General features: G+C 71.4%; 54 protein-coding genes and 1 tRNA gene (1 of these 55 running past the window's edge). 25 read left to right on the forward strand and 30 right to left on the reverse strand.

What is annotated here, in order from left to right; all coding sequences use genetic code 11:
• The 6 genes from ACZ64A_RS36085 to ACZ64A_RS36110 form a co-directional block, all read left to right on the forward strand.
• A protein-coding gene (locus ACZ64A_RS36085) for a phosphatidylglycerol lysyltransferase domain-containing protein (protein WP_469816170.1) crosses the window boundary here: on the forward strand, positions 1–550 show its 3' portion. Its footprint begins 1262 nt before the window's first position; 550 of the gene's 1812 nt are visible here — the last part of the coding sequence; its start codon lies beyond the left edge, outside the window; it ends in the stop codon at positions 548–550.
• A 177-nt stretch (positions 551–727) separates the two neighbouring features.
• Positions 728–1588, forward strand: coding sequence for a dihydropteroate synthase (gene folP, locus ACZ64A_RS36090; protein ID WP_469816172.1), 861 nt, complete (start codon positions 728–730; stop codon positions 1586–1588).
• Entirely contained in the window at positions 1585–2088 is a 504-nt protein-coding gene (locus ACZ64A_RS36095) for a nuclear transport factor 2 family protein (RefSeq protein ID WP_469816174.1), read from the forward strand. Before folP ends, ACZ64A_RS36095 begins: the two co-directional genes overlap by 4 nt.
• A gap of 258 nt (positions 2089–2346) precedes the next feature.
• Positions 2347–2706 carry a dihydroneopterin aldolase gene (folB, locus tag ACZ64A_RS36100; RefSeq protein WP_469816176.1) on the forward strand — a complete coding sequence of 120 codons (360 nt, stop codon included), beginning with the start codon at positions 2347–2349 and terminating at the stop codon, positions 2704–2706.
• Positions 2703–3314, forward strand: a complete 612-nt coding sequence (gene folK / locus ACZ64A_RS36105; RefSeq protein ID WP_361633795.1) for a 2-amino-4-hydroxy-6-hydroxymethyldihydropteridine diphosphokinase — start codon at positions 2703–2705, stop codon at positions 3312–3314. Before folB ends, folK begins: the two co-directional genes overlap by 4 nt.
• Positions 3315–3399: 85 nt before the next feature.
• Entirely contained in the window at positions 3400–3888 is a 489-nt protein-coding gene (locus ACZ64A_RS36110) for a DUF3180 domain-containing protein (RefSeq protein WP_469816178.1), read from the forward strand.
• A 54-nt stretch (positions 3889–3942) separates the two neighbouring features.
• Here the strand turns inward: ACZ64A_RS36110 and folE are convergent, their stop codons facing one another.
• The 6 genes from folE to dacB form a co-directional block, all read right to left on the reverse strand.
• Positions 3943–4548 (reverse strand): GTP cyclohydrolase I FolE, encoded by a 606-nt coding sequence (folE, locus tag ACZ64A_RS36115; RefSeq protein WP_469816180.1) that lies wholly within the window; start codon positions 4546–4548, stop codon positions 3943–3945.
• A gap of 133 nt (positions 4549–4681) precedes the next feature.
• Complete coding sequence (ftsH, locus tag ACZ64A_RS36120) at positions 4682–6721, reverse strand: ATP-dependent zinc metalloprotease FtsH (protein WP_469816265.1); 2040 nt, start codon at positions 6719–6721, stop codon at positions 4682–4684.
• A gap of 183 nt (positions 6722–6904) precedes the next feature.
• Positions 6905–7465 carry a hypoxanthine phosphoribosyltransferase gene (gene hpt / locus ACZ64A_RS36125; protein WP_030342680.1) on the reverse strand — a complete coding sequence of 187 codons (561 nt, stop codon included), beginning with the start codon at positions 7463–7465 and terminating at the stop codon, positions 6905–6907.
• A gap of 65 nt (positions 7466–7530) precedes the next feature.
• The gene (gene tilS, locus ACZ64A_RS36130; protein ID WP_469816181.1) at positions 7531–8571 is read right to left on the reverse strand and encodes a tRNA lysidine(34) synthetase TilS; all 1041 of its coding nucleotides are present in this window, start codon (positions 8569–8571) and stop codon (positions 7531–7533) included.
• A 192-nt stretch (positions 8572–8763) separates the two neighbouring features.
• Positions 8764–9897, reverse strand: a complete 1134-nt coding sequence (locus ACZ64A_RS36135; protein WP_469816183.1) for a zinc-dependent metalloprotease — start codon at positions 9895–9897, stop codon at positions 8764–8766.
• A 282-nt stretch (positions 9898–10179) separates the two neighbouring features.
• The gene (gene dacB / locus ACZ64A_RS36140; protein ID WP_469816185.1) at positions 10180–11748 is read right to left on the reverse strand and encodes a D-alanyl-D-alanine carboxypeptidase/D-alanyl-D-alanine endopeptidase; all 1569 of its coding nucleotides are present in this window, start codon (positions 11746–11748) and stop codon (positions 10180–10182) included.
• A gap of 79 nt (positions 11749–11827) precedes the next feature.
• Between dacB and ACZ64A_RS36145 the strand changes: the two genes are divergently transcribed.
• Both ACZ64A_RS36145 and ACZ64A_RS36150 read left to right on the forward strand, forming a co-directional pair.
• Entirely contained in the window at positions 11828–12319 is a 492-nt protein-coding gene (locus ACZ64A_RS36145) for an inorganic diphosphatase (RefSeq protein ID WP_361633932.1), read from the forward strand.
• A gap of 115 nt (positions 12320–12434) precedes the next feature.
• Positions 12435–14096: a threonine/serine exporter family protein gene (locus ACZ64A_RS36150; protein ID WP_469816186.1), complete on the forward strand. Its 1662-nt coding sequence runs from the start codon at positions 12435–12437 to the stop codon at positions 14094–14096.
• A 4-nt stretch (positions 14097–14100) separates the two neighbouring features.
• Here ACZ64A_RS36150 and ACZ64A_RS36155 read toward each other — a convergent pair whose 3' ends face one another.
• Positions 14101–15096, reverse strand: a complete 996-nt coding sequence (locus tag ACZ64A_RS36155; RefSeq protein ID WP_469816188.1) for a DedA family protein — start codon at positions 15094–15096, stop codon at positions 14101–14103.
• Between the two features lie 140 nt (positions 15097–15236).
• Here ACZ64A_RS36155 and ACZ64A_RS36160 point away from each other — a divergent pair, with 140 nt between their 5' ends.
• Positions 15237–15602 carry a YbjQ family protein gene (locus tag ACZ64A_RS36160; RefSeq protein ID WP_469816189.1) on the forward strand — a complete coding sequence of 122 codons (366 nt, stop codon included), beginning with the start codon at positions 15237–15239 and terminating at the stop codon, positions 15600–15602.
• An 18-nt stretch (positions 15603–15620) separates the two neighbouring features.
• On the opposite strand, the gene ACZ64A_RS36165 is transcribed toward ACZ64A_RS36160, so the two are convergent.
• Positions 15621–16382 carry a MerR family transcriptional regulator gene (locus ACZ64A_RS36165; RefSeq protein WP_469816191.1) on the reverse strand — a complete coding sequence of 254 codons (762 nt, stop codon included), beginning with the start codon at positions 16380–16382 and terminating at the stop codon, positions 15621–15623.
• Positions 16383–16483: 101 nt separating this feature from the next.
• Between ACZ64A_RS36165 and ACZ64A_RS36170 the strand changes: the two genes are divergently transcribed.
• Positions 16484–17890 (forward strand): glutamate decarboxylase, encoded by a 1407-nt coding sequence (locus tag ACZ64A_RS36170; protein ID WP_469816193.1) that lies wholly within the window; start codon positions 16484–16486, stop codon positions 17888–17890.
• Positions 17891–17919: 29 nt separating this feature from the next.
• On the opposite strand, the gene ACZ64A_RS36175 is transcribed toward ACZ64A_RS36170, so the two are convergent.
• The 4 genes from ACZ64A_RS36175 to ACZ64A_RS36190 form a co-directional block, all read right to left on the reverse strand.
• Positions 17920–18561, reverse strand: a complete 642-nt coding sequence (locus tag ACZ64A_RS36175) for a PadR family transcriptional regulator (protein WP_469816194.1) — start codon at positions 18559–18561, stop codon at positions 17920–17922.
• An 89-nt stretch (positions 18562–18650) separates the two neighbouring features.
• Positions 18651–19214 carry a DinB family protein gene (locus ACZ64A_RS36180; protein ID WP_469816196.1) on the reverse strand — a complete coding sequence of 188 codons (564 nt, stop codon included), beginning with the start codon at positions 19212–19214 and terminating at the stop codon, positions 18651–18653.
• Positions 19215–19330: 116 nt separating this feature from the next.
• On the reverse strand, positions 19331–20791 hold the full coding sequence (locus ACZ64A_RS36185) for an aldehyde dehydrogenase family protein (RefSeq protein WP_469816198.1): 1461 nt from the start codon (positions 20789–20791) through the stop codon (positions 19331–19333).
• An 87-nt stretch (positions 20792–20878) separates the two neighbouring features.
• A complete protein-coding gene (locus tag ACZ64A_RS36190; RefSeq protein WP_469816267.1) occupies positions 20879–21703 on the reverse strand; it encodes a helix-turn-helix domain-containing protein in 825 nt (274 codons plus the stop codon).
• Positions 21704–22046: 343 nt separating this feature from the next.
• Between ACZ64A_RS36190 and ACZ64A_RS36195 the strand changes: the two genes are divergently transcribed.
• The gene (locus ACZ64A_RS36195) at positions 22047–22526 is read left to right on the forward strand and encodes an ATP-binding protein (RefSeq protein WP_469816200.1); all 480 of its coding nucleotides are present in this window, start codon (positions 22047–22049) and stop codon (positions 22524–22526) included.
• Positions 22527–22605: 79 nt separating this feature from the next.
• Here ACZ64A_RS36195 and ACZ64A_RS36200 read toward each other — a convergent pair whose 3' ends face one another.
• From ACZ64A_RS36200 to ACZ64A_RS36215, 4 genes are all read right to left on the reverse strand, one after another.
• Complete coding sequence (locus tag ACZ64A_RS36200; protein ID WP_469816202.1) at positions 22606–22875, reverse strand: DUF397 domain-containing protein; 270 nt, start codon at positions 22873–22875, stop codon at positions 22606–22608.
• 147 nt (positions 22876–23022) lie between these two features.
• Complete coding sequence (locus tag ACZ64A_RS36205) at positions 23023–23481, reverse strand: SRPBCC family protein (protein ID WP_469816204.1); 459 nt, start codon at positions 23479–23481, stop codon at positions 23023–23025.
• Positions 23478–23831, reverse strand: a complete 354-nt coding sequence (locus ACZ64A_RS36210; protein WP_469816269.1) for an ArsR/SmtB family transcription factor — start codon at positions 23829–23831, stop codon at positions 23478–23480. Before ACZ64A_RS36210 ends, ACZ64A_RS36205 begins: the two co-directional genes overlap by 4 nt.
• A 7-nt stretch (positions 23832–23838) precedes the next feature.
• A complete protein-coding gene (locus tag ACZ64A_RS36215; RefSeq protein WP_469816206.1) occupies positions 23839–24213 on the reverse strand; it encodes a VOC family protein in 375 nt (124 codons plus the stop codon).
• Positions 24214–24431: 218 nt separating this feature from the next.
• Between ACZ64A_RS36215 and ACZ64A_RS36220 the strand changes: the two genes are divergently transcribed.
• Together ACZ64A_RS36220 and ACZ64A_RS36225 are read left to right on the forward strand one after the other, a co-directional pair.
• On the forward strand, positions 24432–24923 hold the full coding sequence (locus ACZ64A_RS36220) for a hypothetical protein (protein ID WP_469816208.1): 492 nt from the start codon (positions 24432–24434) through the stop codon (positions 24921–24923).
• Positions 24924–24985: 62 nt separating this feature from the next.
• Positions 24986–25522: a DUF4232 domain-containing protein gene (locus ACZ64A_RS36225; RefSeq protein WP_469816210.1), complete on the forward strand. Its 537-nt coding sequence runs from the start codon at positions 24986–24988 to the stop codon at positions 25520–25522.
• 265 nt (positions 25523–25787) lie between these two features.
• On the opposite strand, the gene ACZ64A_RS36230 is transcribed toward ACZ64A_RS36225, so the two are convergent.
• On the reverse strand, positions 25788–26879 hold the full coding sequence (locus tag ACZ64A_RS36230) for a DUF2786 domain-containing protein (protein ID WP_469816212.1): 1092 nt from the start codon (positions 26877–26879) through the stop codon (positions 25788–25790).
• A 121-nt stretch (positions 26880–27000) separates the two neighbouring features.
• On the opposite strand from ACZ64A_RS36230, the gene ACZ64A_RS36235 reads away from it, so the two are divergent.
• Both ACZ64A_RS36235 and ACZ64A_RS36240 read left to right on the forward strand, forming a co-directional pair.
• Positions 27001–27729, forward strand: a complete 729-nt coding sequence (locus ACZ64A_RS36235; RefSeq protein WP_469816214.1) for a Clp protease N-terminal domain-containing protein — start codon at positions 27001–27003, stop codon at positions 27727–27729.
• 110 nt (positions 27730–27839) lie between these two features.
• Positions 27840–29519 carry a bifunctional 3'-5' exonuclease/DNA polymerase gene (locus ACZ64A_RS36240; protein ID WP_469816216.1) on the forward strand — a complete coding sequence of 560 codons (1680 nt, stop codon included), beginning with the start codon at positions 27840–27842 and terminating at the stop codon, positions 29517–29519.
• 277 nt (positions 29520–29796) lie between these two features.
• On the opposite strand, the gene ACZ64A_RS36245 is transcribed toward ACZ64A_RS36240, so the two are convergent.
• The 4 genes from ACZ64A_RS36245 to ACZ64A_RS36260 all read right to left on the reverse strand — a co-directional run bounded on the left by ACZ64A_RS36245 (position 29797) and on the right by ACZ64A_RS36260 (position 32785).
• A complete protein-coding gene (locus ACZ64A_RS36245) occupies positions 29797–30690 on the reverse strand; it encodes a glycosyltransferase family 2 protein (protein ID WP_469816218.1) in 894 nt (297 codons plus the stop codon).
• 192 nt (positions 30691–30882) lie between these two features.
• Positions 30883–31620: a hypothetical protein gene (locus ACZ64A_RS36250; protein WP_469816220.1), complete on the reverse strand. Its 738-nt coding sequence runs from the start codon at positions 31618–31620 to the stop codon at positions 30883–30885.
• Positions 31621–31923: 303 nt separating this feature from the next.
• Positions 31924–32340 (reverse strand): hypothetical protein, encoded by a 417-nt coding sequence (locus ACZ64A_RS36255; protein ID WP_469816222.1) that lies wholly within the window; start codon positions 32338–32340, stop codon positions 31924–31926.
• A gap of 16 nt (positions 32341–32356) precedes the next feature.
• Positions 32357–32785 (reverse strand): NUDIX hydrolase, encoded by a 429-nt coding sequence (locus tag ACZ64A_RS36260; RefSeq protein WP_469816224.1) that lies wholly within the window; start codon positions 32783–32785, stop codon positions 32357–32359.
• A 58-nt stretch (positions 32786–32843) separates the two neighbouring features.
• Between ACZ64A_RS36260 and ACZ64A_RS36265 the strand changes: the two genes are divergently transcribed.
• The 9 genes from ACZ64A_RS36265 to ACZ64A_RS36305 all read left to right on the forward strand — a co-directional run bounded on the left by ACZ64A_RS36265 (position 32844) and on the right by ACZ64A_RS36305 (position 40855).
• Positions 32844–33620: a GntR family transcriptional regulator gene (locus ACZ64A_RS36265; protein ID WP_369198422.1), complete on the forward strand. Its 777-nt coding sequence runs from the start codon at positions 32844–32846 to the stop codon at positions 33618–33620.
• A gap of 457 nt (positions 33621–34077) precedes the next feature.
• Positions 34078–34344: a DUF6284 family protein gene (locus ACZ64A_RS36270; protein ID WP_469816226.1), complete on the forward strand. Its 267-nt coding sequence runs from the start codon at positions 34078–34080 to the stop codon at positions 34342–34344.
• Positions 34341–35231, forward strand: a complete 891-nt coding sequence (locus tag ACZ64A_RS36275) for a DUF2637 domain-containing protein (RefSeq protein ID WP_469816228.1) — start codon at positions 34341–34343, stop codon at positions 35229–35231. Before ACZ64A_RS36270 ends, ACZ64A_RS36275 begins: the two co-directional genes overlap by 4 nt.
• A complete protein-coding gene (locus ACZ64A_RS36280; RefSeq protein WP_469816229.1) occupies positions 35231–35602 on the forward strand; it encodes an RRQRL motif-containing zinc-binding protein in 372 nt (123 codons plus the stop codon). Before ACZ64A_RS36275 ends, ACZ64A_RS36280 begins: the two co-directional genes overlap by 1 nt.
• Positions 35572–35937, forward strand: coding sequence for a DUF6251 family protein (locus ACZ64A_RS36285; RefSeq protein ID WP_469816231.1), 366 nt, complete (start codon positions 35572–35574; stop codon positions 35935–35937). The genes ACZ64A_RS36280 and ACZ64A_RS36285 overlap by 31 nt, the downstream gene beginning before the upstream one ends.
• Before the next feature lie 264 nt (positions 35938–36201).
• Positions 36202–37989 (forward strand): MarR family transcriptional regulator, encoded by a 1788-nt coding sequence (locus ACZ64A_RS36290; RefSeq protein WP_469816233.1) that lies wholly within the window; start codon positions 36202–36204, stop codon positions 37987–37989.
• Between the two features lie 96 nt (positions 37990–38085).
• Complete coding sequence (locus ACZ64A_RS36295) at positions 38086–39057, forward strand: bifunctional DNA primase/polymerase (protein WP_469816235.1); 972 nt, start codon at positions 38086–38088, stop codon at positions 39055–39057.
• 262 nt (positions 39058–39319) lie between these two features.
• On the forward strand, positions 39320–40480 hold the full coding sequence (locus tag ACZ64A_RS36300; RefSeq protein ID WP_469816237.1) for a DUF3631 domain-containing protein: 1161 nt from the start codon (positions 39320–39322) through the stop codon (positions 40478–40480).
• 171 nt (positions 40481–40651) lie between these two features.
• Positions 40652–40855: a helix-turn-helix domain-containing protein gene (locus tag ACZ64A_RS36305; RefSeq protein WP_107460421.1), complete on the forward strand. Its 204-nt coding sequence runs from the start codon at positions 40652–40654 to the stop codon at positions 40853–40855.
• Positions 40856–40922: 67 nt separating this feature from the next.
• Here ACZ64A_RS36305 and ACZ64A_RS36310 read toward each other — a convergent pair.
• A protein-coding gene (locus tag ACZ64A_RS36310) for an IS3 family transposase (protein WP_469816239.1) occupies positions 40923–42208 on the reverse strand; the annotation gives its coding sequence in 2 pieces (ribosomal slippage) (positions 40923–41935 and positions 41935–42208; 1287 coding nt in all).
• Between the two features lie 98 nt (positions 42209–42306).
• Here ACZ64A_RS36310 and ACZ64A_RS36315 point away from each other — a divergent pair.
• A complete protein-coding gene (locus tag ACZ64A_RS36315; RefSeq protein ID WP_469816241.1) occupies positions 42307–43713 on the forward strand; it encodes a tyrosine-type recombinase/integrase in 1407 nt (468 codons plus the stop codon).
• Between the two features lie 46 nt (positions 43714–43759).
• Here the strand turns inward: ACZ64A_RS36315 and ACZ64A_RS36320 are convergent.
• The 8 genes from ACZ64A_RS36320 to ACZ64A_RS36355 form a co-directional block, all read right to left on the reverse strand.
• Positions 43760–43833 (reverse strand) — tRNA-Thr (locus ACZ64A_RS36320).
• Between the two features lie 107 nt (positions 43834–43940).
• Positions 43941–45530, reverse strand: coding sequence for an alpha/beta hydrolase (locus ACZ64A_RS36325; protein WP_469816243.1), 1590 nt, complete (start codon positions 45528–45530; stop codon positions 43941–43943).
• Positions 45531–45649: 119 nt separating this feature from the next.
• Complete coding sequence (locus tag ACZ64A_RS36330; protein ID WP_469816245.1) at positions 45650–46855, reverse strand: DNA polymerase III subunit delta'; 1206 nt, start codon at positions 46853–46855, stop codon at positions 45650–45652.
• A 141-nt stretch (positions 46856–46996) separates the two neighbouring features.
• Positions 46997–50218, reverse strand: coding sequence for a dTMP kinase (gene tmk / locus ACZ64A_RS36335; protein WP_469816247.1), 3222 nt, complete (start codon positions 50216–50218; stop codon positions 46997–46999).
• 156 nt (positions 50219–50374) lie between these two features.
• Entirely contained in the window at positions 50375–53242 is a 2868-nt protein-coding gene (gene topA, locus ACZ64A_RS36340; protein WP_469816249.1) for a type I DNA topoisomerase, read from the reverse strand.
• Positions 53243–53542: 300 nt separating this feature from the next.
• Positions 53543–53740 (reverse strand): hypothetical protein, encoded by a 198-nt coding sequence (locus tag ACZ64A_RS36345; protein ID WP_469816251.1) that lies wholly within the window; start codon positions 53738–53740, stop codon positions 53543–53545.
• 464 nt (positions 53741–54204) lie between these two features.
• Complete coding sequence (locus ACZ64A_RS36350) at positions 54205–55725, reverse strand: DUF7059 domain-containing protein (protein ID WP_469816253.1); 1521 nt, start codon at positions 55723–55725, stop codon at positions 54205–54207.
• Positions 55726–55828: 103 nt separating this feature from the next.
• Entirely contained in the window at positions 55829–56428 is a 600-nt protein-coding gene (locus ACZ64A_RS36355) for a small secreted protein (RefSeq protein WP_469816255.1), read from the reverse strand.
• Positions 56429–56465 lie beyond the last annotated feature (37 nt).

Below are 56465 nucleotides of genomic sequence, written 5' to 3' on the forward strand. Positions count from 1 at the left end.
CGCCGACTGCCTGGTCGCCACCGCCCACAAGTCCGACGACGAACCCGGCGCGTACGGCGATCTCAAGGCGATCCTGCACTTCGTGCCCTGGGGCAGCGACGGCGTCTCGCTGGACCTGATGCGGCGCGACCGCAGCGCCGACCCCGGCATGAACGAACTGCTGATCGTGGCCGCCCTGCAAGCCGCCCCGAAGCTCGGCATCGAGCGCATCTCGCTGAACTTCGCCGTCTTCCGCTCCGCGCTGGCGCGCGGCGAGAAACTCGGCGCCGGCCCGGTGCTGCGCACCTGGCGCGGACTGCTGATCTTCCTTTCGCGCTGGTTCCAGATCGAGTCCCTGTACAAGTTCAACGCCAAGTTCCAGCCGCGCTGGGAGCCGCGCTTCATCGTCTACCGCGCCTCCGCCGACCTGCCGCGCATCGGCTTCGCCTACATGCAGGCCGAGGGCTTCGTGAACCTCGCGCCGCCGCTGCCGCGCTTCCTGCGCCGCCGCAGCGCCGCCCAGCGCCCGTGCGCCCACGGCGTGGCCGAACACGACGTACGCGCGGCCTGACCCCTGCGCCGGGAGGGGTGCGCGCCCCTCCACGCGCGCGTGGGCAACGGCACCGCGCCCCGCGCGCGAGGCGCCCCGGCGGACGGCGAGCGGCCCGGGCGCGGGTCCCCTCAGCACCGGGACCCGCGCCCGGGCCGTACGGCTATACGGCCCCGACGGGGGGCCTACGCTGAACATATGAGCAACCACTGCGGACGCCGACGCGTCGCGGGCCTTCCCGACTGGGACCGCTGCGCGGTCATGGGTGTCGTCAACGTCACCCCCGACTCCTTCTCCGACGGCGGCCGCTGGTTCGACACGACCGCCGCCGTGAAGCACGGCCTCGACCTGGTCGCCCAGGGCGCCGACCTGGTCGACGTCGGCGGCGAGTCGACCCGGCCCGGCGCCACCCGCGTCGACGAGGACGAGGAGCTGCGCCGGGTCATCCCCGTCGTCCGCGGCCTCGCCTCCGAGGGCGTCGTCGTCTCCGTGGACACCATGCGCGCCCGGGTCGCCGCCCGGTCCCTCGCGGCCGGCGCCGCCCTCGTCAACGACGTCAGCGGTGGCATGGCCGACCCCGCGATGATCCCCGCCGTCGCCGACGCCGGCGCCCCCTTCGTCGTCATGCACTGGCGTGGCTTCCTGCAGGGCGGCAACGTCCCGGGCCACTACGCCGACGTCGTCACCGAGGTCGGCGACGAACTCCACGCGCGCGTGCAGGCCGCCCTGGACGGCGGCATCACCCCCGACCGGATCATCGTCGACCCGGGCCTCGGCTTCTCCAAGGACGCCGAGCACGACCTCGCCCTGCTCGCCCACGCCCACCGGCTCCACGCGCTCGGCCATCCGCTGCTCATCGCCGCCTCCCGCAAGCGGTTCCTCGGCCGCATCCTGGCCGGTCCCGACGGCGCGCCCCCGCCCGCCCGGGAACGCGACGCCGCCACGGCCGCCGTCTCCGCGCTCGCCGCGCACGCCGGCGCCTGGGCGGTCCGCGTGCACGAGGTCCGCGCCACGGCGGACGCGGTACGGGTCGCCCGCGCCGTCGAAGGAGCCCGGTGAGCGCCCCGCACACCGACGTCGAACAGGTCGAGGCCGCCAACACGGCCTTCTACGAGGCACTGGAACGGGGCGACTTCGAAGAGGTCGCCTCGGCCTGGCTCACCCCGGCCGACCTCGGCGTCGACGAGACCTACCACGACCCGGCCGACGCCGGCGTCGTCTCCTGCGTGCACCCCGGCTGGCCCGTGCTCACCGGCCGCGGCGAGGTCCTGCGCTCGTATGCGCTGATCATGGCCAACACCGACTACATCCAGTTCTTCCTCACCGACGTCCACGTCTCGGTGACCGGGGACACGGCCGTGGTCACCTGCACCGAGAACATCCTCAGCGGCGGCCCCGCCCCCACCGAGGGCGAGGAGCTGGGACCGCTCGTCGGGCAGCTCGTGGTCGCCACCAACGTGTACCGGCGCACGCCGGAGGGGTGGAAGCTCTGGTCGCACCACGCCTCGCCCGTTCTGGCCGAAAACGACGAGGACGAGAGCGAGGAGTCGCCCTCCTGAGTGGGTAGGTGATCCACGACACCGCCCGCGGAGCCGAGAAGTGGCTGGAATCACGGGCGCCCGGGCCGAAGCGGCCACCAGCCCGTGAGCCAGCGGGTTTCCCAGGGGAAACACGCGGTGAACCCTTCCCGAACCGCGCCGGCCCGGCGCCCCGTGGCCCGGCGCTGTCGGTGCCCGCAGGTAGATTCGACTGAGGCCGACGCACCGCCCGCACGCGGTACGGACCGGCCGCACCCGACGATTGCAGGAGTGATTCGCGTGGATCGTGTCGCGCTGCGCGGCCTGAAGGCCCGCGGGCACCACGGTGTGTTCCCCAAGGAACGCGAAGAGGGCCAGACCTTCATCGTGGACCTGGTGATCGGTCTGGACACCCGGCCGGCCGCGGCGGACGACGACCTGACGAAGACCGTGCACTACGGCATCGTGGCCGAGGAGGTCGTGGCCGCCGTCGAGGGCGAGCCCGTGAACCTCATCGAGACCCTCGCCGAGCGCATCGCCCAGGTGTGTCTGAAGCACGAGGGGGTCAAGGAGGTCGAGGTGTGCGTCCACAAGCCGGACGCGCCGATCACCGTCCCCTTCGACGACGTGACCGTCACGATCACCCGGAGCCGAGTATGACTGCACCCTTCACCAAGGGTCACAGCGACCCGACCGTCCAGCCGGTACCCGCCTCCGTCGTCGAGCAGGTCGACGCCGCCGACACCACGCTGCAGAACCCGAAACGGGCCGTGATCGCCCTCGGCTCCAACCTCGGCAACCGGCTGGAGACCCTCCAGGGCGCCATCGACGCCCTGGAGGACACGCCGGGCGTGCGCGTCAAGGCCGTCTCCCCGGTCTACGAGACCGAGCCGTGGGGTGTGGACCCCGGCAGCCAGCCGTCGTACTTCAACGCCGTCGTGCTGGTGAAGACCACCCTGCCCCCGTCCTCCCTGCTGGAGCGGGCGCACGCCGTGGAGGAGGCCTTCCACCGGGTGCGCACCGAGCGCTGGGGCGCCCGCACCCTCGACGTCGACATCGTCGCCTACGCCGGTGTGGTCTCCGAGGACCCGCACCTCACGCTCCCCCACCCGCGCGCCCACGAGCGTGCCTTCGTCCTCGCCCCCTGGTACGACGTCGAACCCGACGCCGAACTGCCCGGCCGAGGCATGATCGGGCAGCTCCTGGACACCGTCACCCGAGAGGGTGTCGCGCCCCGCAAGGACCTGGAACTCCACCTGCCCGAGTAGTCGTTAAGGTCGAGGCGGGCCGCGTGCGCGGCCGCACAGGACGGGAGCCGCCCGTCACCCGGTCCGGGGGAGCTGAAGGGTCACCGTGAGAGAGCTGCGCATCAGGGTGCTGGCCGGTGTGTTCGTCGTAGCCGGGGTCCTGTCCTGGGCGGGCGCCCGCCTGTGGAACTCGGTGGGGACCCTGCCCAGCGTCCCGCTGGCCGCCCCCATCGTCCTCGCGCTGATCGGGGTGGTCCTGCTCGCGACCGCGCTGTCGCTGCGCGCCCGCCTCAAGGCCCAGCGCGACCGCGTCCCCGACGCCAAGGGCGTGGACCCGCTGATGGCGGCCCGGGCGGTCGTCTTCGGCCAGGCCAGCGCGCTGGTCGCCGCCCTCGTCGCCGGCATGTACGGCGGCACGGGCGTCTTCCTGCTGGAACTCCTCGACATCCCGGCCCGCCGCGACCAGGCCATCTACGCCGGCTTCTCGGTCGTCGCGGGCATCGGCGTGATAGCGGCCGCGATGTTCCTGGAGCGCGTCTGCAAGCTCCCCGAGGACGACGACGAGAACAACAACGGAGCGGCACACCCTGCGTGACACCGCCCCGTACGAGCCCGCGGGGCCGGGGTGAGCCGCTTTTAAAGGCCGCTTTCAGTGGGCCATGATCAGGCTCATCGCCTCGTTGCGGGTCGCCGCGTCCCGCAGCTGACCGCGCACGGCAGACGTAATGGTCTTCGCGCCGGGCTTGCGGATGCCGCGCATCGACATGCACATGTGCTCGCACTCGATGACGACGATGACCCCGCGGGGCTCCAGGATCTCCATCAGGGCGTCCGCGACCTGCGTGGTGAGCCGTTCCTGCACTTGGGGGCGGCGGGCATACACGTCCACGAGCCGCGCCAGCTTGGACAGGCCGGTGATCTTCCCGCTGGTGGACGGGATGTAGCCGACGTGGGCGACGCCCCGGAACGGCACGAGGTGGTGCTCACAGGTCGAGAACACCTCGATGTCCTTCACCAGCACCATCTCGTCGTGGCCCAGGTCGAACGTCGTCGTCAGGACGTCCTCGGGCTTCTGCCACAGGCCCGCGAATATCTCCTTGTACGCCCGGGCCACGCGCCCCGGCGTCTCCCTCAGGCCCTCGCGGTCCGGGTCCTCGCCGACCGCGATGAGGAGTTCGCGTACGGCGTTCTCGGCACGCTTCTCGTCGAACTCGCCGATGGTGCCCTCGCCGTCCAGCGTCACGGGGTCGGTCATCTGGTTCCTCGTTCCTGTACCTGTCACACGTGGGACGCCCACGTGCTTCGAACCGCGGTCACGACAAAGCCGCGCCCCCCAGGCTAGAACCCGGGGGGCGCGGCATCCATTCCGGCCCGGTGGCCGAAACGGCTCAGCTCTCGGGGCGGTCCTCCCGCGCCGGCTCGGTCGCGGGGGCGGGGTCCGCCGCCGTCGACTTGGCCGTGCTGATCGCAGGCGTCGCGCCGTTGGCGCCGTTCGTCAGGGCGAGCTCCTTCGGGGAGAGCACCGGCGGACGGGTGGACGGCGTACGACGGGAGGAACCGGTCCAGGCGGGCCGCGGCGGGCGCTTGACGATGGGGGCGAAGATCTCGGCGATCTCCTCCTTGCCCAGCGTCTCCTTCTCCAGCAGCTGCAGGACGAGGTTGTCGAGCACGTCGCGGTTCTCGACCAGGATCTCCCAGGCCTCGTTGTGCGCGGTCTCGATGAGCTTCTTGACTTCCTCGTCCACCAGCGCGGCGACCTCCTCGGAGTAGTCGCGCTGGTGGGCCATCTCACGGCCCAGGAACGGCTCGCTGTTGTCGCCGCCGAACTTGATCGCGCCGAGACGCTCGGTCATGCCGTACTGGGTGACCATCGCGCGGGCCAGGTTGGTGGCCTTCTCGATGTCGTTCGCGGCGCCCGTGGTCGGGTCGTGGAAGACCAGTTCCTCGGCCGCGCGACCGCCCAGCATGTACGCGAGCTGGTCGAGCATCTCGTTGCGGGTGGTGGAGTACTTGTCCTCGTCCGGCAGCACCATCGTGTAGCCCAGGGCACGGCCGCGGGACAGGATGGTGATCTTGTGGACGGGGTCGGAGTTCGGTGAGGCCGCCGCGACCAGGGCGTGACCGCCCTCGTGGTACGCGGTGATCTTCTTCTCCTTGTCCGACATGATGCGGGTCCGCTTCTGCGGGCCGGCGACGACGCGGTCGATCGCCTCGTCCAGCATCTTGTTGTCGACCAGCTTCTGGTTCGAGCGGGCCGTGAGCAGCGCGGCCTCGTTCAGCACGTTGGCGAGGTCGGCACCGGTCATGCCGGGGGTGCGCCGGGCGACGGCCGAGAGGTCGACGTCCGGGGCGACCGGCTTGCCCTTCTGGTGGACCTTGAGGATCTCCAGACGGCCCTGCAGGTCCGGCGGGTCGACGGCGATCTGCCGGTCGAAGCGTCCGGGGCGCAGCAGCGCCGGGTCGAGGATGTCGGGCCGGTTGGTGGCGGCGATCAGGATGACGCCGCCCTTCACGTCGAAGCCGTCCATCTCGACGAGCAGCTGGTTCAGGGTCTGCTCGCGCTCGTCGTGACCACCGCCGAGGCCGGCGCCGCGGTGGCGGCCGACCGCGTCGATCTCGTCGACGAAGACAATGGCCGGGGCGTTCGCCTTGGCCTGCTCGAACAGGTCTCGGACCCGGGAGGCACCGACACCGACGAACATCTCGACGAAGTCGGAACCGGAGATCGAGTAGAACGGCACGCCCGCCTCGCCGGCGACGGCGCGTGCGAGCAGTGTCTTGCCCGTACCCGGGCGGCCGTAGAGCAGGACGCCCTTGGGGATCTTGGCGCCGACGGCCTGGAACTTGGCCGGCTCCTGGAGGAACTCCTTGATCTCCTGGAGCTCCTCGACGGCCTCGTCGCAGCCGGCGACATCGGTGAACGTCGTCTTGGGGGTGTCCTTGGTGATGAGCTTGGCCTTGGACTTGCCGAAGTTCATCACGCGGCTGCCGCCGCCCTGCATCTGATTCATCAGGAACAGGAACACGACGACGATGAGGACGAAGGGCAGCAGGGAGAGCAGGATCCCGAGGAACGGGTTCTGCTTCGAGGGCGAGACCGTGTAGCCCTTCGGGATCTGCTTGTCCTGGTACTTGGTCTGCAGCGTGCCGGCGATGGTCACGCCCTGGTCGCCGATGTAGCTGGCCTGGATCTTCGAGCTGCCCTGAACCTTGACGCCGTCCTTGAGCTCGACCTTGATGGTCTGCTCGTCGCCGGTGGTGAGCTTGGCCTGCTCGACCTTGTTGTCGTTGATGGCCTGGACCACCTGGCCGGTGTCCACCGTCTTGTAGCCACCGGACGAGCCGACGACCTGCATCAACACGACCACGGCAAGGACGGCCAGCACGATCCACATGACCGGCCCACGGAAGTATCGCTTCACGTCCATCCACACGGAGCGGTGCCGCCCCGTCCCTCCTGCCATAGTGAGTTTGATAAGACAGTTCTTCTGACGGTACCCCAGCCTTGGCGTCCGAAGCCGCACAGGAGCGCTGACGAACCCGTCTGCATGCTCCAACGGCGCGAGGCCCGCCGGGGTTCCCGATCGTCGCAGGGACCGTGCCCGGGTGGGCTAGCCGCCGTAGACGTGAGGCGCGAGCGTACCGACGAACGGCAGGTTGCGGTACTTCTCGGCGTAGTCGAGGCCGTAGCCGACGACGAACTCGTTGGGGATGTCGAAGCCGACCCACTCCACGTCGATGGCGACCTTCGCGGCGTCCGGCTTGCGCAGCAGCGTGCACACCTTCAGCGAGGCGGGCTCGCGCGAGCCGAGGTTGTTGATCAGCCAGGACAGGGTCAGCCCGGAGTCGATGATGTCCTCGACGATCAGGACGTGCCGGCCCTTGATGTCGGTGTCGAGGTCCTTGAGGATCCGCACGACACCGGAGGACTGGGTGCCGGCGCCGTAGGAGGAGACGGCCATCCAGTCCATGGTGACGGGGGTGGACAGCGCCCGGGCCAGGTCGGCCATGACCATCACGGCGCCCTTGAGCACACCGACGATCAGCAGGTCCTTGCCCGCGTACTCCGCGTCGATCTTCGCGGCCAGCTCGGCCAGCTTCGCGTCGATCTCTTCTTTGGTGATGAGCACCTGCTGAAGGTCGGCACCCATGTCTTTCGCGTCCACCCGCATCACTTTCGGTCGGTCGTCCCACCGGCCGGTCCGGCCCCTGCCGCAGGTGCGAAAGGGGTCGGCACTCAGCCTTGCCGAATCACCAGTCTGCCACCCTGGCGCTGGGCGACGACTTTGCCGGGCAGATTGATGGCGCCCTGACCCCGCCAGCCGGTGATCAGCCGGTCCATCTCCTCGATGTGCCGGGCGAACAGCGAACCGGCCGGCGCACCGGCCTCGATGGCGGCGCGGCGCAGGATCCGGCGGCGTACGGCGGGCGGGAGCGCGTAGAGCTTGGCGCACTCCAGCCGGCCGGCCGCGTCGCGCACCCCGGCCTCGGCCTGGCTGGCCCAGGCGTCGAGGGCGTCGGCGTCGTCACGGGAGAGCTGGGCCGTCCGGGCGAGGGCCTCGACCACGCCCTTGCCGAGGGCCTTCTCCAGGGCGGGCAGGCCCTCGTGGCGCAGCCGGGAGCGGGTGTAGGCGGGGTCGGCGTTGTGCGGGTCGTCCCAGACGGGCAGGGACTGGACCATGCAGGCCTTGCGGGCGGTCTGCCGGTCGAGCTGGAGGAAGGGCCGCCGGTAACGGCCGCCGGCCCCCGAGACCGCGGCCATGCCCGACAGGGAGCGGATGCCCGAGCCGCGGGCGAGACCGAGCAGGACGGTCTCGGCCTGGTCGTCGCGGGTGTGGCCGAGCAGGATCGCGGAGGCGCCGTGGCGTTCGGCGGCGGCGTCCAGGGCGGCGTACCGGGCGTCGCGGGCGGCGGCCTCGGGGCCTCCGTCACGGCCGACGGTGACGGCGGTGGACTCCACGGGTGCGAGGCCGAGGTCGGTCAGGCGCAGGACGACCTCGGCGGCGCGCAGGTCGGAGCCGGGCTGCAGGCCGTGGTCGACGGTGATGCCGCCGGCGCGGATCCCGAGGCGGGGGGCCTCGAAGGCGAGGGCGGAGGCGAGCGCCATGGAGTCGGCGCCGCCGGAGCAGGCCACGAGCACGAGCGGCGCGGGCGGGCGCTCGAGGAGGGCGGTCCCGGCGGAGGCGGTGGCCGGTGAGGCGTGCTGTTCGGTGAGGATGTCGTGGAGGACGCGGCGGACCGCCAGGCGTATCGCCGCGACCGCAGGATGGGGACCCATGTCCGGTTCCCTTCAGAAGGCTCGTCGGGGGGTGAACCCGAGTCGGTCACTCAGAGTGTGTAGATGGTGACAGAAACGGGCGGTGACCCGAGCATTGCACGCCTGTCCACGGCTCACGGTCCCTCGGACGGGTGATTGCGGGGGCGTTCTCCTGCCGTCGGCCGGATCGCGTTCACCACGGTGGTCCGCCGTTCACGCCTCGGGCCTGCGGTGCACCCGCGCGACCCAGTCCGCCGGTTTGGAGATCTCCGCCTTGGTCGGGAGTGTGTTCGGGGAGGTCCACACACGGTTGAAGCCGTCCATGCCGACCTCGTCGACGACGGCGCGCACGAAGCGCTCGCCGTCCCGGTACTGCCGCAGCTTGGCGTCCAGGCCGAGCAGTTTGCGCAGGGCGAGGTCCAGGCGGGAGGCGCCCTTGGCGCGGCGCTGCTGGAACTTCTCGCGGATCTCGGCGACGGAGGGCACCACGGAGGGGCCGACGCCGTCCATCACGAAGTCGGCGTGTCCCTCCAGCAGGCTCATCACGGCGGTGAGGCGGCCGAGGATCTCCCGCTGGGCGGGGGTCTGGACGATCTCCACGAGGGAGCGGCCGCCGTCGTCCTCCTCGCCCTCGGGACGGCCGCCGGCCAGCGACTGGGCGGCTTCCCGGACGCGCTCCAGGATGGTCATGGGGTCGACGTCGGTCTCGGCGAGGAACGACTGGATCTCGCCCTCCAGGTGGTCGCGCAGCCACGGCACGGCGCTGAACTGCGTGCGGTGCGTCTCCTCGTGCAGGCACACCCACAGCCGGAAGTCGTGCGGCTGGACGTCGAGTTCGCGCTCGACGTGGACGATGTTGGGGGCGACGAGCAGCAGGCGGCCGCCGCCGTGCTCACCGGCCGGGAGCTCCCGGGTGGCGGGGGCGAACGTCTCGTACTGGCCGAGGACGCGGGACGCGAGGAAGGACAGCAGCATGCCCAGTTCGACGCCGGTGACCTTGCCGCCGACGGCGCCGAGGACCTGACCGCCGGGGGTGCTGCCGCGGCGCTCCTGCATCTTCTGCAGCAGCGGCTTGAGGATCTCGCGGAAGCCGGCGACGTTCGCCTTCACCCAGCCGGGGCGGTCGACGACGAGGACGGGGGTGTCGTGGATCTCGCCGGTCCCCATACGAGTGAAGCCCCGGACGTGTTCCTCCGAGGCCTTGGCGTGGCGGCGCAGTTCCGTGACGACGTCACGGGCCTCCTCGCGGCTGACTTCGGGGCCCGGCCGTACGAGCCGGGTCGCGGTCGCGACCGCGAGATTCCAGTCGATCATCCCAGCAGATGCGGCACCACCGATGCTCGTCATGTGTCAACCGTACGTGAGCGTTCCCGCTTGGGGCAGGCCGTGGACGCGGGTGACGCAGGGGGTGTCCCCGGGGTGCCGGAGCGGTCCTCCGAGGAGGCGGGCCGGCCCGGCACCGCCCCGCGCGGCCACCCCTCGGCCGGGCCCCCGGCACGGCGACCGCCACGACCGGCCGCCGGCCCGCGCGGCGACCGTCGGTCGGCCCCCGCCACGGCGACCGCCACGGCCGGTGGCGCGGTCCCGCCGGCCGGTGCCGCGGCCGTCCCGTCCGGGGCCTGATCCGGTTCAGCTGGCCAGTGCCGTGGCCGCCCGGTCCAGGGCGCGCTGGGCCGCCCCCGCGTCCGTCGATCCGGCCGCGAGGAAGGCGAAGGCCAGGACGTGGCCCCGGGGGTCGACGACCGTGCCGGCGAGGGTGTTGACGCCCGTCAGGGTGCCGGTCTTGGCGCGGACGATGCCGGCCGCGCCGCCCGCGTAGCGCGTGGTCAGGGTGCCGGTGAAGCCGGCGACGGGCAGGCCGGTGAGGACGGGGCGCAGGTCGGGGCGGCCAGGGTCGGCGGCGGTGACCAGGAGGGCGGTCAGCAGGTGGGCGGTGAGGCGGTCGGTGCGGTCGAGGCCGCTGCCGTCCTTGAAGACGGCCCCCGCCAGCGGCAGCCCCAGCCCCGCGAGCTGCCGCTGGATCGCCTCGCCGCCGCCCGTGAAGTCGGGCCGGACGCCCGTGGCGAGGGCGGTCTGGCGGGCCAGGTGCTCGGCGATGTCGTTGTCGCTGTTGGTGAGCATCCGCTCGACCAGCTCGGACAGCGGCGGGGACGTCACGGTCGCGAGCGTCAGGGCGCGCGCGGTGGCCTTGGAGGGGCCGGGTGACGTGGTGCGGATGCCCTGCGCGCCCAGGAAGCCGGCGAACAGGCGGGTGGCGTCCGCGGCGGGTTCGCGGCTGCGGTTGGCGGTGCCGGCCGTCGAGTCGTCCGTGCGGGCCTCGTCCACCATGAGGGCGGTGACGGGGGCGAGGTTCTCGTTCTCCCCGATCGGGTGACGTTCGGGCCCGGCGTACAGGCTCGTGTCGTACGACAGCGTCACCTCGGTCACGCCGCGCTTCTTCAGGGCGGTGGCGGTGGACGCGGCGAGGGCGCGCAGGCTCGCCCAGCCCGCGGCGTCCGCGCGGGCGGTCAGGGTCGGATCGCCGCCGCCGACCAGGATCAGCTCGCGGGTGTCGGGCTCCAGCACCGCGCGCGTGGCGAGGCGGTGGTCGGCGCCCAGGGCCGAGAGCGCGGCGACCGCCGTGGCGATCTTCGTGGTGGACGCGGGGGTGAGCGCGTCGTCGGCGCCGGTGCCGTACAGGCGCCGGCCGGTGGACAGGTCGACGACGACGGCCGCGTGCCGCTCGCCGAGGGCGGGGTCCTTCAGCAGCGGGTCGAGGAGGGCGGCCAGGGCCGGCTCGCCGGGCGCGGACCGCACCGAGGACGCCGAGCGGCCGAGGCCGGTGAGGACCGCGGGCGCGCTGGGCGCGGGCCGGGGCACCCCGCCCGCCGCCCCGGCGGATCCGGACGAATCAGACGTACGGCCGTGATCTGCGCCACCCGGGCCTTCCTGGGCGGCGGCCCACTCCCGTTCGGCCGTACGCTGACCCGAGTCCCAGGGGCCGGCGGCGGTGACGACGCCGGCGGCCAGTGCGAGACCGACGGTGGCGGCACCGGCTGTGTACTGCCAGGTCCTGACGGGCCGCAGCCGAGTGGCGCGTGTGCGCAGCCGGGCGGCGGTGACGGTGGCGGCGCGCCGCAGTCGCGGCCGGACGGCGTGTGCGATCCGCTCCACGTGCGGTCTCGCGGCCCGCCAGGGCCTCAGTTCCGGCACGACCACCAGCCCCTTTCGCGATCACACACTGGCGTGAGGGACACTTAATCACCCGAAGTATGTGTTGATCATGGAGGAGCCACCGGTGGAGTTCGACGTCACGATCGAGATCCCGAAGGGTTCGCGGAACAAGTACGAAGTGGACCACGAGACGGGTCGGATCCGCCTGGACCGGCACCTCTTCACCTCGACGGTCTACCCGGCCGACTACGGCTACATCGAGGGCACGCTCGGCGAGGACGGCGACCCGCTGGACGCGCTGGTCATCCTGGACGAGCCCACCTTCCCCGGCGTGCTGGTGAAGTGCCGCGCCATCGGCATGTTCCGCATGCGCGACGAGGCCGGCGGCGACGACAAGGTGCTGTGCGTGCCCGCGTCCGACCCGCGGATGGAGCACCTGCGCGACATCCACCACGTCTCGGAGTTCGACCGCCTGGAGATCCAGCACTTCTTCGAGGTCTACAAGGACCTGGAGCCGGGCAAGAGCGTCGAAGGCGCGAACTGGGTCGGCCGCTCGGACGCCGAGGCCGAGATCGAGCGCTCCATCAAGCGCAACGAGGCGCACGGCGGCCACTGAGGCCTCCCACGCCCCAGCAGACCGGTGACGGGTCGCACGCGCACGCGTGCGGCCCGTCCGGCGTCTGTGCGCATACTGAGGCCTACGGAGTGTCGTACAGGGAGTGCTGCTGCAAGTGAGCGAGGCGGAGGACCGCAAACCGCAGTCGGACGAGGCGAGGAGCGGCTACGACTCCGAGGTCACGTCCGAGTTCACCATTCCCGCGGGGCTCGCCGTGCCCAAGGTGGGCGGGGAGTCGGAGACGACGTCCGAGTTCGCGCTGCCGAACGGCCTGGAGGCGCCGCAGCCGGCCGGGGCAGAGCCCGAGGGCTCGGCGTTCAGCCCGCCGCGCACCTACAGCGCCAAGGGCGCCCCGCCGGCCTTCACACCGGCCGGCGGCATACCGGCGGTCAGCCTCACCAAGGACGTGCCGTGGCAGGACCGGATGCGCACGATGCTGCGCATGCCGGTGGCCGAGCGGCCGGCGCCGGAGAAGGTGCACAAGCCGGAGGAGGGCGGGCCGGCCGTCCCGCGCGTGCTGGACCTGACGCTGCGTATCGGCGAGCTGCTGCTGGCCGGCGGCGAGGGCGCCGAGGACGTGGAGGCGGCGATGTTCGCGGTCTGCCGCTCCTACGGCCTGGACCGCTGCGAGCCGAACGTCACCTTCACCCTGCTGGCGATCTCCTACCAGCCCTCGCTCGTGGAGGACCCGGTCACCGCGTCCCGGACCGTACGGCGCCGGGGCACCGACTACACGCGTCTTGCGGCCGTGTTCCGGCTCGTGGACGACCTGAGCGACCCGGAGACCCACATCTCCCTGGAGGAGGCCTACCGGCGCCTCGCGGAGATCCGCCGCAACCGGCACCCGTTCCCGACCTGGGTGCTGACCCTGGCCAGCGGACTGCTCGCCGGCGCGGCCTCGCTGCTGGTCGGCGGCGGGGTGCAGGTGTTCGCGGCGGCCATGGTGGGCGCGATGCTCGGCGACCGGCTGGCGTGGCTGTGCGCGGGACGCGGACTGCCGGAGTTCTACCAGTTCACGGTGGCCGCGATGCCGCCGGCCGCGATCGGCATCACGCTGACGCTGGCGCACGCGGACGTGAACGCCTCCGCCGTCATCACCGGTGGCCTGTTCGCGCTGCTGCCCGGGCGGGCGCTGGTGGCGGGCGTGCAGGACGGCCTGACCGGCTTCTACATCACCGCCTCGGCACGGCTGCTGGAGGTGCTGTACTTCTTCGTCGGCATCGTCATCGGCGTCCTGGTGATGCTCTACGTCGGCGTGCAGCTCGGGGCGCACCTCAACCCCGACGCGGCGCTGCGGCTCGAGCAGCGGCCGCTGATCCAGATCGCCGCGTCGATGCTGCTGTCGGCGACCTTCGCGGTGCTGCTCCAGCAGGAGCGCTCCACGGTCCTCGCGGTGACCCTCAACGGGGGCGTGGCGTGGGTCGTGTACGGCGCGATGCACTACACCGGCGATTTCTCGCCGGTGGCGTCCACGGCGGTGGCGGCGGGGCTCGTGGGCCTGTTCGGGCAGCTGCTGTCGCGCTACCGGTTCGTCTCCGCGCTGCCGTACACGACGGCGGCGATCGGTCCGCTGCTGCCGGGTTCCGCGACGTACTTCGGGCTGCTGTCGATCGCGCAGAACGACGTCGACAAGGGGCTCGTGTCCCTGACGAAGGCCGCGGCGCTGGCGATGGCCATCGCCATCGGGGTGAACCTGGGGTCGGAGATCTCCCGGCTGTTCCTGCGGGTCGGCTCCGCCGACAAGCGCCGCGCGGCCAAGCGGACCAGGGGCTTCTGACCGCTCAGCCCTGGTGGTACGGCGACTGGCCGTTGTACGGCTGCTGCCGGCCGTAACCCTGGGGGTACGGCTCCTGCGGGTACTGCTGCTGCGGGTACGGCTCCTGCGGGGCGTACGGGTCCTGGGGGTACTGCTGCTGCGGGTACTGCTGCGGCGCGTACGGGTCCTGCGGGTACTGCTCGCCGTAGTGCTGGTTGCCGTACTGGTCGCCGTAGTGCTGCTGGTTGCCGTAGTGCTGCTCGCCGTACTGCTGCTGGGGCTGGTGGTCCGGCGTCTGGTCGACGCGGCGCAGCTGGGTGGTCCGGTCGTCCATGGCCGGGGGCACCGCGGCCGGGGCCTGGACCTGGGACTCGGCCGGGGCCTGCTGCTGAGGAGCGTTCTTGTTCTTCGCGCGGGCGCGCAGGAACTCGATGGCGATGGGGACCACCGAGACGAGGACGATCAGGATCAGGATCGCCTCGATGTTGGCCTTGACGAAGGCGATGTTGCCCAGCCAGGAACCCAGCAGGGTCACACCCGCGCCCCACAGGACGCCACCGATGACGTTGAACAGCAGGAACGAGCGGTACCGCATGCCGCTGACGCCGGCGATGATCGGCGTGAACGTGCGCACGACGGGCACGAAGCGGGCCAGGACCAGGGACTTCGGGCCGTACTTCTCGAAGAACTCGTGCGCCTTGGCGACGTTCTCCTGCTTGAACAGGCGCGAGTCGGGCCGGTTGAACAGGGACGGGCCGACCTTCTTGCCGAACATGTAACCCGCCTGGTCGCCGAGGATCGCGGCGGCGCAGATCAGGGCGATCGCTCCCCAGAGGGGGAAGTTCAGCTGGTGGGACGTGATCAGCAGGCCGCAGGTGAACAGCAGCGAGTCACCCGGCAGGAAGAAGCCGATCAGCAGTCCCGACTCCGCGAAGACGATCAGGAGCAGGCCCCAGATGCCGAACGTGTCGAGGAGATAGTTCGGATCGAGCCAGCTCGGGCCGAGGGCAAGCGTCGTCACGGTTCCTGGCTCCTGAGGGGGTGGGGAGACTACGGCGGCGGGTAGCGCGCGCCCAAAGCTATCAACGCCCGGTGAACGGTCCGGGTTCCCCGGGTCCTCTCAGGATGCACCCCGCGCCCGGCGGTACGAAGCTGTGGACCATGGGCATCGACGATTACGGCGGCGGCCAGACGCCCCAGGCGGATGTGCTGGTCGTCACCACGAACGACGTACCGGGTCACCGGGTGCAGCAGGTCATCGGCGAGGTGTTCGGCCTGACCGTGCGCTCCCGGCACATCGGCAGTCAGATCGGCGCCGGGCTGAAGTCGCTGGTCGGCGGCGAGCTGCGGGGGCTGACCAAGACCCTCGTGGAGACCCGCAACCAGGCGATGGAACGGCTGGTGGAACAGGCACGCGCGCGTGGCGCCAACGCCGTGCTGGCGTTCCGCTTCGACGTGACGGAGGCCGCGGACGTCGGCACGGAGGTGTGCGCGTACGGCACCGCGGTGATCGTGGCCCGGGAGTAGCCCCCCGGGCCACGAGCCCTATGCGGTGTGCCGGGCCGCGTTCGCCTGGATGGCGTCGCGCATGTACACGGCCAGTCCGGGGCGGATGTTCTCGTACGTCGCGGTGAAACGCGGATCGTCGACGTACATCTGTCCCAGGCAGGCGTGCAGCTCGCGCGAGCAGTCGTAGTAGCTGGAGCAGATGAAGAGGCGATGCTCCTCGGCGACGTCCATCGCGGCCTCGGAGCCGGCCGGGACGCCCCGGCCGAGCAGGTCGGCCATCCGGCCGTGGATGGCGTCCATCTCCCCGGTGATCCGCTTCCAGTCCTCCTTGGTGTAGGCCGCGGTCCGGCGCTGGGACTGCCGGTACTGCTCGGTGTCGCCCCAGCGCTGCTGGATCTCGTCGGCGTACTGGTCCGGATCGTTGTCCCCGAACACCTCGAACCTCTCCTCGGGTGTGAGCTGGATTCCCATCGTGCGTGCCTCCATGGCGTGCTCCACGGCCTCGGCCATCTTCCGCAGCTTCTCGATCCGGGCGGTCAGCAGTTCGTGCTGGCGGCGCAGGTGTTCCCGCGGGTCCGCGTCCGGGTCGTCGAGCAGGGCCGCGACCTCCTCGAGCGGAAAGCCCAGCTCCCGGTAGAACAGGATCTGCTGCAGCCGGTCGAGGTCGGCGTCGCTGTAGCGCCGGTGGCCCGCGTGGCTGCGCTCGCTGGGGGCGAGCAGACCGATGTCGTCGTAGTGGTGCAGGGTGCGCACCGTGACCCCGGCGAAGCCGGCGACCTGTCCCACGGAGTAGTTCACTTCCGCTCCCTTCGTGCTTGCGCCCTCCACCCTGGGTCCTCACGCCACGTGAGGTGCAAGCCCGCGTGCGGGTCCGGCGGAGCGGACTTAGCGTCGGATGCATGCCCCTGCACCAAGGCGCCCAACAGCCGGCCGACCGTCCCCTGGCCGTCAACCCCTTCTACGGCGAGGCCAATCCGGCCGGCGGGATGACCCAGGCCCCGCCCACGCACCGTCTCCCGGACACCGCGATGGCGCCGGCGACCGCGTACCAGCTGGTGCACGACGAGCTGATGCTCGACGGCAACTCCCGGCTGAACCTGGCCACCTTCGTCACCACCTGGATGGAGCCGCAGGCCGGGGTGCTGATGGCAGAGTGCCGGGACAAGAACATGATCGACAAGGACGAGTATCCGCGCACCGCCGAGCTGGAGCGGCGCTGTGTGGCGATGCTCGCCGACCTGTGGCACGCGCCGGACGCCTCGGCGGCCGTGGGCTGCTCCACGACCGGTTCCAGCGAGGCGTGCATGCTGGCGGGGATGGCGCTGAAACGGCGCTGGACGAAGCGCGCGGGCGACCGCTACCCCGGGGCCCGGCCCAATCTGGTGATGGGCGTCAACGTGCAGGTCTGCTGGGACAAGTTCTGCACGTTCTGGGAGGTGGAGGCGCGGCAGGTGCCCATGGAGGGCGACCGCTTCCATCTGGACCCCGAGGCCGCGGCCGGGCTGTGCGACGAGAACACGATCGGTGTCGTCGGCGTCCTCGGTTCCACCTTCGACGGCTCCTACGAGCCGATCGCCGACCTGTGCGCCGCCCTGGACGCCCTCCAGGAGCGCACCGGCCTCGACATCCCGGTGCACGTCGACGGGGCGTCCGGGGCGATGGTCGCGCCGTTCCTCGACCCGGACCTGGTGTGGGACTTCCGGCTGCCGCGGGTGGCGTCGATCAACACCTCCGGGCACAAGTACGGGCTGGTGTACCCGGGGGTCGGCTGGGCGCTGTGGCGGGACGCCGCGGCACTGCCGGAGGAGCTGGTGTTCCGGGTCAACTACCTGGGCGGCGACATGCCGACCTTCGCGCTGAACTTCTCCAGGCCCGGCGCGCAGGTCGTGGCGCAGTACTACACGTTCCTGCGGCTGGGCCGGGACGGCTACCGGGCGGTGCAGCAGGCGTCCCGGGACGTGGCGCGCACACTCGCCGAGCGCATGGAGGGGCTCGGCGACTTCCGGCTGCTGACCCGGGGCGACCAGCTGCCGGTGTTCGCGTGCACCACGGCCGACGACGTCACGGCGTACGACGTCTTCGACGTCTCCCGGCGGCTGCGCGAGCGGGGCTGGCTGGTGCCGGCGTACACCTTCCCGCCGAAGCGGGAGGATCTGTCGGTGCTGCGGGTGGTGTGCCGCAACGGCTTCTCCTCGGACCTCGCCGAGCTGTTCGTCGAGGACCTCACCCGTCTGCTGCCCGAACTGCGCCGGCAGTCGCATCCGCTGACCCGGGACAAGGACGCGGCGACCAGCTTCCACCACTGAGCCCCCGGTGGGCGTCCGCCGGGCGGGGCTCAGCGTGCGTCCTCCGGCTGCCGCTCCCCCGTCGCGTACGGGTTCTCCTGGCCCGCGGCGAGCACGCCGACGAACGGTTCGCCCTCACCGGCGAAGGTGTAGGCGCCGGCCTCGATGCGCTCGATGAGGCCCCGGGTCCAGGCGGCCTCGCCGTCCGCCGTGTGCACCCACATGTTCATGATCTCGCCGATGTGGCCGAACTGCTGCGGCCCCTCCTCGGGGATGTAGTGCTCGGTGACGGTGTCCCGCCACGCGGCCAGCCGCCGCAGGCGTTCGCGCAGCAGCGCCACGACCTCCGTGCGCTCCAGGTCGACCATGAAACCGATCGCCGCGGAGAGGAGGTCGACACCGCGGTCCCGGGCGACGAGCGCCTCCCTCAGCAGCGTGAAGTACTCCTGCGTGCCGCGCTCGGTGACCTCGTACTCGGTGCGGGGCGGCCCGCCGGCCGTGGACGGCGCGGTCTCGTGCGCGCGCAGCAGCCCCTGCTTCGCCATCTGCTTCAGGGCGTGGTAGATCGACCCCGGCTTGGCGTGGGACCACTCGTGCGCGCCCCAGTACTCCAGGTCGCCGCGGACCTGGTATCCGTGGGCGCGCCCGTGCTGCCGGACGGCCCCCAGCACGAGCAGCCGGATGGTTGACATGGGGTCCAGAGTATGGCCGGGCGGCGGCTCGGCCGGAACGGCACCCCACCGCCCGGCCCGACCGGCCCGCCCCTGCGTGGTCCTGCCCCTTACTCGCCCTGCTCCCGCTCCTCGAGCCCCGCCTGTTCCTGAGCCACCAGCTCGAACGCGGTCCTGCCGTCCAGGGACTCACGGATGATGTCCGCATGGCCGGCGTGGCGGGCCGTCTCGCGGATCAGGTGCAGGGCCAGCCAGCGCAGCGAGACCCGCTCGTCCGGCGGGAACCACGGGTCGTTCGGCAGAGCGAAGGTGTCGTCCAGGCTGGGCACCGAGCGGAAGTAGGCCTCCGTCTCGGCCGCGACCTGCTCCCAGTACGCCAGCTGCTGCGCGAGCGTCTCGCCCTCGGTGAGCCGGAAGCACTCGTGCCAGTTCGACTCGTCCCGCTTGACCGCCGGCGGCTCGCCCTTGGCCCGGGCCACCCAGCCCTGCTCGACCTCGGCGACATGCTTGACCAGGCCGGACAGCGACAGCTCGCTCGCGCTCGGCCGGCTCGCGGCCTGTTCCTCCGTGAGGCCGAGCACGGCCCGGCGGATGCCGCCGCGCTGTTCCGCCAGGAAGGACAGCAGCGCCCCCCGCTCGTCGCCCAGCGCTTCGGCTCGCACGTGAGTGACCATGACCGGCCGCCTTTCGACTCGTCGTCCACCGGGCTTCCTGCCCGACACCGAAGACGTTACGGACCCTTGCGGTCAGCTTCTGTCCGCAATGGCTCGGCCTTCCGCCCGCGGTTCTGTCAGAAGGGGAACCGGCTGCGCCCGTGCTGTACCGAGATCCACTTCAGGCTCGTGAACGCCTCCAGCGTCGACTCGCCGTTCAGCCGGCCGGGCCCCGAGTGCTTCTCCCCGCCGAAGGGGACGATCGGCTCGTCGTGCACGGTGCCGTCGTTCACATGGAACATCCCCGTGTCGATCTGCCGCGCGAACCGCACGCCCCGCTCGATGTCGGCGGTGAAGACCGCACCGCTCAGCCCGTACGGGGTGTCGTTGACGAGCCGTACCGCCTCCTCCTCGCCGTCGAAGGGGATGACGAAGGCGACGGGGCCGAAGACCTCCTGCCGCAGCAGCGGCGAGTCGGCCGGGACCCCGGTCAGCACCGCCGGCTCGACCAGCGTGTCCGTCGTGGTGCCGCGCACCAGCGCCGTGGCGCCCTCGGCGAGGGCCTGCTCGATCACCCCGGAGACGTCCTCCGCCTGCCGGGAGTCGATCAGCGGCCCGATGACGGTCGCCGCGTCGCTCGGGTCACCGGCCTTGAGCCCTCTGACCCGGTCGGCGAACTTCGCGGAGAACTCCTCGGCCACGGACCGGTCGACCAGCAGCCGGTTGGCGGCCATGCACACCTGCCCCTGGTGCACGAAACGGCTGAAGACGGCGGCGTCGACCGCGTAGTCGACGTCGGCGTCGTCCAGCACCACCAGGGCGCTGTTGCCGCCCAGTTCGAGCACCGCGCGCTTGAAGTGGGCGGCGCAGACGGTGGCCACGTGCCGGCCGACCTGGTCGGAACCGGTGAAGGAGATGACCTTCGGCACCGGGTGTTCCAGGAACGCGTCGCCGATCTCCGCTATGTCGGTGACGACGACGTTGAGCACCCCGGGCGGCAGCCCGGCGTCCTCGAACAGCTTGGCTATCAGGGTGCCGCCCACGACGGGCGTGTTCTGGTGCGGCTTGAGCACGACGGCGTTGCCGAGCGCCAGCGCCGGGGCGACCGACTTCAGCGACAGCAGGAAGGGCACGTTGAAGGGGCTGATGACGCCGACCACACCGACCGGCACCCGGTAGACGCGGTTCTCCTTGCCGTCGATCGGCGAGGGAACGATCCGCCCCTCGGCGCTGAGCGCCACATGGGCCGCCTCACGCAGGAACTCCTTGGCCAGGTGCAGCTCGAACGCGGCCTTGCCCCGGGTGCTGCCCAGCTCGGCGATCATCGCCTCGGTGATCTCCGCCTCGCGCTCCTCGACGAGACGCAGCACCTTCTCCAGCACCGCGCGCCGGGCGAAGGGGTTGGTGGCCGCCCACTGCTTCTGGGCGCGCTCGGCGGCGCGGTAGGCGGCGTCGATCTCACCGGCCGTGGCGATCGTGATCGAGGCCAGCTTGTCGTTGTCGTACGGGTTGAAGTCGATGATGTCCCAGGAGCCGGTGCCCGGGCGCCACTCACCGTCGATGTACTGCTGCGCCAGGTCGGAGAAGTACGGTGACATGCGATCCCCCTGAATCCCTGCCTGCCGGGGCAGGCGAGTCGGCCTCGCTCACCTCGCGGTCTGATCGCACGTCATCGTACTTGTGGGTCAGGTCAGTTGAAGGAGTCCACGCAAAAGATCGCGGGTCTCGGACGGCCCGGGGCTGTCCTGCTGCAGCTCCTTCAGCGCCTGCTCGTACTGGGCAACGTCCTCCGGCTTGTCCAGGTACAGCGCGCTGGTGAGCTGCTCGATGAACACCACGTCCGACAGGTCGGACTCCGGGAAGCTGAGCACGGTGAACGCGCCGGACTCGCCGGAGTGCCCGCCGAAGCTGAACGGCATGACCTGGAGCCGGACGTTGGGCCGCTCGGACATGTCGATCAGGTGCTGCAGCTGCTCGCGCATCACCGCGCGGTCGCCGTAGGGCCGGCGCAGGGCGGCCTCGTCGAGGATGACGTGGAAGTCGGGGGCGTTCTCGGCGACGAGGTACTTCTGCCGCTCGAGCCGCAGCTCCACCCGCTTGTCGACGTCGGCCTCGCTCGCGCCCTTCATCCCGCGCCGCACCACGGCACGCGCGTACGCCTCCGTCTGCAGCAGGCCGTGCACGAACTGCACCTCGTAGGCGCGGATCAGGGACGCGGCACCCTCGAGGCCGACATAGGTGGGGAACCAGCTCGGCAGGACGTCGGAGTAACTGTGCCACCAGCCGGCGACGTTGGCCTCGCGGGCCAGGTTCACCAGGGCCGTGCGCTCCGCTTCGTCCGTGATGCCGTACAGCGTCAGCAAGTCCTCCACGTCCCTCGTCTTGAAGCTCACCCGGCCCAGTTCCATCCGGCTGATCTTCGACTCGGAGGCACGGATCGAGTACCCCGCCTGCTCGCGCGTGATCCCGCGTGCCTCGCGCAGCCGCCTGAGTTGCGAGCCGAGCAGCATGCGCCGCACCACTGATCCAGGCTCTCCCGCACTCACGTCCGCTGCCTCCCTACCGACTCCAGGGCCCGCAGTCTGCCACTAAAACACTTCGAGCAGTACTCGTCCGATTACAGAGACGGAAAAGCTTCCTGTGACATCCGTGCGACTTCTGGCCATCAAGAGCCAAGGAAGATGCGGAAGTTGAGTAGGAAGAGGCAGAAAAAATGACCAACAAGCGGCACGTGGGCATCCATTTCGGTCACGTGCACGTGCATCTGCCCTTGCATCTGCTCTGCGCATCCGAAACCATGGTCCCGCGCCACCGCTGCATCGCAACGACCGCGAACTCCCGGGAGTGCCTCGCATGGGGACGAATGGATCGACCATGCTCCAGCCGTTACGGCAGGGCCTTCCGCCGCTGGATCCCGCAGCCGTCTCCAACGCCGCCTCCTGTTCCCTGCCCGCCCGTTACGAAGCCGTCCGCGAGGCGCGCCGGTTCACCCGCCAGACCCTGGACCAGTGGGGGCTGGGCGACCGCTTCGACGACGTGTGCCTCGTCGTCTCCGAACTCGTCACCAACGCGCTGCGCCACGCCACTCCGGCCGGCGATCCGCTGCCGCCCGTACGCCTGCATCTGATGCGGTGGAGCGAGCGACTGGTGTGCGCGGTGCGCGACACGAGCAAGGACGGTCCGGTGGCCCGCGAGGCCGACGACTTCGCGGCCGAGTCCGGGCGGGGACTGTTCCTCGTGGAGTCCTTCAGCGACAGCTGGGGCTGGCACCCGCTGTCCGGCGCCCTGGGCGGCAAGGTCGTCTGGGCCCTGTTCCGGCTGCCTTCCCCATGATCCCACCCGGCGTTCTTCGACGCTGGGTTTCTACGCGCGTCAAGCAAGCGCTCTCACGGCGGACACACGTGAGCCCTGATCATCCGCCGACGAGATGGTCGAACTCCCCGTCCTTGACGCCGAGCAGCATGGCCTCGATCTCCGCCCGTGTGTAGACGAGCGCGGGCCCGTCGGGGAAGCGCGAGTTGCGCACGGCCACCTCCCCGCCCGGCAGCCGGGCGAACTCCACGCAGGAGCCCTGGGAGTTGCTGTGCCGGCTCTTCTGCCAGGACACCCCGTGCAGGCGCGTGGCGGCGATGCCGTTGTACACGCCGGACGCGTTCTCAACGTCGTACACGTCGTGGTCCACAGGTCGCTCCCCGGTGGTGCACTGGCTGATGAGGCCATTGATGCAGTGGTCAACTGATCGGGATCATAACCCCGTTCACGTGCAGGCGCCTGAGCAAATGCACGTGCACGCCTGGTGTTCTCCCGGTTACAGCTTTTGACGAGCGCTTTACGCGAACCGTTCCAGCGCCTGCCCCAGAGCAGGCAGAACATGCGCGGCCCAACCGCCGCCCATGATCCGCCGCGCCATCAGCTGTGCCGGATCGTCCGGATCGAAGCCTTCGTGCACCAGGAACAGACGCGTTCCGCGCCCTTCCTGTTCCAGCCGCCAGGTGATCGTCCAGTCAGCGGAGCGGGCGGGATCGGCGTCCCGCCACCGCACGGCCAGCATCCGCTCCACCTCGAAGGCGAGCACCTCCACCTCGACCACACCGGAGAAACCGGTGTTCGGCCGCGGCACGGAGGTCATCCGATACCGATGACCGACCGCGAGCCGGAAATCCCCGGAACCGGGCATCTGCCACTGCGCGAGCAGTTCCGGCTCGGTCAGCGCACGCCACACCTTGGCGGGAGGATGCGAGAAGAACTGATCGACACGGACCGTCGTGAGATCGTCGTCGGCACTCATGACGGGTCATCGTCGGGCATCCGGTCGAGCAGATCCCCGAGCCCCTTCAGCTGATCGCGCCAGAACCGCTCGTACGGATGGAGCCATTCCTGCACCTCGGCGAGCGGCACCGCCCGCAGCCGGTAGATACGCTGCCGCCCGGACCGCTGCTCGGCGACGAGCCCGGCGTCCCGGAGCACCTTCAGATGCTCCGACAGACTGGGCCGGCGCATGGCGAAGTGATCGGCGAGTGCCTGCACGGGCTGCGGCCCGTCCTCCCGCAGCAGCCGCAGCACCTCCCGGCGGGTGGCGTTGGCGAGCGCGGCGAAGACACGGTCCTCCGCGGCGACATCACGGGCCCCGGCACTCATCACGGCGTCAGAAGCCTTCCTTCTCCGTCAGCAGCATCAGACCGTTGCCGTCGGGATCGGCGAAGGAGGCCATACGGCCCCACGGCTGCTCCTGCGGCCCCCGCACCGCGGCCCCCGCCTCGGCGAGCCGGGCGCAGTCGGCGTCGACATCGGTCGTCACCAACATGATCCCCCGCGCCGACCCGGCCTCGAAATCCCCCATCCCCGGCCCCGCCAGCGTGAACACGGTCTGCGCCCCCGCCGGTGCGACCTGCAGCCACCGCCCGGCGGGCATGTCCAGGTCGGCGACGACCTCGAACCCGAGCACATCGCGATAGAAGCGCAGGGCCCGGTCCTGGTCGGCGACGGGAAGGGTGACGAAGGAGGCGTGAGTGATGGTCATGCCGGAGACAATACGTAGGGATACTCCTACGCGTCAATCGTAGGTCTTTCCCTACGGGTCCGGCCCGACCTTTGGCGTTTCCCTCTCGGCACGGCCCAGCCCGTAGGCGTTTCCCTATGGGCAGGGCCCGTCGGCGCGACGCGCGCCACGGCGAACCCACACGCAAACGGCACCCCTGAGGTCTGGCAAGCGCCGATACCCGTTGGTAGCGTGCCCCGGTGACTTCCCCGACCCGCACACGCCGCCGGAGCCTCACGACCGCGGCCGCAGTCCTCACCGCCGCCCTGACCCTGGCGGCGTGCAGCAGCGGCGGCGGCAGCGACGACGCCGGGAAGAACACTCCCTCCGCGACGACCCCGCAGTCCCCCACCGGCGCGGGCACCCCCACCGGCGCCGCCGGGCGCGCCGACGCCCTGCAGGGCAACTGGCTCACCACCACCAACGGCAAGGCCGTGGTCCTGGTCCTCACCTCGTCGCAGGCCGCCCTCTTCACCACCGGCGGCAGCGTGTGCAGCGGCCCGGTCCAGGACCGAACGATCCGGCTGAAGTGCAAGGGCTCGGCGGCCGGCCACACCACGGGCCACATCGACTCCGTGGACACGACGTCGATGAAGGTCACCTGGGAGGGTGACGTCGGCACGGAGACGTACACCCGCTCCGAAGGCGGCGAACTGCCGTCCCGTTTCCCCACGGCGGGCCTCGGCTCGTAGGACCGGGGCCCCGCATGCGCGATGATCCTGGGGCACCGTCTCGATCTCAGGGGATTTCACACATGCGCGCCATGCCGATCACCGTCACCGCCCTCGCGGCGGCACTCCTTCTCACCGCTTGTGACAGCGGCACCGAAAGCAGCGCCACGGCAGGCGGCGGCGACGCCAAGGCCGCGAAGAGCACGGCCTGCCGTCTCGACGGCGTGGGCGCCGAGGTCGGCCCGGTCAGCGCCGCGCCCTCCGCCGGTGACACCGGCACCGTCACGGTCACGCTCACCAACACCGGTTCCGACTGCACCCTGGAGGGCTTCCCGAAGGTCGTCCTCCAGGCCGGAGACACCAAGGCGGCCGTCCCCGCCGACCAGGCGGCGCAGAGCCAGAAGCTGTCGCTGGCCAAGGACGCGACGACGTCCTTCACGATCACCTACACGCGTGCGGCGGCGTCGGCGGGCGCGCAGAGCCTGGCCGTGAAGACGGCGACGTTCGCCCTGCCCGGCGCGGAGGACACGCACGAGTTCCCGTGGTCGTACGGCGAGGTCGCCCTCAAGGGCGGCACCCCGGACGCCACGGTGGGCGGCTTCGAACAGGCCGGCGACTGACGCCGACGCCGAAGCTGACGGCGCCCGCGGACGGACCGGCGGTCCCACGGCCCTGACGGCCCGGACGAGCCGTTTGGGGCCGTGACCGCGCGGGCTCATGGCGCCGTGGCGGCGCAGGCCGTGGCACCGTGACGGCGCAGGCCGTGGCACCGTGACGGCGCAGGCCGTGCACCGAGACGGCTCAGGCTCGAACCCCCGTGGCGGCTCCGGCTCACGGCCCCGCGACCGCACAGGTCGTCGCGGGAGACCGCCGTACGCCTGAGCGTCACGGCAAGCGGGGCCGGTCCCCCACCCGGGCCTGGTCCGCCGCGCGGGAGCCCTCGGTCCATCCGGCCGCGTCGCTGACTCCCCGCAGCCGGGTGGACACCGTCTCCGGGAACATCCGGTCGGCCGCGGCGCCGACCGCGACCTCGCGGGAGGCGAGCACCGGCAGCAGGTCGTCGCTCACCTGCGTGCTTGCGGCAGCCGCGAGCCGCCCGCCTATCCGATGCGCGTACGCGGCGAGGAACGACTGCCGGAAGGTCTTCGTCCTCTTACGCCCGCCCTTGCGCTGCGCCACCTCCGCCGTGGCCAGCGCCGACTGGGCCTGCACCAGCAGCGAGGTGTAGAGCAGCTCGACGGCCTCCAGGTCGGCCTCGAACCCGACGACCGTGGAGAAGCACAGCGCCTCGTTCCACACCGCGCGGCAGTGGTTGGCGGTGGCGACCGCGTCGAGCAGCACCGCCTTGGCCTGCTCGTACGGCGGCTCGACCCCGATCCGGCAGGCGCCGGGCGCGTCGGGGGCGGGCGCCTGCGCGTCGAGCAGCGCCTCGTCGACGCTGTGCCGGGCCATCAGCTCCTGCGCCTTGGCGGTGAGAGCCTCGGCCTCCTCCGGATAGCCGGTCGCCTCGGCCTTGGCGAGCAGTGCGCGGATCCGGCCCAGCATCCGGGGCTCGGAGCCGCGCGGCCGGCGCGGCTCCTCCAGGGGCTCCAGCGCGGGCAGGCGCACCAGCAGCCGGTACAGCTCGAGGACGGTGGTGGCGTGGGTGAACCGGTCGGCACGGGCCGGCGCCGGACCGGGCAGTTCCTCGATCTGTGCCCGCCAGCGCGCGCTTCGGGCGCGGTCGTCGGGCGCCTGGGCCCGCACGAGCTCGGCGGCCAGCCGCACGTGTACGTCGTCCAGTTCGCGCCGCAGGATCCGCACGAGGTCGGCGGGCTGCCAGCCACGCCGCCAGAGCACCGCCACGAACTCCCGCCCACGCCGCTCGACGTCGGCGTCGGCCGCAGGGTCGGCGGCCAGCAGGGAGGCACCGGTGTCCAGGGCGGTCACACCGGTGTCGTACAGGGCGGCCTCGAAGGCCCGGTCGACAGCGCTCACCCGACGATCGTGACACGGGGCACTGACAACCGGGGACCGCCTGCGCCCCGCAGGCGAGCACGCACCCCGCCCCTGTCAACCAACGGTTGACGCCACTGGACTGTCAACCTAAGGTTGACACATGGCGAAGAATCCCGCTGTCACGACATCCGTCCGCCTCGACGACCTCATCGCGGCCATCAAGAAGGTTCACGAAGAACCCCTCGAACAGCTCGAGGACGCCGTGATCGCCGCGGAGCACCTGGACGAGGTGGCCGACCATCTGATCGGCCATTTCGTCGACCAGGCCCGCCGCTCGGGCGCCTCCTGGACCGACATCGGCAAGAGCATGGGCGTCACCCGGCAGGCGGCGCAGAAGCGGTTCGTGCCCAAGGAGTCGGCCGACCTCGACCCCAGCCAGGGCTTCAGCCGCTACACCCCGCGCGCCCGCAACGTCGTCGTGGCCTCCCACAACGAGGCCAAGGCGGCGCACAGCGCCGAGAGCGTCCCCGAGCACCTGGTCCTCGGCCTGCTCGCCGAACCGGAGGGACTGGCCGCCAAGGCGATCACCGCCCAGGGCGTCACCCTCGACACGGTCCGCGAGGCCGCGCGGGCCGCGCTCCCGCCGGCCGCCGAGGACGCGCCGGACCTGGTGCCGTACAGCTCCTCGGCGAAGAAGGTCCTGGAGCTGACGTTCCGCGAGGCGCTGCGCCTCGGCCACAACTACGTCGGCACCGAACACATCCTGCTGGCCCTGCTGGAGCACGAGAACGGCGAGGGCGTCCTCAGCGGACTGGGCCTCGGCAAGCAGGCCACCGAACGGCACGTCGCGGAGTTCCTCGCGGCCGTGCAGGCCGGCGAACAGGACTGACCCGCGGCGGCGCCCCGGCGCGACCGCCGGAGTCCCATCGCCGGAGTCTCGCCGCCGGGCATCCGCCCAGCTCAGGCCCTGTTGTCAGACCCCTCTGCGAGACTCCCCACATGGCCGACCGCTGGGCACTCGCTCCGGCCGAGGACGGTGGCGTGGACGTCGCCCCCCTCGGCCCGGACGGGCTGCCCGCCGGTCCCGTCCAGCGGGAGGAGGACCCGGCGCGCGCCGTGCGCGACCGGCCGCACGTCACGCGCTGGGTGTGGCGGTCCACCCCCGAGGTCTATCCGCGTCTGCTCGCCACGGGGGTGCGAGTCGAGCGGTGCTACGACGTCGAGGACGCCGAGACCCTGCTGCTGGGCCACGAGGGGCGCTCGGGCGAACCCCGTTCGGCGGCCGCCGCGCTGGCCCGGCTGCGCGGCGGCCCCGTACCCCCCGATCCGCCCCAGCGGTCCGCCGAGCCGGGCGCCCAGTCCCCGCTCTTCGACCCGCGGGGCACCGGCCTGCCGCTGGCCGACCTCCTGGAGGTCTACGCCGAGCAGCAGCGCCGGCACGCGCGCGCCGAACACCCCGACCGGATGCGGCTGCTGACGGCCGCCGAGTCGGCGGGGATGCTGGTGGCCGCCGAGATGAACCACGCGGGGCTGCCCTGGCGCGCGGACGTGCACCGCGCGCTGCTGCACGACCTGCTCGGCGAGAGGTACGCGGGCGGGGGCGAGCCGCGCCGCCTCGCCGAGCTCGCGGACGAGGTCTCCGCGGCCTTCGGACGCCGGGTCCGGCCCGATCTGCCCGCCGATGTGGTCAAGGCGTTCGCGCAGGCCGGGATCAAGGTCAGATCGACCCGCCGCTGGGAGCTCGAGTCCGTCGACCACCCGGCGGTGAAACCCCTGCTGGAGTACAAGAAGCTGTACCGCATCCGGGTCGCCCACGGCTGGTCCTGGCTGCAGGACTGGGTGCGCGAGGGCCGGTTCCGCCCGGAGTTCCTCGCCGGCGGGACGGTCACCGGACGCTGGGTCACCAACGGCGGGGGCGCGCTGCAGATCCCGCGGGTGATCCGGCGGGCGGTCGTCGCCGACCCGGGCTGGCGGCTCGTCGTCGCGGACGCCGACCAGATGGAGCCGAGAGTGCTGGCGGCGATCTCCCGCGACCCGGGGCTGATGGAGGTGGCCGGCCGCGAGAGCGACCTCTATCAGGAGGTGTCCGACCGCGCCTTCGCCGGCGACCGCGGCCAGGCGAAGCTCGCCGTACTCGGCGCGGTGTACGGCCAGACCTCCGGCGACGGCCTGAAGAACCTGGCGGCCCTGCGCCGCCGCTTCCCGAAGGCCGTGGCGTACGTCGACGACGCCGCCCGGGCCGGCGAGGAGGGCCGCCTGGTGCGGACCTGGCTGGGCCGGACCTGTCCTCCGGCGGCGAGCGCGGCCGACGACACGGGAGAGGGCATCCCGGTCGCGGAGGACGACTCCGGGGAGCGGGCCTGGGTGCCGGGTTACGCCTCGACCGACGCCCGCGCCCGGGGCCGCTTCGCCCGCAACTTCGTCGTCCAGGGCAGCGCCGCCGACTGGGCCCTGCTGCTGCTCGCGGGGCTGCGGCAGCGGTGCGCCGGCATGGCGGCCGAGCTGGTGTTCTTCCAGCACGACGAGGTGATCGTGCACTGCCCCGAGCAGGAGGCCGAGGCGGTCGTCACGGCCATCCGGGAGGCGGCCGACCTGGCGGGCCGGCTGACGTTCGGCGAGACGCCGGTGCGGTTCCCGTTCACGACGGCGGTGGTCGAGTGCTACGCCGACGCGAAGTGACGTCCGACGCGGCCCGGGAGGAAGCTCCTGCCGCCCGGCCAGGGGTGACGGGAGGTCGCCCGGCCGAAAACAACCGGCTGTCGAACGGCTGATTTTTATGTGATCATGACACCCGACCCCGGTCCGACGGTGCGCGCGGTGCACATCGTGCACGCGCTGCTCGGGGGAGTGTCGCCGCCGTGACCGGATCCGGGGACACACGGGGACCCTGGCCGTCAGAGGTGAACGACCGGGGTCCTCGTCCCCGCTCTCCGCTCTCCCCTTGTGGGCCGTCGGCTCAGATCACCGGGGGCCGCCCCAGCCGGGTCAGCCTCCACACCGTGCGCCACCGCATCGGGCGGCGCTCCCCGGCCGGCTCACGCAGTCCCTCGGCGAACCCCCCGAACCAGGCCCGCAGTCCGGCCGCCGACCGGGTGCGCAGCAGGGTGACGGCGATCCACACACCGAGGTGGACGGGGATGAGCGGCAACGGCAGCCGGCGTCGTACGAGCCAGACGCGGTTGCGCGCGGTGACGCGGTGGTAGATGGCGTGCCGGGCGGGCGAGGTCTTCGGGTGCTGGAGCACCAGCTCGGGCGCGTAGAGGATCTTCCAGCCCGCGTCGGCGGCCCGCCAGGCCAGGTCGGTCTCCTCGTGCGCGAAGAAGAACTCCGCGGGCCAGTCGCCGATCTGGTCCAGCATGGCCGTCCGGAACGCGTGCCCGCCGCCCAGGAACCCGGTGACGTAGCCACGCCTCAGCGGGTCCGCGTCGCCCGCCCGCGGCACATGCCGGCGCTGGGTCTCCCCGTTCTCGTCGGCGATACGGAACCCGACGATGCCGAGCCGCGCGTCCCCGGCGAACAGTTCCGCCACGCGCCGCAGCACATCCGCGTCGACGAGCAGCCCGTCGTCGTCGAGTTCCACCACGACATCGACGTCACCGAACTCGCGCAACCGGGCGAGGGCGACGTTGCGTCCGCCGGGGCAGCCGAGGTTCTCGTCCGTCTCGATGACGGTGACCTCGCCGGGCAGCGACAACCGCTGGGCGAACTCCGGCAGCCGGCAGCCGTTGCCGACGATCACGACGCGGGCAGGCGCGAGATCCTGCTTGGCCACGGACTCCAGCAGGGCGTCGACCTCGACGGGCCGGTTCCCCATGGTCACCACGGAGACCGCGATCCTCGGCTCCACCAACGCCCCTCACCCCATCCGGCGTCGACCGCGCCCGCGTCCTCGCCGCGCGGGCCGTCGTTCACCAAGATGTCGCCCCGGAGCCGTGGGTTGTCCGGGGACCGATGCGCTTTGCGCCCTCTTTACACCGTTTTCCTCACAGCGGCGGAGCGCATGCGCTGCCGCGCCCGGAAGCCGCCCGCCGCCGTCGGCCGATCAGGCGGCGCCGATCTCCCGCAGATCGACGTGTCCCGCCCGGAAGTCGGGCGAGTTCATCTTCACGTCCATGCGGCCGGTGTCGATGGTCTCCACCTTCCACAGCTTGCCCGCGATCTCGACGGTGCCGCCCTCGCGGACATCGTCGTAGAAGGCGAGCTGCCCCTTGCCGACCGCGGTCACACTGATCGACGCCCGGGCCGGACCGGCTTCGACGTCGGTGACCACGGCCCCCATGCCCGGCCCGTTGTCGGGCACGTGCCAGCGCAGCCGCCACTGGCCGTCGCGCGTCGTCGGCCACTTGTCCCTGGATGCTCCCCGGTTCGCGCCCTGGTGGTCCGCCGTGGTGAGGACCACGCGGTAGGTACAGATCTGGGCGACCGCGAAGGTCCGCCCCTTCAGGCTCACCTTCTGCCCCACGGCCAGGGTCTGCTTCGCCCCGCCGACACTGAGCACGGCACTGCGATGCTTCCCGTCGGCACCGGCCTCGGCGTAGATCACCGGGCCGACGCCCGGCAGCAGGGTCGCCCCGCCCTTCAGCAGACGCAGCCCCTCGCCACCACCCTTTCCGCCGTCGCACTCCGGCCCCTTGTCCGCGGCCGGCGCGACCCGGGACGCCGAGGACGACGAGGAAGAGGGCCCGGCGTTGTCGCTCCCCTTGGCCCCGCTCGCCGCACTGCCGCACCCGGCCAGCAGCAGGGCGAGGCACAGCCCCCCACCGAGTTTCGCGATCCTCATCCTGCCCCCGCAGTTCCTGTGACGCCCGGCGCGAAGCCGCGCACAACACGACGAAACCCCAGGTCAGCGATGATCTGACCTGGGGTTCCAGTGGAGCCGCTTTCGGGATTCGAACCCGAGACCTACGCATTACGAGTTGTCGGATCATGGTCCGGGGTAGTCCACACTCGTGCGGGGCCACAGGTCAGCGGCCGGTTCAGATCGCGACGGAGCGTTGCGGACGGCTACGGAAGAAGCAGCAACCGAGACCACAAGTGAGACCTGAACAACGGCCCCGTAGAGAAGCATCCCCGGCCTCGGAAGCTACGACCTTTCACGCTGGCTCGGAACGGCGATGTGCAGCAGCTGGAGACCGTACATAGCCGCATGGAACGCTGCCCCGATCTCGCGCGCCCTCTTCTCGGTACCGATCGGCCACATGGAGATGTAGTCCGCCCCAATGTTGGCCTGCTTCACGGTGCCATCCAGTACCAACGCTTCAGCCGCAGCCTGCAGGATCGTCATCGCGTGGTCCGGGACGTAGGGCTTGCTGCTGGCCATAGCGTCAAGCTCCACCATCCAGTGGCGCCCACGGCGAGCGATGCACACAAAGATCGCGTCGTTGGCCTTCGCACTTTTATAGGCCGCGTGGTGGGCTTCCGGCTTGGTGCAATCGGGGATGTGGGCAGCTTGGAGAGGCATTCCAGGCGTCGACATGCCCACATCGTCGCAGGCGCTCACGCCGTTGATCAGGCGATCAGGCGGATTTAAGCAGGCGGCGGCCGTCGTGGGAGCGGACGTGGGGGGTGCCCACGGCGTCCAGAGCATCAAGCACACGCACCGCGTAGACCTCTCCCATCACCTTCTCGACTTCCTCGGGGGTCAGCCACTCCACAGCGGTCGACTCGCTCGACACTCGCTCAGCGCCGTCGACCGGTCGGCACAGGAAAACGAGAGCCACCACACCCCGGGTCATGTTCTTGTAGACCCCGGTCAGCCGTTCGACTGAGACGCGGATCCCCGTCTCTTCGAGCACTTCGCGCACCGCGCCGTCCTCCGGGCGCTCGTCCAGTTCGAGGACGCCTCCGGGCGGTTCCCACGTGCCATTGTCTGCGCGCCGGATGACCAGGACACGGCCGTCATCGCGGACCACTACCCCAGCGACCGAGACCGAGTGAAGCGGCATAGACGCACCCTCCGGGTAGCGTTGCTTATGTACAGGAGCCTAGGAGGAACAGTAGGACATGCCCACTCCTTCCCGAGACTCAGGAAAGCCGAAGTACCTACAGATCGCAGACGACCTGGTTCGGCAGATCAAGGAGCAGATCCTCGCTCCCGGCGAGCAGGTACCCAGCGAGTCCGACCTCATGAAGAAGTACGCCGCGTCCCAAGGTACGGTCCGCAAGGCGTTCGCTGAGCTGCGCGCTACAGGACTCATCGAGACGCGGCACGGCAAGGGTTCGTACGTGAAGCGGCGCCCTCCTGTGCGGCGAAAGTCGTCGGACCGCTTCCGCAGGTCCCACCGCACGGCGGGTAAGGCGGCCTACCTGGCGGAGGCAGAGCAGGCAGGCAGCACGCCCAGCGTGAGCGTCCTCTACGTCGGGCCGGCCGAGGCCCCGGACGAGATCGCGGAGCGTTTGTCGGTTCCGGCCGGCACGAAGGTGCTGGCACGGCGTCGCCTGTACTTCAGCGACGGAATCCCCACCGAGGAAGCCACTTCCTACCTCCCGTGGGACATCGCGAAGGATATCCCCGAGCTGTTCGAGGAAAACCCCGGCGGCGGTGGAATCTACGCCCGACTGGAGGAGCACGGGCACACGCTGAAGGAGCTGTCCGAGACTGTCCGCGTTCGCCTTGCGACCAAACAGGAGATCGGTGCGCTGAGCCTGAGTCCCGGCTCACCCATCATCCATCTGACACGGAACGCCGAATCTGAAGCTGGCCGAATCATCGAGGTCTGTGACACGTTCATGGCCGCTGACCAGTTCGTTCTGGAGTACCGCATCCCTGCGGGTGACTGAAACACCCACCTTCTAGGGCCCGCCCGCCGCAACACGTTCGCGCGGCGGGTTGACTCATGTACAGGAGTTAGGCACTCTCTTACATGTCACTCCTACACATGAGTACATAAGTGCAGGTGCGGACGCACGCACCGCTGCTTGACCTGCACAAATAGCGCCCGGAGGAAAGCCTCACAGGGGTCAGTACGAAGGAAGCGCAGGTTCCTTGACAACTGAATGGGGATCACGCCGCCTCTCCTCGGCCAAGTAGGCGGCCACACAGGGTCCTCCCTTGTGTGAGGTACAGCGCGACTCAATCTCCGCAGCACTCGCTGCGGCCGGTTGCCTCCGCCGCTCGTCTCGTACGAGCGGCGCCGAGGGGAGCCGGAGATCCCGACTTCAACGGCGCGCGGCCCCGGTGCGGGAACACCGGGGCCGCCGTTCGGGCCGTTGCCACCTGCTAGGGAGAACTCGACCCATGGACCACATCGTGACTGTTCAGGACGCTGTTACCGCGTTCGAGCCGTGGATGGAGCCCACGGACGCGGAGCTGGACGCCATCGACGCGGAGATGCCCGTCATCCGCGCTGAGATGGAGCTGTTGGACGCGCAGATCGTCGTCATCGACCGCACCCCGTCCGAGCTGGACGAGCGGCGCATCCGCCGGGCCCGCCGGCGCGTGCTCGCCGCGCACCGCGACCACGTCAACGGCCTGTCCGGCCAGACGGGCGGGGTGGTCGCATGAACCTGCACCGCAAGGGCCGCACCACTCTCGTGCTCGCGCTGGTCGTCGTCGTCGCGATGGCCTTCCGGGTTTCCTGGAACGCCCTGCGCGACATCGCGGGCGCCATCGGCGCCGACAGTACGGCCGCGACGCTGTACCCGTTCGTCGTCGACGGGCTCATGGCGCTGGCCCTGATCGCGACGCTGGTGCTCGCCGGGCGGGACCGGGCGTTCGCGCTGCGGGTGCTGGCCGCCTACACGATCGCCTCTCTCGTGCTGAACTACGTGCACGGCTTGGTCCCGGAGCTGCACGGCCGGTCGGTCGACTGGGGCCGACTGGCCGACTGGGACCCAGCGAACTGGGCGCTCGTGCTGCTGGCCACGTCGCTGCCGGTCGGGTCGATCTACTTCGGCTCTGACCTCGTGGCGAAGGTGCTGCATCACCGCCCCGCCCCGATCACGAGCCCGACCGAGAATGCGGAGAAATCGACCAATACCGAGAGGGATCGGTCTAGTTCTGACCTTGCAGTATCGACCCCGGCGCCGGTCACGCCGAACGTGAAGCCGCTGCCCCGACCGGTGGCCGTCGGCTTCCTGAAGTCGACCATCCCGGCCAAGCCCGTCCCGTCCGTCGAGCAGGCGACCGTGACGCCGGTCGAGCGGCGCCCGGTGGCTGCCGAGTCGACCCGCCCGCGCCGGGCCACGGGCCGTGTGCCCGAGGTCGCCCGCACCCCGCGCCCGAAGCGCACGCCGGATGAGCTGCTGGCCGAGGCACGAAAGGCCACGGCCGAATGGCCGGACGCGCGGCTGACCGCCGAGGGCATCCGCCGCGAAGTCCGCACTTCGCCTGCGAACGCTCGCAGCCTGCGCGACACCCTGCGTGCCGAACGCGGCCTTCTGGTCGTCTGATGGCGGCCTTGCCCGTGTACCGGTGGCGGCTCGCCCCGGACGGCTACGCCACCCGCCGACAGCTCCGCGCCCTGGGCTTGCGCCCCGGCGGTCAGGACGTGGCCGCTCAGCTCGAACGGCCCCGGCGCCGACGGGGCCCGCTGGTCGCCTACCTCTACCGCGTCGACTGCGCCAAGCCGGTTCGTGAGATGACCCCGGCGCGTTGGGCGGCTCTGGACAAGGCCAACGCTGCCCGCCGCACCTGCCCCGCCTGCCGCCGGGATGCGGGCTACGTCATCCCGCCGTCCCTCGGCATGTGCTCTGCCTGCGCTTTTCCCGACAACGCCCCGGAGGGTGCGTCATGGAACAGCTCCCCACACACCGCCCGCTGACCGTCGTACAGCTCCCCGACGGCAGCCATGTCTACGCCGACCCCGCCAACCTGCCCGCCCAACAGCCCGCCGGGCCGCAGGTGGTGCACATCCACCAGGCGCCGCCGGACCGTACGGTGCAGCGCGTCGCGCTCGGTTCCGGTGTCGGCGCCGGTGCGGTCGCGGCCGGCGTCTACTTCGGCCCGCTGCTCGTCGGCGCCCTGACCGCCATCGCCGCGAACCTGGCCATGCTCGCGTTCATCGCGCTCGTCCTCGGCTGGGCCGTCGTCACCATGGTCCGCACCGTCGGCGACGGCAGCAAGAGCACCGGCCGACGCGGTCGGAAGGGCCGCTGAAACACCCCCAAGCCGTAGGCGGCCCACAGAGCCTCCGAGCCCCCTCCCGGGTGGGGTTTGACCCCCCGGAGGCTGTACGACCGCCACAGGCCCCGTAGCGACGCAGGGTGACGGAAGTTTCCCTCCTCGCGCGCGCACGCGTAGGGGCCACCTCGGAAACCAGGAAACCGGAAACACGCTCACTCCGCGTAACACACGCGTGTGGTGACGGGCCGTCGCAGGGCCCGTCACCACCAACCCACCGAACCCTGAGAAGAGGACACCGTGAGTCAGTCCCAAGTCTGGCGCACCCACCGCCAGTACGCCGCCACGGCCGCCCGCTGGACGGCCGACCGGTGGCGCAAGGAAGCCGAGCGCCGCTCCACTCTGCGCGCCGAACGCAAGCCGCTCGTGCGCGACGCCCGCAAAGCGCTCGCCACCGTGCGAGCCATCGACCCCGAGGGCGTCACCCCCCTGCGCCACCGCGCCGAACGCGAGCTGCGCACCGTCAAGCGGCGCGTCCCTGACCCGATGTGGCTGTTCGCCACCAAGACCGCCGCCGCCCTCGGCGTCGCCGGGTACGTGTGGCTGCCACACGTCTCCACCCGCGTGTGGGTGTGGTCGGCCGTCGCCGTGGTCGCCAGTGTCACCGCCCTGTCGGTGTGGATCGCGGTGCGGGAGCGCGACACGACAGGCCTGAAGCCGACGGCCGAGGAGTCGGCGCTGCTGAAGCGCCTTCAGCCGCAGCACTGGAAGGAGCACGCAGAACAGCGCGGTCTGTCGGGCACGCTGACCGGCCGACCGAAGCTGACCGAGGCGGGCATCGTCGTCGCCGTCCGCCTCGACGGCACGTGGACCGCGACCAAACTCCGCACCGCCGAAGAGCACATCCGCGCCCTGCTCGGCGCCCGCACGAGCCTGCGCATGCAGATCAAGGCGGGCAAGCAGGGCGGCTGGGCCGAACTCATCCTGCGCACCCGCTCGGCGGCCGACGGCGACGACCTGACGTGGACGCCCGAACGGCGCTCGCTCGGCATCGACACCGTCACCGGCGAGCAGGTCACCGTGCCGCTCGGGGAACGGCTGCTCATCGCCGGCCGCTCCGGCGCGGGCAAGAGCGTGGCGTCCCGGCCGCTGCTCTACGACGCGTCCGAGGGTGACACGAACGCGCTGATCATCATCGACCTCAAGCGCGTGGAAGGCCGCCTGTGGGACCACCGGGCCCGCGTCGCCACCACCCCGCGCGAAGTCATCGACGTGGTCGACGAGCTGGAGACGGAGATGCTGGAACGGCTCTCCGTCCTGCCCAAGGGACAGGACACCTGGACCCCGACGGCGGACCGGCCCCGCATCACCGTGGTCGTGGATGAGGGCGCCGAGGTCATGACCGCCGCCGACAAGGTTCCCTACGAGATGGAGACCGGCGACGGCAAGACCCGCACCGTCAACCGGTCCGCGCTGCCGGGGCTGGAGTCACTTGCTCGGATGGGCCGCGCAGCGTGCATCGACCTGTGGTGGATGACGCAGAAGCCCACCATCGGCGACGGCATCCCCAAGCAGATCGCCCCGCAGACCGGCGTCTCCATCTGCCTCGCCGTGCGCACGCCGGCCGAAGCGCGCGTGGTCCTCGGGGAGGACGCTCAGGCCAAGGGCTGGAACGCCGACGAGCTGCCGGTACCGGGTGTGGCGCTGATCCGGGACGGCAAGCGCAAGCCTGACCCCGTCAAGGTCCGCTACATGGACAAGAGCGTCGTCATCGCCCTGCCCGACCGCACCCCCTGGTCCCGCAGCGTGGCGCCCACGGTGGAAGCCGCGGGCGCCCCGACGCTCACGCTCGTCAAGGACACCGCCCCCGAGACGGCCCCGGCCACGGACGGCGCCGCCGCCCGCGTCCTGAAGGCCATCGAGACCGCCGACGAGCCGGTCCGGCAGAAGGACTTGGTCACGCTCACGGGCCTGTCCAAGGGCGCCGTGTCTAAGGCCGTCAAGACCCTCACCACCGAAGGCGCGATCGTCCGCACCCCGGACGGCTGCCTGACCGCCACGCGCGGCGACGAGTCCGCCGCCGCCTGACCCACCGCACAACGACGACGGCGGCCCCCATCCGACCAAGAACCGGGGCCGCCGCCTTCCACCAGACCGTCAACAGACCTGTGGAGGTCTCCCAGCATGACCCAACCGACTCACATCCGGCGAGACGGCGAGCGGCCGTTACTGGGCGGCTTGACGGGCACCCGGAGCGCATCCCTGGAGTGCCTGCCGCAGCTCGCGTCCGCTCTCACGGCGGCCGAACGCGGCTGGCCCGTCATCCCGCTCCACCCCGGCAGCAAGCGCCCGGCCGGGCACGCCGAACGCGCCTGCCCCCGCACCGGCCGGTGCTCCGACGGACACCGCACCCCGGAAGAGCGCGCCACCACCGACCCCGAGCTGATCCATGCCGCGTGGGCCCACCGGCCCTACAACGTCGGGATCGCGACGGGCCCGGCCGGGCTGCTCGTCATCGACCTGGACCCGGTCAAGGCAGAAGAGCCAGAAGGAGCGCCTGACGGCGCCACTTCCTTGCAAGCGCTCTGCGAGCGCGCCGGGCAGGCGCTCCCCGATACCTACCGGGTACGGACCGCTCGCGGTGAACACCTCTACTTCACCGCCCCCGCCGGGGTGCGGCTGAAGTGCAGCGTGGACCGTCTCGGACCGCACATCGACACCCGTGCTTGGGGTGGCTACGTCGTCGGCCCCGGCAGCACCACCCCCGACGGCACGTACGAGGTCGCCCACGACGCGCCCGTGGCTGACCTGCCGGGCTGGATCGCCGCGCTGCTCATCGAGCCGCACAGGCCCGCCCCGGCACCCGTCCGGGTTCACGACGGCACCCGCGCCGCGCGGGTTGCGCTGGAACGGGAGTGCGCCGTCATCGCCGCGGCGACCGAGGGCGGACCGAACGGCCGCAACGCCACGCTGCACCGTAGCGCCTGCAAGGTTGGGCGCTTCGTGGCGTGGGGCGACATCCCCCGGCACGTTGTGGAGGAGGCAATCCAGGGGGCGGGGGAGTCGACAGGCCTGCCGCCGGCCGAGTGCCGCACCACCATCCGCAGCGCACTGGACTGGGTCATCGCCCACGCCACCCCACGGGAGGCAGCGTGACGGCCCCCGCTCCCCCCGCCCTGGATTGCTCCACCACCACCCCGACCGGTCCGAACGCCGCTCCACAGGCTGTGGACGCTGCGGCCGTGGGCGAGCCGAAAGACGCCGCCCGTCAGGGCGTCGTCACTGCCCTTCGTCCGAACCGGTCCCCGATGCGGCCGGGCGGACCCGACGGTGTCGCCGCGCTGGTCACCGAGTACGACGCGCACCGCCCCGCCTGCACCACAACGTCCGCCCCGCCGTTGAAAGGGAGGCACGCCGCATGACCACCATCGACGGCGCCGCGCTACTCAGCGAGGTGGAAGCCTTCCACCGCCGCTTCAACGTCTTCCCGCACGAGGCCGCCTACGTCGCCGTGGTGCTGTGGGACGCGCACGCTCACCTGCTCGACTGCTTCGAGTCGACTCCGCGACTGGCCTTCCTGTCCCCTGAGCCAGGCTCGGGGAAGTCCCGGGCGTTGGAGATTGTGGAAACGCTCGTGCCCAACGCGATGGCCGCTGTCGACGCGTCCGCCGCCGCGCTCTTTCGCGCGGTGTCCGGGGTCGACGGCAAGCGGCCAACGATCCTCTTCGATGAGATCGACACCATCTTCGGCCCCAAGGCCGGGGAGAACGAGCAGCTCAGGGGATTCATCAACGCAGGACACCGCCGCAATCGGCCGATGTTCCGTTGCGTGGGCGATGGCGCCAACCAGACCGTGCAGGCATTCCACTCCTACACTGCCGTAGCGGTGGCAGGGCTGGGCTCCCTGCCAGACACCATCCGCGATCGCTCCGTCGTGATCCGCATGCGCCGTAGGGCTCGCAACGAGAAGATCGAGCCCTACCGCACTCGCATCCACGAGAAGGAGGGGTTCGCCCTGCGTGACCGGCTCGCCGCATGGGCAGAGCAGGTCACCGAGCGCGTCATGGGTGCCTGGCCGGAGATGCCCGACGGCGTCACCGACCGCCCCGCCGACGTATGGGAACCGCTGCTCGCGATTGCGGACGCTGTCGGTGGAGATTGGCCCCACCGGGCGCGCGCCGCGTGCGTGTCTCTGGTGAACGCGTCCAAGGCCAACGACAAGGGCAGTCTCGGCATCCGGTTGTTGACCGACCTACGCGACCACGTCCTGATCGGCGTGGACAAGCTGCCCACCATCGTTATCCTCGACCGGCTCAATGCCCTCGATGACGCCCCGTGGGCCGACCTCGACGGCAAGCCGCTCGACAACCGGCGCTTGGCTCGGATGCTCGGCGAGTACATGACTGCCGACCTCACCCCCATCAAGTCCCGCAACATCCGCACCGCCGGCGGAGTCCTCAAGGGCTTCCACACGGAAGATCTAGCGGACGCATGGGCGCGGTACTGCCCGCCGCCTCCCCAGGGCTCCGCTACATCCGCTACGCCGCTACAGCCCAGCTCAGAGCCCCTAACTCTGTAGCGGCGCCGAAGCGTGTAGCGGCTACGCCCGCAGCTCCGTAGCGCATTCGTAGCCGCTACACGCAACCCCTCCGCTACACGAATACGCCCGCTGACCTGCAATGTAGCGCTGTAGCGGCTGTAGCGGACTTCCAAGAAGGGCCCGAGACGCCTGCCAAGGAGGCACCCCCGGATGAGCACCGCGATTGCTGCCCCCGTCGACCGACTCTTGTACAAGCCCGAAGAGGCCGCCGAAGCGCTCGCCATCGGCCGCTCCACCGTCTACGAGCTGATGGCGGAAGGCGCCCTCAAATACATCAAGTTGGGCCGTACGCGCCGGATTCGGCGGGCCGACCTTGAGGCGTACGTGGCAAATCTCGCCCCGCTGCCCAACTGACCCAAGCACGTCACCGAGGCGCCCTGAACCGTTCCGACTTTCCTGCCGGTGGTTTGTTGGCCGGTGATCAGTCGGCTCGTGGTTCTGTGTCAGCGTAGTGTGCTGCCTCGTACTCGGTGGGGCTGATCATGCCCAGACTCGAGTGAAGGCGGCGGTTGTTGTACCACTCCACCCAGGAAGCGGTCGCGTACTCGACGTCGGCGACAGTGCGCCAGGGCCCGTCGTGGAAGACCTTGGTGCGTATGCACTCGGCCTTGTAGAGGCCGTTGATCGTTTCCATCAGGGCGTTGTCGTAGGCGTCCCCGACGCTGCCGATCGAAGGGCTGATGCCCTCGATGTACAGGTGTTCGGTGAACCGCATGCTCGTGTATTGACTGCCTGCGTCGCTGTGGTGGATCAACTGGCCGCGCTCTACGGGAGTCCCTTCGTGGCTGCGGCGCCAGAGCGCCATCCGCAGGGGCACGTCTACCAGCTCCACGTCCCGCCTGATGGAGGCGTGCCAGCTGACGATCTTCTGTGAGAAGCAGTCCACGATGAACGCGACGTAGGTGAACGACTGGTGGGTGCGCACATAGGTGAAGTCCGTGATCCACTTTCGGTTCGGGGACTCGGCGGTGAAGTCGCGGTCCAACTGGTCCGCGGCCCGGGCGTCGGCCGGGTTGGGGATCGTCGTTCTCGGTCTTCGTCCGCGCACGACACCGTGGAGACCGAGCGAGCGCATCGCCCGGTCCACCGCCCCGAACCCGGCCTCGGGCAGGAGAGTGCGGCGGATGAGAGCCAGCATTTTGCGCCGGCCATAGAGCCCTTCTGGGGCCAACACACGCTCGCCGGCCGCGTTCGTGGTGAACGCCAGCTGGCGGACGGCGTCCTCGACGAGGGCGTCGGTGACGGTTCTGGCCGCGGGCTGGTTGCTGGGGCTTGTCGGGGCACGCCAGGCCCGCAAGGTTCGTGCCGCGATCTTCAGTCCTGCCTGGTTCAGGGCGATGAGGATCGACTCGACGGCATGCCCGGCCACTCGCATCTGATCGGCGAACGCCGCGATCAGCGGTTTCGGGGGTCGAGCTCCCCCGCGAAGAAAATCGTCGCGGACTTCAGCACCTCGTTGACCTCCCGAAGGCGCTTGTTCTCCGCCCGCAACCTGCGCAGTTCCTCGCGCTCGTCCGTACTCACACCTGTGACCTGGCCAGCGTCGATCTCGTGCTGCATAACCCAGCGCCGCACGGACTCCCGGGAGACACCGAGCGACTCGGCGACCTGGACGTGCAGTGCACGCTCGGAGGAGTACTCCGAACGATGCTCTGTCACCAGCCGCACGGCCTGACTACGAAGGGCTGTATCAATCTTCTTGGGCACGTGTCCCATCCTCTCTGCTGGCTCACAACGGAGCGGCAGAGAAGTCAGAACGGTTCACCCCGAGCATCCCGCTCGGGGCGCCTCCCATGGAGGAGCACATGAGCCCCCGCAAGCCCAACATGGAGTCGTCCATCTACTTCGGCGCCGATGGCTGGTGGCACGGCCGCGTGACGATGGGCGTCAAGGGCGATGGCGGCCCCGATCGGCGCCACCGCCGGGCCCGGACCGAGGCCGAGATCAAGCGCAAGGTGAAGGAGCTGGAGCGCCAGCGGGACCAGGGGCGCGCGCCCGCCGCCGGCCGTAAGCCGACCGTCGCAGCATGGATGGAGACCTACCTCACCGACATCGCGAGCCTGAAGCTCAAGCCGCGCTCGCTCGATGACTACTGGTCCAAGACCCGCAACGACATCATCCCCGGCGTCGGCCAGCACCGCATCGACAAGTTGCAGCCCGAACACCTGGAGCGGATGTACCGGGCCATGCTCGACGCCGGCCACGCTCCCTCGCATGTCGTGAAGGTGCACCGCATCCTGTCCCGCGCCCTGAAGATCGCCCACCGCCGCCGCATCGTCGGCGAAAACGTCGCCACGCTCGTGGACCCGCCGAGCATCGACGAGACCGAAGCCAACCCCTTCACCAAGGAGGAGGCGAAGGCATTTCTCGAAGCCGCGTCGAAGCGCCCCACCTTCATGCGGTGGATCGTCGGTGTCGGCATGGGCTTCCGGCAGGGCGAGACGCTCGGTTTGCGCTGGTCATACGTCGATCTGGAAGCGGAGCTGTTCCGCCCCGAGTGGCAGCTACAGCGCCTCACGTGGCGGCATGGCTGCGACGACCCTCACGTCTGTGGAGGACGCCTGCACCGCTTCGAGCCGTGCCCACCGATCTGCACCACGCACAGGGGCTACAAGCGTGGCTGTCCGAAGCCGTGCACCAAGACGTGTACCAAGCACGCGAGCGCCTGCCCGGAGCGTAGAGAGGGCGGGCTCACCTTCACCCGGCCCAAGACCAAGAAGAGCCGGAACGCAGTGCCGATCCCGCCCGTCTTCGTTCCCTTGCTGCACGACCACAAGGCCCAGCAGGAAGCGATGCGGGAGGCCGCCGGGGAACTGTGGCAAGAGCACGATGTCGTGTTCTCGCGCCCGGACGGCCGGCCCTTGGACCCGCGTGCCGACTACGAGGAGTTCAAGGAACTGCTCAAGGAAGCCGCGATCGATGACCGCCGCCTGTACGACGGGAGCCGCCACACCGCTGGCACGATCCTCAACGAACTGGGCGTAGACATGCCCACGATCATGGAGATCCTGCGGCACACGCAGATCAGTCAGACCCGGCGGTACGTCAAGGGCCGGTCCCACCTGTCCAAGGACGCCATGCGGCGGATGGGCGAGTTCTTCGTGCCGCCGCAGTCGCCTGTGTCGGCCCCGGCTCCAGGCCCCACTGAGACCAGAAGTGAGACCATCGACACCCGCGCGGCACGCTCCCTGCGCCGCCGCCGCATCCGCTGAACGCAAAAGCCCAGCTCAGACAGTGTCTGAGCTGGGCTTTGAAAGGAGCCGCTTTCGGGATTCGAACCCGAGACCTACGCATTACGAGTGCGTTGCTCTGGCCATCTGAGCTAAAGCGGCGCGCTGCCCGCACCATGGTGCGATCGGCAACGACGGTAAGTCTACACAGTTTCCGGGGGTGCTTCGCACCAGCCCCGAGGCGGGGGCCGCGGGGCCGGTGGCGCGGGCTACGAGCAGCGCTTCCCGCTGGTCGGCGCCGTGCCGCGCAGCAGGTAGGTGTCGATCGCGGAGGCGATGCAGGAGCTGCCGCGGCCGTAGGCGGTGTGGCCGTCGCCGACGTAGGTGAGCAGGCGGGCCGAGGACAGCTGGCCTGCCAGGGCCTGGGCCCAGCGGTAGGGGGTCGCCGGGTCGCGGGTGGTGCCGACGACGACGATCGGGGCGGCACCCTTGGCCTCGATGCGCTGCGGCTCGCCGGTCGCCTTCACGGGCCAGTACGCGCAGTTCAGGGACGACCAGGCGAGGCCCGCGCCGAAGACCGGCGACGCCTTCTCGAAGGCGGGCAGTGCCTTCTGCACCTCCTGCGGGCTGTTGAACGCGGGCGGCAGGTCCAGGCAGTTCACGGCGGCGTTGGCGAACATCAGGTTGGCGTAGCGGCCGCCGGCGTCCCGCTCGTAGTAGCTGTCGGCGAGGGACAGCAGTCCGGCGCCGTCGTTCTGCTTCATCGCCGAGGTGAGCGCCTCGCGCAGCTGCTCCCAGGCCGCCTCGTCGTACATCGCCGCGATCACCCCGGTCGTGGCGAGCGCCTCACCGAGCTTGCGGCCGTCGGGGTCACCGGCCGGGATGGGATGCGCGTCCAGCTTCCGGAAGAACGCCTTCAGGTTGTCGCCGACCCGCTGCGGCGTGGTGCGCGGGCCGCCGAGCGGGCAGTCGGCGTGCTTCACGCAGTCCTTCGCGAAGGACTGGAACGCCGTCTCGAAGCCCGCCGTCTGGTCCAGGTTCATCCGGCGCGCGGACAGGGAGGGGTCCATCGCGCCGTCCAGCACCAGCCGCCCCACCCGGTCGGGGAACAGCCCGGCGTACGTCGCCCCCAGGAACGTCCCGTACGACGCCCCCACGTAGTTCAGCTTCCGGTCGCCCAGCGCCGCCCGCACGATGTCCATGTCCCGCGCCGCCTCCACCGTGGAGACATGCCGCAGCAGCTTCGCCGAGTGCGCGCCGCAGCCCTCGGCGAACTTCTTGTACGCCTGGACCAGCTCGTCCGTCTCCTCCTGGTCGTCCGGCGTGACATCGGTCTGCGTGTACGCGTCCATCTGCCGCCCGTCGAGGCAGGTGACGGGCTCGCTGCGGGCCACGCCCCGCGGGTCGACGGCGACCATGTCGTACCGGGCGCGGACCTCGGCCGGGTAGCCCACGCCGGCGTACTGCTGGAGGTAGCCGACCGCGGAGCCGCCGGGACCGCCGGGGTTGACCAGCAGCGACCCGAGCGGCTTGCCCGGCCCGGTGGCCTTCTTGCGGGCCACCGCGAGCCGCACGTCCCCGGCGCCGGGCCGGGCGTAGTCGAGCGGGGCCTTCAGCGTGGCGCACTGGAAGCCGGGGACACCACAGGCGCGCCAGCTGGGTTTCTGGCCGTAGTACGACGCCAGCGCGGACGGCGTGGCATGCGGCAGCGGAGCCAAAGCCACCTGGACCGCCTGGGCCGCCGTCGAACTGCGGGTGGCCGTCGAACCGCCGTCGGAGCAGCCGGAGACGAGCACCGCCGCGGCGGCCAGAAGGCCGGCGGCGGCACGGGACCTGCGGAGAGCGCGCCTTGTGTGCATTCGGCGAGCGTAACGCTGCGCGACCGACCGGGCGCGCTGCGTGCTCGACGTGACCCGTACGAGTTACGGCGCGCCGAAGCCCGGCCCGGGTGGGGCGCACCATGCCGCTCGCGGCCGGCTCAGCCCGCTCTGAGGGCCATCGTCATCGCCTCCACCGCCAGCAGCGGCGCCACATTGCGGTCGAGGGCGTCACGGCACGCGGCGATGGCCTCGATGCGGCGCAGGGTGGACTCGGGCGTGCCGGCGCGGGCGAGGCGCTCCAGCGCGTCCTCGGCGTCGGCGTTGGCGATGGCCACGCGGGAGCCGAGCTGGAGGGCGAGGACGTCACGGTAGAAGCCGGTGAGATCGGTCAGCGCGAGGTCCAGGCTGTCGCGCTGGGTGCGGGTGCGGCGCCGTTTCTGCTTGTCCTCCAGGTCCTTCATCACGCCCGCCGTGCCGCGCGGCAGCCGGCCGCCCTGCGCCGCGCCGAGCGCCGCCTTCAGCTCCTCGGTCTCCTTGGTGTCCAGCTCTTCCGCGAGCGCCTTGGCGTCCTCGGCGGCGGCGTCGACGAGCTCCTGGGCGGCTCTGAGGGCGCCGCCGACGTCCTCGACGCGCAGGGGCAGCTTCAGCACGGCGGCCCGGCGCTCCCGCGCGGCCGGGTCGGTGGCCAGCCGGCGGGCCCGGTCGACATGCCCCTGGGTGGCGCGGGCGGCGGCCGCCGCGACGTCCGGCTCGACGCCCTCCCGCCGGACCAGCATGTCGGCGACGGCGGCGACCGAGGGCGTGCTCAGGTTCAGGTGGCGGCAGCGGGAGCGGATCGTGGGCAGGACGTCCTCGATCGAGGGGGCGCACAGCAGCCACACCGTGCGCGGGGCGGGCTCCTCCACGGCCTTGAGGACGGCGTTGGCCGACTTCTCGTTCAGCCGCTCGGCGTCCTCGACGAGGATGACCTGCCAGCGGCCGTTCGCCGGCGAGGTGAACGACTTGCGGACGGTGTCCCGCATGTCCTCGGCGAGGATCTGTGTGCCGACGGCGGCGACGGTCGTGACGTCCGCGTGCGTCCCGATGAGCGCGGTGTGGCAGCCGTCGCAGAAGCCGCAGCCGGGGGCGCCGCCCAGCGCACGGTCGGGGCTCACGCATTGCAGCGCGGCCGCGAAGGAACGCGCCGCCTGGACGTGCCCGGCACCGGGCGGTCCCGTGAACAGCCAGGCGTGCGTCATCTTCGACGCCTGGGGCGCCGGTGTGCCGGTCTCGACCGCGCTCACGAAGGCGTCGGCGTCCCGGGCGGCGGCGGCGAGCTGCTCGCTCACCCGCTCCTGCCCGACCAGGTCGTCCCACACGGTCATGGGGTCACCCCGCCCTTTCGTCCTGCGTCACGTGCGGGATCCATTGTGCGGGGGACCACTGACAACCGGTGCCGCCGACCGGTCCGGCCGGGAGGCCGAGGCCTCCGGGCCGGGCCGGGCGGGCCGTCACCGCACGGAGGATCAGCGCCCCCGGCCCCGTCCGCGGCCGCGGTGGTCCTCGTCGTGCTCCTCGTCGTCGTAGCGCGGGCCCAGCAGTTCGTCCGCCAGGGTCGGCAGGTCGTCCAGCGGGGTCTCCTCCGCCCAGTCCGAGCGGGGGCGGCGCGTGGGCATTCCGTCCGCGTCGAGCTGCGGCAGCTCACGCGTGCGGTCGTCGGACCCGTCCGGGCGCGGGGCGGCCGGCTCGTCGCGGAAGTATCCCGGCGGGACTCGGTCGGCGGGGCTCTGCTCACGCACGGGCGGCAGGACGGCCGTCTCGTCGGCCGCGCCCTGCGGGACCTGCGGCAGCACCGTGGTCTCGTCCGCCGCACCCGGCGGCACCGGCGGCTGCGGCAGTTCCGCCGTCACCTCGGCGCGCGACAGTTCCGCCGTCACCTCGGCGTCGGAGGTCTCGGCGGGCTTCTCCACACGTCCGGACTCCCGGGCCGACGAGTCCTCGGGCCGCTCCTCGCGCACCGGGCGCAGCACCGCCGTCTCCTCCAGGGGCCCGCCCGCCGCGTTGGTCGGCGTGACCACCGGCGTCGGCACGGTCGCCGCGTCTGGCGTCACCGCGGGCGGGGCCGGCTTGGGGCCGGCCTGGGCGGTCGCCGCGGCCTGCTCCGCCGCCCGGCGTGCCTCCTCCGCCCGCAGCAGGGCCTCCTCGGCCTTGCGCTGCTTCTCCAGGCGCTGCCGTTCGGCCTCGGCGCGCAGCCGGGCCTCCTCCTCGGCCTGCTTGCGCCGCTGCTCCTCCTCGGCCTTGCGCCGTGCCTCCTCCTCGGCGCGGGCCTTCTCCTCGGCGAGCAGCCGGGCCCGCTCCTCCTCGGCACGGCGGCGCGCCTCCTCGGCCCGCTGCCGGGCCTCCTCCGCCTGCCGCTCGGCCTCGCGGCGCTGGGCCTCCTCCAGCTCGCGCCGCTTGCGCTCCTCCTCCTCGGCGCGCAGCCGGGCGAGCTCCTCCTGGCGCTCACGCTCCAGGCGCTCCTCCTCGGCCTTGCGGGCGGCCTCCTCCTCGGCCTTGCGGCGCGCCTCCTCCTCGGCCTTGCGGCGGGCCTCCTCCTGGGCCTTGATCTCGGCCTCGGACAGCGGCAGCACCTGGTCGAGCCGGTGCCGGATCACGGTCGTGACCGCCTCTGGCTCCTGACCGGCGTCCACCACCAGGTACCGCCCGGGGTCGGCGGCGGCCAGCGTCAGGAAGCCGGAACGCACGCGCGCGTGGAACTCCGCCGGCTCCGACTCCAGCCGGTCCGGCGCCTCCGTGAACCGCTCACGCGCGGTCTCCGGGGCGACGTCCAGCAGCACGGTCATATGCGGTACGAGGCCGTTGGTCGCCCAGCGGTTGATCCGGGCGATCTCCGTCGGGGACAGGTCGCGGCCCGCCCCCTGGTAGGCCACGGAGGAGTCGATGTACCGGTCGGAGATGACGACCGCCCCGCGCTCCAGGGCGGGCCGCACGACCGTGTCGACGTGCTCGGCGCGGTCGGCGGCGTACAGCAGCGCCTCCGCGCGGTGGGACAGCCCGGCCGACGACACGTCCAGCAGGATCGAGCGCAGCCGCTTGCCGACCGGCGTGGCGCCCGGCTCACGCGTGACGACGACCTCGTGGCCCTTGCCGCGGATCCACTCGGCGAGCGCCTCGGCCTGCGTGGACTTGCCGGCGCCGTCGCCGCCCTCCAGGGCGATGAAGAAGCCGCCGGCGGCCGGCGCCTGCACGGGGTCGTCACCGAGCAGCGCGTCCCGCAGGTCGTGTCGCAGGGGGACGCCCGCGCGGTCGTCGACCTTGGCGAGCACCAGCACGGCCACCGGCAGCAGCAGCGCGCCGACGAGCATCAGCGTGAACGCGGCGCCGCCGTGCGCGAAGACGAACTTGCCGTTCTCCAGGCGGTGCGGCCCGATCCCCGCGGCGACCAGCGGCGCGATCACGGCGGCGAGGGCGACCAGGACCCGGACCACGGCGTGCAGGTGCTCGGTGGTGCGGGGCCTGCGGTGGTCCTCGGTCTCCTGGTCGAGCAGGGTGTGCCCGGTGTTGGCGGCCACGCCCGCACCGACACCGGCCAGGGCGACGATCAGCAGGACGCTGGTGACGTCCGGGACGAGCCCGGCGGCCAGCAGGGCGACGCCGGTGAAGGCGATCGACAGCGACAGCAGCCGGCGCCGCGACAGCGACACCAGGACCTTCGGCGCCGTACGGATGCCGACCACGACACCGCCGGTCAGCGCGGCGACCAGCAGGCCGTACAGCACCGGGCCGCCGCCCAGGTCCTTGGCGTGCAGCACGCACACGGCGACGGCGGCGGAGATCGCTCCGGCGACGGCCGCGCACGCGAATACCAGCAGCGGGATCGCGCCGGTACGGCCCTTGTCGGGGCCGGTGCCGGTCTTCGGGCGGCGCAGGCCCTCCAGGGGCGAGCGCGCGCGCGGGGTGCGCGTGGCGGGCAGCTCGAGGAAGGTCAGCACGGACAGGGAGGCGGCGAACAGGCCGGCCGCCCCGTACGAGGCGAGGGCCGCCGTGTGCTGGTCGAACCAGTCGATGCCGGTGCCCAGCAGGTTGTTCAGCAGGGCGGCGAGCACCAGGGCGGCCGCACCGAGCGGGACCGATGCGAAACCGGTCCGCAGGGACAGACGGCGCAGGGCGTCCAGGTGGTCCGGCAGCGGCCGTACCGTGGCGCCCTCGGGCGGGGGCGCGGGCAGCAGCGCGGGCGCCGCGCTCTCCCGGCACACCGCCCACAGGCGCTCGGCGACCGAAGTGAGGAAGGCGGTGACCAGCAACGCGGCCAGCGCGTCGCGCGGGGTCCAGTCGATCCACAGGGGCGCCACGATGAGCAGCGCCGCCCGGACGCCGTCCGCGCCGACCATGGTCCAGCGGCGGTCGAGGGGGCCGTCCGGCGAGGTCAGGCTGGTCAGAGGGCCGAGGAGGATCGCGCCGCAGAGCAGGGTGGCCAGTATGCGCACCGCGAAGACGGTCGCCACTGCGAACGCCACGCCTCGGTAGCCGCCACCGAAGGAGCCCTGGCCGATCGCCGCCTGCAGGGAGAGGAGGACCAGGACCAGCAGGGCGAGGACGTCTCCGACACCACCCACCAACTGCGCGCTCCACAGCCTCCTGAGCTGCGGATGGCGCAGCAGCGCACGGACGGCGCGCTCGCGGGAGTCCGCTACCAGGGCGTCGTCCGGGACCGGGTGGGGGGCCGTTGGCTGGTCGGCTCGCGTCATGCATTCAGACTATCGGGCGCCACCGTCAGTCACCGGCGACCGTCCGAACAGACGCGCGCCCCGACACCGATGTGGGTGCCGGGGCGTGCCTTTTCGCGAACACCGGGCGTGGCATGTGTCCGGCCGCGGCCGGAGCGCCCGTCGGCCGACGGGCCGTCAGTCCTCGGCCGCCGCCTTGGACGCGGCGGTCTTCTTCGCCGTCGTCTTCTTGGCCGCGGTCTTCGCCGTGGTCGTCTTCTTCGCGGCGGTCTTCTTGGCGGTCGTGGTCTTCTTCGCCGTGGTCGCCTTCTTCGCCGCGGTCTTCTTGGCGGGCGCCTTCTTGGCCGTCTTCTTGGCCGGGCCCTTCGCGCGCTTCTCGGCGAGCAGCTCGAAGCCGCGCTCCGGGGTGATCGTCTCGACGCTGTCGCCGGAGCGCAGGGTCGCGTTGGTCTCCCCGTCCGTGACGTACGGACCGAAGCGGCCGTCCTTGACCACGACCGGCTTGCCGCTGACCGGGTCCTCGCCCAGCTCCTTCAGCGGCGGCTTGGCTGCCGCCCGACCGCGCTGCTTGGGCTGCGAGTAGATCTCCAGCGCCTCTTCCAGCGTGATCGTGAAGAGCTGATCCTCGGACTGCAGCGACCGCGAGTCCGTGCCCTTCTTCAGGTACGGGCCGTAGCGGCCGTTCTGCGCGGTGATCTCCTGGCCCTCGGCGTCGGCGCCGACCACGCGCGGCAGCGACATCAGCCGCAGCGCGTCCTCGAGGGTCACCGTGTCCAGGGACATCGACTTGAACAGCGACGCCGTGCGCGGCTTGACCGCGTTCTTGCCGGTCTTCGGGGTGCCCTCGGGGAGGATCTCCGTGACGTACGGACCGTAGCGGCCGTCCTTGGCGACGATCGTGTGGCCGGTCGACGGGTCGGTGCCCAGCTCGTAGTCGCCGCTCGGCTTGGCGAGCAGTTCCTCGGCGAGCTCGACGGTCAGCTCGTCCGGCGCCAGGTCGTCCGGGATGTCGGCGCGCTGGTGCTGCTCGGTGTCCTTCTCGCCGCGCTCGATGTACGGGCCGTAGCGGCCGACGCGGAGCACGATGTCGTTGCCGACCGGGAACGAGGACACCTCGCGGGCGTCGATCGCGCCCAGGTCGGTCACCAGTTCCTTGAGGCCGCCGAGGTGGTCGCCGTCGCCGTTGCCGGCGTCGGCCGCGCCGCCCGCGGCGCCCGCGGCGCCCGCGGCGAAGCCGCTGTCAGGCACCGTCTCGCCGAAGTAGAAGCGCTTGAGCCACGGCACGGCCTGCGCCTCACCGCGGGCGATGCGGTCGAGGTCGTCCTCCATCTTGGCCGTGAAGTCGTAGTCGACGAGCCGGCCGAAGTGCTTCTCCAGCAGGTTGACCACGGCGAAGGAGAGGAAGGACGGCACGAGGGCCGTGCCCTTCTTGAACACATAGCCGCGGTCGAGGATCGTGCCGATGATCGACGCGTACGTCGACGGACGGCCGATCTCGCGCTCCTCCAGCTCCTTGACCAGGGAGGCCTCGGTGTAACGGGCCGGGGGCTTGGTGGCGTGCCCGTCGACCGTGATCTCCTCGGCGGACAGCGCGTCGCCCTCGGCGACCTGCGGCAGCCGGCGCTCGCGGTCGTCCAGCTCGGCGTTCGGGTCGTCGGCGCCCTCGACGTACGCCTTGAGGAAGCCGTGGAAGGTGATCGTCTTGCCGGACGCGCTGAACTCGACGTCCCGCCCGTCGGCGGCCGTACCGGCGATCTTCACGGTGACGGAGTTGCCCGTCGCGTCCTTCATCTGGGAAGCGACGGTCCGCTTCCAGATCAGCTCGTACAGCTTGAACTGGTCGCCGGTCAGGCCGGTCTCGGCGGGCGTGCGGAAGCGGTCGCCCGAGGGACGGATCGCCTCGTGCGCCTCCTGGGCGTTCTTCACCTTGGCGGCGTAGGTACGCGGCTGGGGCGGCAGGTAGTCGGCCCCGTACAGCTGCGTGACCTGGGCGCGGGCGGCCGCGATCGCGGTGTCGCTCAGCGTCGTGGAGTCCGTACGCATGTAGGTGATGTAGCCGTTCTCGTACAGCTTCTGCGCGATCTGCATCGTCGCCTTCGCGCCGAAGCCGAGCTTGCGGCTGGCCTCCTGCTGCAGCGTCGTCGTACGGAACGGGGCGTACGGCGAGCGGCGGTACGGCTTGGACTCGACGGACCGCACGGCGAACCGCGTGTTCTCCAGGGCGGCGGCCAGGGCGCGGGCGTTCGCCTCGTCGAGGTGGAGGGTGTTCGCGCTCTTGAGCTGTCCCACGGAGTCGAAGTCGCGGCCCTGCGCAACCCGTCGGCCGTCGACGGTCTGCAGGCGGGCGACCAGCGACGACGGGTCGGACGAGTCTCCCGCGCGGCCGGTCGTGAAGGTGCCCGTCAGGTCCCAGTACTCAGCAGAACGAAACGCGATGCGCTCGCGTTCCCGCTCGACGACGAGACGGGTCGCGACGGACTGGACACGCCCGGCGGACAGCCGCGGCATGACCTTCTTCCACAGCACCGGGGAGACCTCGTAGCCGTAGAGGCGGTCGAGGATACGGCGGGTCTCCTGGGCGTCGACGAGCTTCTGGTTGAGCTGGCGCGGGTTGGCGACGGCGGCCTGGATCGCGGACTTGGTGATCTCGTGGAAGACCATCCGCTTGACCGGGACCTTGGGCTTGAGCACCTCCTGGAGGTGCCAGGCGATCGCCTCGCCCTCCCGGTCCTCATCGGTGGCGAGGTAGAGCTCGTCGGAATCCTTCAGCAGGTCCTTGAGCTTCTTGACCTGGGCCTTCTTGTCGGCGTTGACGACATAGATCGGCTGGAAGTCGTGCTCGACGTCCACGCCGAGGCGGCGGACCTCGCCGGTGTACTTCTCGGGCACCTCCGCGGCGCCGTTGGGAAGGTCGCGGATGTGCCCGACGCTCGCTTCGACGACGTAGCCGGGGCCGAGGTAGCCCTTGATCGTCTTCGCCTTGGCAGGCGACTCGACGATGACGAGTCGGCGGCCGCCCTGTGCGGTCTCGCTGGTCGGGGACAACTTCGCTCTTCTCTCCGGTCGAGGCTGGGCCTCCCCAGGCCTTGTTTCCCGGGGTCGGGTCTTCACTTCGTGGCGCGCTGCCGTGGGCTCTACCGCCGGTCCCGTCGGCGCGCTCGCTGGTGACGCTGCGGAGTGTGACGGTACATCCCGCCCCCGTGTCAAACGGGAAAAGCCCGCAACGGCCACTCGAACGGTAACCCGAGAAACGCCGATCCTGCCGCCCGGAGTGCCCACCCGCCGTTTCGGCCCTGTCCGGAGCGTGACGTTCCCATTACCCGTGGTCGAGCCCACGGCGCGGCCTCAGACCTGGGAGAAGCACCACAGTCCGGCGCCCAGCGCGGCCATCGCCGCGAGCGCCGCGAGGGCCGCCGATGCGACCGGCCTCACACCGCCGGCCACCGGCCGGCCGTGCCGCACCCGGACAGCGGTCCACACCATCAGTGCGCCTCCGAACAGGGCGAACACCGCTCCTGTGAAGATCGCCGGTCCGCTCTCCATGGCTGGCGTGCCCAATGTTCTCCCGTCCGCGAGTGCCCGGTGCCGGGAGAGTGACACGCACGGGCAGCGGGCAGACGAACCCCGGGTGAACGGCCCGCCGCCGATCACCCCGATCCACGCCCGGCAGCCTCGCCGGGACAATTTTTCCGCCTAATTTTCGGGCGGCGAGAATTTCCGGGGCGGGGTGGGGGCTGCGCCTACCCCGTGGGACGGACTGAGGCAGAACGGGCGCGCCAGGCCGACGGGCGCGTCGGGCGGGACGGGCGCGTCGGGCGGGACGGGCGCGTCGGGCGGGACCGCGGGACGGGCGGACGGGCGCACCAGTCAAACGGGCGGTGCGCCGGTTGGGCGGCTGCGCCCGGGCGAGCGGCGGCCGCGCTCGGCCGACGGGCGCACAGGCGGTCCCGGCGCGCCCCCCTCACTCCTCAGCCGTCACTCAGTCCTCAGCCGTCACTCCTCAGCCGTCACTCGGCCGGCTCGATGAAGCCCTGCTCCACCAGCAGGCGGATCTGCGCGGGTGTGCGGTCGCGCAGGAGCACCGGGTCCTCGCCCATGAGCTGGGCGATCGCGTCGAGGATGCGGCCCGCGCTCAGCGTGCCGTCGCAGACGCCGGCGAAGCCCGCGCCCACCGTGTCGACCTTGGTGGCCCGGCGCATGCCGCGGTTCTGCCGCAGCACCACGTGCTCCGGGTCCTCGGCGCCGGGCAGCCCGACCTGCTCCTGGACCACCTCGGCGGTCAGCCGGTAGCTCGCCGCGAGCAGCGCCGCGTCGTCGTGCTCACGCAGGTGGTCCAGCCGCCGGAAGTGGGCCCGGACGGTGTCGCCGAGCGGCTGCTCGACCGGGTGCGGCCACTCCTCGACGGTGATCGACGGCTCGTCGGAAGCCGTACGGCGCAGGGTGATCCAGCCGAACCCCACGGCCTTGACCTTGCGCGCCTCGAACTCCTCCAGCCAGGCGTCGTACCGCGCCTGGTACTCGGCCGGGTCCGCACGGTGGTCACCCGCGTCCCTCAGCCACAGCTCGGCGTACTGCGTGATGTCCTGCACCTCGCGCTGCACGATCCACGCGTCGCAGCCGCGGGGCACCCATGACCTGAGCCTGTCCTGCCAGTCCTCCCCCTCGACGTGCTGCCAGTTCGCGAGGAACTGCGCGAACCCGCCCACGTTCAGCCGTTCCCCTGCCCCCTGAACGAGCGAGCGGCACAGATCGTCCCCGCCCATCCCTCCGTCCCGGTAGGTGAGCCGGGCCCCGGGCGAGATCACGAACGGCGGGTTGGACACGATCAGATCGAAGGTCTCGTCGTCCCGCAGCGGCTCGAACAGCGAGCCCTGCCGCAGATCCGCCTCGGGCGCCCCGGACAGGGCCAGCGTGAGCGCGGCGATGTGCAGCGCCCGCGGATTGAGGTCGGTCGCGGTCACCCGCGTGGCGTGCTGCGCGGCGTGCAACGCCTGGATGCCCGATCCGGTGCCCAGGTCCAGCGCGGCGGCAACCGGCGTACGCACCGTGATCCCGGCCAGGGTCGTGGAGGCCCCGCCGACCCCCAGCACGACCTCTTCGTTCCGGCTCCCGATGCCGCCGGCGCCCCCGACCGCGCACCCCAGGTCGGAGACGATGAACCAGTCCTCCCCGTCGGCACCGCCGTACGGCCGCACGTCCACCGCGGCGGCTACCTCGTCGCCATCGCCCACCGCGACCAGCCACCCGCTCTCCAGGCACGCGTCCACCGGCAGCACGCCCGCGACCCGCGCGAGCGGCACCGGCTGCTGCAGCAGGAACAGCCGTACGAGCGTCTCCAGCGGTGTGTCACCACGGGTCGCCCGCAGCGCGGGCACGGTCTCGCTGCGCGCCAGCGCCGCGTAGGCGGGCGCCCCGAGCAGATCGAGCAGCCCGTCGGCAGTGAACGAAGCCCCGAGCAGCGCATCGCGCAACCGCCCGGCGACATCGCGATCGACGGAGGGCAGGGGGAAGAGGGTGGCAGTACTCACGCCCCCATTGTGTCCCGCGCCCGCGGCCCGCGCCCCGACGGCCGCGCAGCCGCCCCGCCGGGGCCCCGGACCGGAAACCGGGCGGGAGCGTCGAGCGCGACCGTCAGCTCGCGCTCCCCGAGGGCGCCGCAGGCGCAGACGCGGCCTTGCAGCTCTCCTGCTTGCTCATCGCCTTGCCGACGTCCCCCTCCTCCAGGTTCTTCAGCGCGTCGCTCCCGCTCTTGCTGAGCTTGTCCAGCTCGGTGGCGATCCCCTTCAGCCCGTCGGCGAACTTCCCCTGGTCCGAGGTGTTCAGCGCGTCGACCTGCGTCTTCAGCGCCGCGTACTTCGCGGACAGCGCGTTCAGTTCCGTCACCGCGTCGCGCTGCTTCTTCTCGCCACCGTCCACGTTCGGCGCGCCGGCACGCTGCACCGCGGCCCCGATCGCCTTGTACGCGTCGGACATGTCCTGGAAGGCCCGCGCGTCGGTCGCCTGGACGTCCTTGGGCGCGCTGTTGTCCGAGGTCTCCTTCTGGATCGCGGCGTTCGCGGCCTCGATCTTCTTCGCCTGCGGCTGAACGGCGTCACAGACCTGCTTGGCCCAGGCGTCCAGTTTCTCGTTGCCGTTGTCGCTGCTGCTGCATCCGGACACCGCCAGTACCAGTACCGCACCGCCGGACAGTGCGGCCGCGAGCTTCTTGTTCACCGGATTGGTCCCTTCCATGGCTCTCGGCCCCGGAACATACACGCCACCCACGCGT

Source organism: Streptomyces sp. NPDC104814, from assembly GCF_055583185.1.

Coding starts and splice junctions, on each gene's coding strand:
- folP (WP_469816172.1), top strand. CDS start 728: ATGAGCAACCACTGCGGACGCCGACGCGTCGCGGGCCTTCCCGACTGG.
- folK (WP_361633795.1), top strand. CDS start 2,703: ATGACTGCACCCTTCACCAAGGGTCACAGCGACCCGACCGTCCAGCCG.
- folE (WP_469816180.1), bottom strand. CDS start 4,548: ATGACCGACCCCGTGACGCTGGACGGCGAGGGCACCATCGGCGAGTTC.
- ftsH (WP_469816265.1), bottom strand. CDS start 6,721: ATGGACGTGAAGCGATACTTCCGTGGGCCGGTCATGTGGATCGTGCTG.
- hpt (WP_030342680.1), bottom strand. CDS start 7,465: ATGCGGGTGGACGCGAAAGACATGGGTGCCGACCTTCAGCAGGTGCTC.
- tilS (WP_469816181.1), bottom strand. CDS start 8,571: ATGGGTCCCCATCCTGCGGTCGCGGCGATACGCCTGGCGGTCCGCCGC.
- ACZ64A_RS36135 (WP_469816183.1), bottom strand. CDS start 9,897: ATGACGAGCATCGGTGGTGCCGCATCTGCTGGGATGATCGACTGGAAT.
- ACZ64A_RS36160 (WP_469816189.1), top strand. CDS start 15,237: ATGGGCATCGACGATTACGGCGGCGGCCAGACGCCCCAGGCGGATGTG.
- ACZ64A_RS36170 (WP_469816193.1), top strand. CDS start 16,484: ATGCCCCTGCACCAAGGCGCCCAACAGCCGGCCGACCGTCCCCTGGCC.
- ACZ64A_RS36175 (WP_469816194.1), bottom strand. CDS start 18,561: ATGTCAACCATCCGGCTGCTCGTGCTGGGGGCCGTCCGGCAGCACGGG.
- ACZ64A_RS36180 (WP_469816196.1), bottom strand. CDS start 19,214: ATGGTCACTCACGTGCGAGCCGAAGCGCTGGGCGACGAGCGGGGGGCG.
- ACZ64A_RS36185 (WP_469816198.1), bottom strand. CDS start 20,791: ATGTCACCGTACTTCTCCGACCTGGCGCAGCAGTACATCGACGGTGAG.
- ACZ64A_RS36190 (WP_469816267.1), bottom strand. CDS start 21,703: ATGCTGCTCGGCTCGCAACTCAGGCGGCTGCGCGAGGCACGCGGGATC.
- ACZ64A_RS36195 (WP_469816200.1), top strand. CDS start 22,047: ATGGGGACGAATGGATCGACCATGCTCCAGCCGTTACGGCAGGGCCTT.
- ACZ64A_RS36205 (WP_469816204.1), bottom strand. CDS start 23,481: ATGAGTGCCGACGACGATCTCACGACGGTCCGTGTCGATCAGTTCTTC.
- ACZ64A_RS36210 (WP_469816269.1), bottom strand. CDS start 23,831: ATGAGTGCCGGGGCCCGTGATGTCGCCGCGGAGGACCGTGTCTTCGCC.
- ACZ64A_RS36215 (WP_469816206.1), bottom strand. CDS start 24,213: ATGACCATCACTCACGCCTCCTTCGTCACCCTTCCCGTCGCCGACCAG.
- ACZ64A_RS36225 (WP_469816210.1), top strand. CDS start 24,986: ATGCGCGCCATGCCGATCACCGTCACCGCCCTCGCGGCGGCACTCCTT.
- ACZ64A_RS36235 (WP_469816214.1), top strand. CDS start 27,001: ATGGCGAAGAATCCCGCTGTCACGACATCCGTCCGCCTCGACGACCTC.
- ACZ64A_RS36240 (WP_469816216.1), top strand. CDS start 27,840: ATGGCCGACCGCTGGGCACTCGCTCCGGCCGAGGACGGTGGCGTGGAC.
- ACZ64A_RS36250 (WP_469816220.1), bottom strand. CDS start 31,620: ATGAGGATCGCGAAACTCGGTGGGGGGCTGTGCCTCGCCCTGCTGCTG.
- ACZ64A_RS36260 (WP_469816224.1), bottom strand. CDS start 32,785: ATGCCGCTTCACTCGGTCTCGGTCGCTGGGGTAGTGGTCCGCGATGAC.
- ACZ64A_RS36265 (WP_369198422.1), top strand. CDS start 32,844: ATGCCCACTCCTTCCCGAGACTCAGGAAAGCCGAAGTACCTACAGATC.
- ACZ64A_RS36270 (WP_469816226.1), top strand. CDS start 34,078: ATGGACCACATCGTGACTGTTCAGGACGCTGTTACCGCGTTCGAGCCG.
- ACZ64A_RS36275 (WP_469816228.1), top strand. CDS start 34,341: ATGAACCTGCACCGCAAGGGCCGCACCACTCTCGTGCTCGCGCTGGTC.
- ACZ64A_RS36280 (WP_469816229.1), top strand. CDS start 35,231: ATGGCGGCCTTGCCCGTGTACCGGTGGCGGCTCGCCCCGGACGGCTAC.
- ACZ64A_RS36285 (WP_469816231.1), top strand. CDS start 35,572: ATGGAACAGCTCCCCACACACCGCCCGCTGACCGTCGTACAGCTCCCC.
- ACZ64A_RS36295 (WP_469816235.1), top strand. CDS start 38,086: ATGACCCAACCGACTCACATCCGGCGAGACGGCGAGCGGCCGTTACTG.
- ACZ64A_RS36300 (WP_469816237.1), top strand. CDS start 39,320: ATGACCACCATCGACGGCGCCGCGCTACTCAGCGAGGTGGAAGCCTTC.
- ACZ64A_RS36305 (WP_107460421.1), top strand. CDS start 40,652: ATGAGCACCGCGATTGCTGCCCCCGTCGACCGACTCTTGTACAAGCCC.
- ACZ64A_RS36315 (WP_469816241.1), top strand. CDS start 42,307: ATGAGCCCCCGCAAGCCCAACATGGAGTCGTCCATCTACTTCGGCGCC.
- ACZ64A_RS36325 (WP_469816243.1), bottom strand. CDS start 45,530: ATGCACACAAGGCGCGCTCTCCGCAGGTCCCGTGCCGCCGCCGGCCTT.
- ACZ64A_RS36330 (WP_469816245.1), bottom strand. CDS start 46,855: ATGACCGTGTGGGACGACCTGGTCGGGCAGGAGCGGGTGAGCGAGCAG.
- tmk (WP_469816247.1), bottom strand. CDS start 50,218: ATGACGCGAGCCGACCAGCCAACGGCCCCCCACCCGGTCCCGGACGAC.
- ACZ64A_RS36345 (WP_469816251.1), bottom strand. CDS start 53,740: ATGGAGAGCGGACCGGCGATCTTCACAGGAGCGGTGTTCGCCCTGTTC.
- ACZ64A_RS36355 (WP_469816255.1), bottom strand. CDS start 56,428: ATGGAAGGGACCAATCCGGTGAACAAGAAGCTCGCGGCCGCACTGTCC.